Source organism: uncultured Roseobacter sp. (genome assembly GCF_947499265.1).
In the GTDB taxonomy this organism is placed as follows: Bacteria; Pseudomonadota; Alphaproteobacteria; order Rhodobacterales; family Rhodobacteraceae; genus Roseobacter.
This window is the reverse complement of sequence record NZ_CANMNK010000004.1, coordinates 448,980-504,213: the sequence shown is the minus strand read 5'-3', so window position 1 is coordinate 504,213 and position 55,234 is coordinate 448,980. Positions and strand designations below refer to the sequence as shown.

Sequence of the window (55,234 nt, the reverse complement as noted above, 5' to 3'; positions counted from 1 at the left end):
TTACCCTACATGGGCGTCAACGGAAAGCGTGCAATTGCCCTTTCGTGGAGACAACGTAAAGCACGCCACCGGCCACGACCGGCGCTGTGGTCGCCCCACCGGGGATTTCCACCGTGCCCAGAAGCGCGCCGGAGGCCGGATCAAAGCTGCGCAGCAGCCCATCGTTGGAGGCGATATAGAGACGCCCGCCCGCCAGGATCGGCCCGTGATGCGCAAAGACTTCGGAGCGCCGACGCGGGCGGTCTTTCACGAAATTCGGCAGCTGTGTGCCCCAGATCCGCGCGCCGTCAGATGCGCTCAACCGCAGCAACTCCCCCAGTTCAGACATGGCAAAGACGCTGTCACCGACGGGTAGAACCGGCCCAACGGTGCCCTCGCGCGCCGTCCACAACCGAGCGCCGGATTGGAAATTCAGCGCCACGATGCGCCCGGCCTGGTTACCAATATAGACGGTGCTGCCGGAAATCACCGGCGCGCCGGTCACATCGCCAACGGCCCCCAGGGCGCGGGCGGCGCGTTTACCCAGAGCCGAGGCATCCCAGCGCCGCAGGCCACCGCGTCTAAAGACCGCCTGAATCTCACCTGATCCAAAAGCAAAAACCGCCAGATCATCGGCCACAGCAGGCGCAGGCGCGCCCAGGACATTGTTGATATCTTCAGAGGCCGACAGCTGCCATTCGATCCGCCCGTCTTCTGCGCGCAACGCCCAACCCGTGTCGTCCCCGGAGGTGAGATAGACAAGATCGCCAAAGACCGTTGGGCTGCCGGAACCGGTCCCTTCAAGACGCTGGCGCCATTTTTCGGCGCCCGTGGCCGCATCAAGTGCCACCAAAGACCCGTATCCCAGCGAGACAAAAAGCGTCCCGTTTGCAAAGGCCAACCCGCCCCCCGTGGCGGTACCGGATCCGTCGCGCGGCGGTCTCACATCCTGTTGCCAGACACGCTGACCCGCCGTCGAGGTCGCCGTGACCAAAGCATCGGAATCGAGCGTGTAGACCACGCCGCCTGCGACAACCGGATCTGCCGTGATCCGCTGGCGACGGCTGTCACCATCGCCGATATTGGCCGACCAGATTTGCTGGGTCGCAGTGCCGAACGCCGCGTGGCTGACCCGTGTCGCGGGCGAGCCCATGCTTTGCGTCCAATCGGCATTCGATTGCTGTGCAGGCAGGGAAATCGGGCGCGCCTCGTCGGTGGACGCCACCGCGGCGGGCAATGCTTCTTCGCCCTGCAGGATGGATTGTACGCTCTCCCGCTTGCCGGGCAGAATGATGTCAGGTTCCGAACACGCCGATACCAGCAGCGCCGCGATCACTGCAGCGAAGGGGAATATCCCCCGCACAGGTCTTTTGTGAATTTGCATCATGCCCTGCTCGCTTCGCCCTTTGTACCGCCCAAACCTCAAAACCACATTGCCCCGCGGGTTAGTTTCCCGTTGTGGGCACGTTTTCCAGATCCGGGGTGCCTCCCAGCGCCACAATCACCTGTAAGGCGCGTTGTTGCAAGTCCGAGGTCACAGCAGCGTCCTGCAGAATGTTTTGATACCGCTCAATGGCCGCCTCGGTTTCGCCTTCGGCCACATCGATCAGGGCCAGTTGCTCGCTGGCCAGCAGGCGCAATGGCGATCCTGCGGTCGCCAGCGCCTCAAACCCCTGCCGACGCGTCGCCGCATCCAGCGTCTCGGCCTGCAGCGTCAATGCCTTGAAGCTCGCAATCTGACGGTAGATCACCGGCACATCCCCGTTCACCGCGATGGCATCGAGCTCGGCAACCGCCGTGGCCAGATTGTCGCCCTGTTGCGCCTCGGAGGCGGCCAGCATCGCCACCAGCGCGCCTGCGGTGGGGTTTTCAGCCGAAAGCTCTTCCAGCGCGGAGACCCGCGCGTCGGGGGTTTCTTCGGTCAGGGCGGCCAGCATGCCATCGCCGAGCGCTTCGGCCTGTGCACGCGCCTGCGCCTTTTGGTATTCCGACCAGGCAGCGCCGCCCACGATCAGCAAAACCACCAGACCACCGATCCAGCCATATTTGCGCAACATGCCATAAAGCCTGTCGCGGCGGACCTCTTCGGTGACTTCATCGATGAAACTGTCGGTGTCGCTCATGGGGACCTGCTTATTTGCATTTGCGCCCCTCTTAACCTGCCCATTCCAGCAAGCCAAGACCCGCGTTGGGCCGCGCGCCAGCAGAGCATTGCACCCGGACAAAGAAATCTCTAATCTGAACTGGTCAGTTTAGCGTATCTGTCCTACAGAGCGTGCGCCATATGACGGCAAGTTTCGACCGTGGGTGGCGTTGACAGTCCAGTGCGAGGCAAACGACATGCGACTTTTTTCAATCCTTGCTGCCCTCGTGGTATCAGCAGCTTTGGCAATGTTCATTTTGGATCGACCACGGCTTTTCGCACTGTTTGGTGGTGATCCCGCCGCAGAAGAAGCGACAGAATCAGAAGAGCAGACCGACGCGGAGGCGGCAGGTGCGTCGCTGGTGAAGGTCGTGGTGCAGCGATCCGTTGCGCGGCAGATCGACACGGCGGTTGTCCTGCGCGGACAGACCGAAGCCGCGCGCACCGTTGAAGTCCGCGCGGAAACCGCCGCAACCGTCGTTTCAGAACCGCTGCGCAAAGGCACGCGTGTTGAGGCGGGCCAGATGCTCTGCCGCTTGGATGAAGGCACCCGGGGCACCGCATTGGCGCAGGCCCGGGCCGAACTGAGCGAGGCGCGCTCCCGCGTGCCGGAATCACAGGCGCGGCTGGATGAGGCGCTTGCCCAGTTGGATGAGGCTTTGATCAATCAGAACGCCTCGACAAAGCTCAGCGAAGGCGGCTTTGCCTCCACCACCCGCGTGGCCAATTCGCAAGCCGCCGTTGCAACCGCAGAGGCCGGTGTGCAAAGCGCGCGCGCGGGGCTTCAGGCAGCGCAATCCGGCATTCAAAGCGCGCAGGCCAGTGTTGCCCTGGCCGAGAAAGAGATTGAACGGCTGACCCTCACCGCGCCCTTTGGCGGCTTGCTGGAAAGCGACACGGCGGAGTTGGGGACCTTGCTTCAGTCCGGTTCGCTCTGCGCCACAATCATTCAGCTGGACCCGATCAAACTGGTCGGTTTTGTGCCTGAAACCGAAGTGGCGCGCGTCACGCTGGGCGCTACGGCATCGGCGCGCCTTGTATCCGGCAGCGGCGCTCTGACCGGCGGGCCGGAAGCACGCAGCAATGAAGTCCGCGGCCAGGTGACCTTCCTGTCCAGCTCCGCTGACGAAATGACGCGCACCTTCCGCGTGGAGATCGCGGTGCCAAACGGCGACAACAAAATCCGCGACGGGCAGACCGCTGAAATCATGATCTCCGCAGAGGGGGCCACCGCGCATCTGTTACCGCAGTCCGCCCTTACGCTGAATGACGACGGCACATTGGGTGTGCGCACCATCGACGATGGCGCCATCGTCGAATTTCACCCCGTCGCGCTGATGCGCGACACAACCGAAGGCGTCTGGCTGACCGGGCTCAAGGACACCGCTGATGTCATCGTGCTGGGTCAGGAATTTGTGATTGCCGGGGTGCAGGTCGCGCCCACCTACCGGGAGCTGAGCCAATGACCGGCATCGTCGATTGGGCCGCCAGCCGCGCGCGGATGGTGCTGGCCTTTATCCTGCTGTCGCTTGTCGTCGGCGCCTATGCCTATTCCACGCTGCCGAAAGAGGGCGAACCGGACATCGAGATCCCTGCTCTCTTTGTCTCTGTCCCCTTCCCCGGCATCTCTGCTGCCGACAGCGAAACGCTGCTGGTCAAGCCGATGGAGACCGAGCTGGTCGATCTGGACGGGCTGAAAGACATGTCGTCCACGGCCGCGGAAAACTATGCAGGCGTGGCACTGGAGTTCGAGTTCGGCTGGGACAAAACCAAGGTTCTGGCGGATGTGCGCGATGCCATGGGCAAGGCAGAAGCCGATTTCCCCGATGGCGCCGAGCAATATACCATAAACGAGATCAACTTCTCCGAATTCCCGATCATCATCGTGAACCTCACCGGTCCGGTGCCGGAGCGTACGATGATCCGCGTGGCCAAGGATCTGCAGGACGATCTGGAATCGATGGATGCGGTGCTGGAGGCCGGGATCGCCGGCAGTCGGGATGAGATGCTCGAAGTGCTGATCGATCCGCTGCGTCTGGAGGCCTATAACGTCACCGCGGGCGAATTGATCGATACGGTACGCAACAACAACCAGTTGATCGCGGCGGGCGAGGTTGACACCGCGCAGGGCTCATTCGCGGTGAAAATCCCGTCGTCCTTCGACGAGCCGCGCGATGTCTACGACCTGCCGGTCAAGACAAACGGCGACCGCGTCGTCACCCTCGGCGATCTGGCGGAAATCAACCCGACCTTCGAGGACCGCACCGGGACTGCGCGCTTTAACGGTGAAAACTCGGTGGCCCTGCAGGTGGTGAAGCGCAAGGGGTTCAACCTGATCGACACCGCCGCCATCGTGAAGGAACTGGTAGACGCCAAGTCGCAGACCTGGCCCGAAGGGTTGCAGGCCGCGGTTGAGGTCGGCACCTCCAACGACCAGTCCCGCATCGTCAACGGCATGGTGCAGCAGCTTCTGGGTTCGGTCTTCACTGCGATTGCGCTGGTGATGATCGTGGTGCTGGCCGCCCTGGGCATTCGCGCCGCGTTGCTGGTCGGTTTTGCGATCCCGACGTCCTTCCTGCTCTGCTTTGCCTTTCTTGCCCTGATGGGCATCTCCGTCTCCAACATCGTCATGTTCGGTCTGATCCTCGCGGTGGGGATGCTGGTCGATGGCGCCATCGTTGTGGTGGAATACGCCGATAAACGCCAGCAGGAGGGCGTGGGCCCGATGCAGGCCTATGTGGATGCCGCCAAACGCATGTTCTGGCCGATCATCTCCTCCACCGCGACGACGCTCTGCGCGTTTCTGCCGATGCTCTTCTGGCCCGGTGTGCCGGGAGAATTCATGGGCATGCTGCCGGTCACCCTGATCTTCGTCCTATCGGCCTCGCTGGTGGTGGCGCTGATCTACCTGCCCGTGATGGGCGGGGTCACGGGCCGCCTGGAACGCTGGATGTCTGACTATATGACGGCGATTGCCGGGCTGCGCTGGTACCTGCATCTGGCACTCTTCCCGATTGCCGTTGTGATGATGGCCATCTCAGGCCTGATGGGTCCGATTTTCGGGGTGATCGAGGCGCAATTCGCGGCGATGAACAGCCTCGAAATCCTCTCCTCGGTGATCCCGACGCTGCTCATTGTCTTCCTCCTTGTTCTCGCGGCGACCGCCTGCCTCTTTGTTGCTCTGGGCGGCTTCATGTTGGCGCTGGTGTCGACCTTCGCGCTGCTCACACGCCTTGGCCGGTTTGGCCGCTGGCTGGTCAGCAGGTTCTTTCGCCCAGAGCCCGACAAGATCAATGCGGGTTACCAGCGCTCCGGATTTGGCCATGTGATCGCGGCAATTGCGGGCAATCCGGTCATGCCATTGGTGGTGGCTGGTACCGTCTTCATCTTTGTCGGTAGCATCCTGATGTTCTTTTCCAACAACAACAACGGTGTTGAATTCTTCGTTGAATCCGAACCCGAACAGGGGATCGTCTACGTACTGGCCCGCGGCAATCTTTCTCTGGAGGAGAAGGACGTACTGGTCCGGCAAGCCGAGGACATCGTGCTGGCGCATCCGGGCATCAGCAACGCCTTTTCTTTCGCCGGTGAAGGCGGACTAAACACCGATACCTCCGGCGGGTCGCGGCCCAAGGACCTAATCGGTCAGGTTCAATTCGAGACGATCCCCTGGGAGGACCGCGCAGACAGGCCGGAGCTTGATGGCAACATCGTCATTGCTGAACTGACGGAACAGCTGACCGCCTTGCCGGGCGTCAATATCGAGGTGCTGGAGGTAGCCGACGGCCCGGCCTCCGGCAAACCCGTGCACCTGCGCCTCAAGGGCGACAGCTTTGTCGACCTCACCGAAGCCGCAGCAACCGCACGTGCCGAATTCAACCGGACCCCGGGCCTCACGCTCATCGAAGATACACGCCCCCTGCCCGGCATCGACTGGCAGATCGACGTCGATGTTGAAAAAGCCGGGCGCTATGGCGCCGATGTGGCGACCGTTGGCGCGATGGTGCAACTCGTCACCCGTGGTCTGATGCTGGACACGATGCGGGTGGATACCTCGGACGAGGAAATCGACATCCGCGTGCGCCTGCCGGAAAGCGACCGCGTGCTCTCAACACTGGACACGTTGAAAGTGCGGACCGCAGACGGGCTGATCCCGCTGTCGAATTTCATCACCCGTACGCCTGTGCCAAAACTGGCGGAGATCAACCGCGTCAACCAGAAACGTTATTTCGACGTGAAGGCCGACGTGGCCCCGGGCCTGATGAAAGTGGTCGAGACCCGCCGCGAAGAGGGTGTGGATGTTCAGGAGACGCTCGCGATGTTGCGTCCCGCTGGGGCGGATGCCGATCTGATCACGGCGGATCAGACCGCTTACAAGATCACCAACCGGATGGATGATGGCACGCGGGACCTGCAGGCGGGTGTCACTGCGGGGGCGCTGCGCCTGATCCCGGTCAATTCCAACGAACGCATTGGCGTCCTGACAGAATGGCTGGACACCAACCCCTTGCCCGCGGGTATCGAATTTGAATGGACCGGCGATCAGGAAGAGCAAGAAGAGAGCCAAGCCTTCCTGTCATCGGCCTTTGCCGCTGCTCTGGGCCTGATGTTCATCATCCTGCTGGCGCAGTTCAACAGCTTCTACAATGCCATTCTGGTACTGCTGGCGGTGGTGCTATCCACCACCGGTGTGCTGATCGGGATGCTGGTAATGGATCAGACCTTCTCGATCATCATGACCGGCACGGGGATCGTCGCGCTCGCCGGCATTGTGGTGAACAACAATATCATCCTGATCGACACCTATCAGGAATATAGCCAGTACATGCCGCGGATCGAGGCGATCATCCGCACCGCGCAGGCGCGTATCCGGCCCGTCCTGCTGACCACGATTACCACCATGGCCGGGTTGGCGCCCATGATGATTGGCCTCAGCCTGAACTTTGCCGAGGGTGGCTATACCTTCAACAGCCCCACGGCCCTCTGGTGGAAACAGCTGGCCACCGCGGTGGTCTTTGGTCTGGGCATCGCCACTGTGCTGACGCTGATGGTGACGCCATCGATGCTGGCCATCCGGGTCTGGGCCTCCACCTATGTGCACTGGATCGCGACGCTGCTGGCCAAGATGTCGATGGGACGCGCCTCGCGCGCCGCGCGCGACTGGGCCTTGCAAAAGGACGCACACCGCATTGTGTCCGGCGAGATCCTGTGGGAAGACCTGCCCGCCACCGCAGACCAGCCAAACGTCGAGAGCGCGCTCAAAGCTGCCGAGTGACATGCGGACACAGGCTTGTGATGGGACTCCCGAAACCAGTTTGCTAGGGTCGTCGCATTAATCGCAGCAGGAGCGCACCATGATACGGTCCCTAACTCTCAGCCTTGCCCTCGGCACGGCCCTTTTCACCACATCAGCACTGGCAGACGACATGATCAAGATCACTAGCCCCCATTCGGTATCCGACACCATTGACCGGTTGGAACAAGCCGTCGAAGGGGCCGGTGCCATGGTGTTCGCACGTGTGGATCATGCCGCAGGTGCTGCCAAGGTCGACGCCGAATTGCGCCCCACGCAGCTCTTGATTTTCGGCAACCCCAAGATCGGAACCCCGGCCATGCAGGCCGCACAGACCTCCGGTCTGGACCTGCCGCTCAGAGTGCTGGCCTATGAAAACGAAGCGGGTGAAACGGTGGTGGTCTATCACGCCCCTGCTGCCATGGCCGAAGCGCATGGCATTGATGCCGAGGCGCCCTTCCTGCAGACCATGACAGGCGCGCTCAACAAGCTGACGTCCAAAGCCACCGCGGCTGAATAATCATCCATCCCTGAGGCCGCGCGGCGGACGATCCGCGAGCGCGGCTTCAGATTTCAAAGGCTAAGCCGCTTCGTCCGATTGCTGGCGATGCCAGAGCTGCGCATAGCGGCCCTCTTGCGCCAGCAGATCTTCATGCGTCCCCTGTTCGACAACTTCACCCTGTTCCAGCACAATGATCCTGTCGGCTTCTGCAATGGTCGACAGACGGTGGGCGATGGTCAGCACGGTGCGCCCGCGCCCTGCCTGCATCAAGGCTTCTTTGATTTCCTGTTCGGTCTCGGAATCCAGCGCGGATGTCGCCTCGTCCAGCAGCAGGATCGGTGGGTCTTTCAACAACGTACGGGCGATGCCCACGCGCTGCTTTTCACCCCCTGAAAGCTTCAACCCACGCTCACCCACGGCGGTGTCATAGCCGTCCGGCAGTTGCACGATGAAATCATGGATCTGCGCGGCCTGGGCGGCGGCTTCGATCTCTTCCTGGGTTGCACCATCCCGACCATAGGCAATGTTGTAGCGAATGGTGTCGTTAAAGAGCACCGTGTCCTGTGGCACCACACCGATGGCGGCATGCAGGCTGTCTTGCGTCACGTCGCGCACGTCCTGGCCATCAATCCGCAGCGCCCCGTCGCCCACATCATAAAACCGGAACAGCAGGCGCCCGATCGTCGATTTGCCTGACCCGGTGGAGCCGACAATGGCCACCATCTCACCTGGTTCCGCCGCGATGGATACGCCCTTCAGAATGGCGCGTTCCGCGTCATAGCCAAAGCGCACCTGATCCAGCTCCACACGTCCGCCGGTAACGTTCAGGGTCTTGGCGTCCGGCTTGTCGACAACTTCGGCGGGCTGCTCCAGCAGATCGAACATCTCGCCCATATCCACCAGCGCCTGACGGATTTCGCGGTAGACGGTCCCAAGGAAATTCAACGGCACGGTGATCTGCACCATATAGGCGTTGACCATGACGAAATCGCCGACGGTCAGCGTTCCGTTCTGGACCCCGATGGCGGCCATGATCATCACCCCGATCAGGCCTGCCGTGATCAGCAGGGATTGCCCGAAATTGAGAAACGCCAGGCTATAGCTGGTCTTGATCGCCGCCGCCTCATAGCCTTCCATCGCGGCGTCATAGCGCCGTGCCTCGCGGCTTTCCGCGCCGAAATACTTGACGGTTTCATAGTTCAGCAGGCTGTCGATGGCCTTCTGGTTCGCATCCGTGTCCTGATCGTTCATTTCCCGTCGCAGCTTCACCCGCCATTCGGTCACGGCAAAAGTGAACCAGACATAGAGAGCAATGGTGCCCGCGACGACCAGCAGATAGTAAAAATCGAAAACCACCGCGAGGATGATGCCGACCATCACCAGTTCCAGCATCAACGGCCCGATGGAAAACAGCAAAAACCGCAGCAGGAAATCGACGCCTTTAACGCCCCGCTCGATGATCCGGCTCAACCCGCCGGTCTTGCGTGTGATGTGATAGCGCATCGACAGCCGGTGAATATGCTCAAAGGTCTCCAGCGCCAGCATGCGCAGCGCGCGTTGGCCGACACGTGCAAAAACCGCATCGCGTAGCTGTTGAAACCCAACCGTCATCAGGCGCGCCACGCCATAGGCAACCGTCAGCCCAATGGCGCCGAGCGCCAGCATCGGCACGCCTTCCTCGGCCAGCGCATCCACCGCCCCTTTGTAGAAAAACGGTGTGGCAACGGAGATCATCTTTGAGAAAATCAGCAGCGCCATGGCCCCGATCACCTTGTGCCGCACCCACGCCGGATCCGCGGGCCAAAGATAGGGCGCGACCTTGCGAATGGTGCGCAAACCTGATTGGCGCTCTTTGATTTCGGTCTGTTTTGAGCCCTGCGCCGCGTCAGCGCCGGTGGGAGCAGTGGTATCGGCTGGCATGAAAGGTCCTGCTTGCGTTCAGAGTGCTACCTAATTCACTCCCCGGCCCTTTGCCAGTCTTGGGGCGGATAAATTGCTGTGGATCAGCCCGTTGCGCGATCTGAAAGGACCAGCCCTTGGGCCCAAAAACCTATTCCACAGGGAGGTCGAACACCTGTCCCGGATAAATCAGGTCCGGATCGCGAATGGCCGCGATGTTTGCTTCAAAGACGCGCACATAGAGCAAGCCTTCGCCATAACGATCCCGCGCAATCGCCCAGAGCGTATCGCCGGTCTGGACGGTGACAGCGGTGACCGGGCCATCCTGGCCTTCGGTGGCCTCGGCCAGCACCGCCGGCGCTTCGCGTTTAAAGGGCGTCTCGATCCGACTGGTCACAACGCTTGCGGTGTTCATTTCATCAACGCGCAAGCTGTACACGCCTGCGGCCACATCGGCGATTGTCCCGCGCCAGCTGCCATCCGCATCCACCGGTATCGAGGCAACAAATCGGTTGTTGAGGTACACCCGCACCTCGAATGTGCCCGGAACGGCACGCCCGGCCAATTGCACATCACCGGTATCGGAGTATCCGATGGTATCGATCGCCACATTCGGCGCGGGGCGGGTATCCGGCTGCAGCAATTCCACGCCTTCCGCGGTGGATTTCAGAACGGTCACGGATTGTGTGGTTGTTTCTGGGTCGGTTGTCGGTTCAGCCTGCGCTGTCGCTTCAGGTGTGGCGGGCGTCTCGGAGGTGGTCTCCGGCGGTGATGCAGGGGCATCATCCACACTTGGCTCAACCACCGTGTCTTCTGGTGTGACCAGGGTTGCGACATCGTCGTTTGGTTCTTGCACCGCCAGGGCATCCGTCTCTGGGGGCCCCGACGCTAATCCTTGCGGCGCGGGCTGATCCGCCGGGGTTGCTTCTGATGGAGGGTCTGCGCGTGCGACCACATCCGCCGTATCCGATTGCGGCGCGGCCTCAGCGCCCGAAGCGATTTCCGCGGATGTCGGTGGGATCGCTTCCGCCTCCGTTGATCCTGCGTCACCTGTTGGAGCCGCAGAGGCTTGCGCTGTCTCCGCTGGTTTCGCGACAGGCGCCAGAATGACGTCCTCGACCGAGGCGATGGTCGCCTCTTCGCTCTCCGCTTTGAGCGTTAATACCCGTGCGGCATCACTTGGCTCCACCACGGCGACAGCGGCGAAATCACCCCGGCCATCCGCCACGGTGGTGGCAACCTCGACGCCATCCACCAATACAGAAACCGTAGCCCCGGGGGCCGCGTTGCCTGCAATGACCGTCAGCCCGTCATCCTCCAGACGCACCTCGTCGATGCTGGGCGCTTGCGCGCTGGCGGCGCTTTCGGTGGACACCTCCGGCGTTTCCGCCTGTCCCACGGCCGCGCCTTCTACGCTGTCACCGGCTGGGGCGTCCTCAGCGGAGGTGGGCGCTGTTTCGGCCTCAGGGGTGGCAGGCACCGAAGCGCCCGGTGCCACGACCGCCGCCAGATCTTCCTCGCTGGGGCCGGTATCACTGCGAAAACCGATGAGAAAACCAGCTGCGATCACACCTGCGATCACAATGCCAGCCATCATCAATCCCGTGCCACCTGATTTGGTGACAGCCTCGTCTTCGCGCATAAATCCCGTCTTTCTGTTAGGACGCCTATCGCGAGCAGAGCGACAGGCGTTGAGCCTACATAGCAACTGCTCTATCACCGGTCAAAACCCCGACCGTCACATTTCCTTTAAATACACCTGCAAGGGATGACCATATGAGACCGAAATCCGTCTGCGTTTATTGTGGCTCCCGCCCCGGGGTGGACCCTGCGTATCTCAAGGACGCAGAAGATATGGGTCAGGCCCTTGCCCTGGAAGGCTGGCGGCTGGTTTACGGCGCGGGCGACGTGGGCTTGATGGGGGCGGTGGCACGCTCGGCACAACAGGCCGGAGCAGAAACCTTTGGGGTCATTCCAAAGCATCTGGTCGACTGGGAAGTCGGCAAGACGGATCTGACGTCATACGTGATCACAGAAACGATGCATGAACGTAAAAAGGTCATGTTCATGAACTGCGATGCCGTGGTGGTCCTGGCCGGGGGCGCGGGATCGCTGGACGAGCTCTTTGAGGTCCTGACCTGGCGCCAGCTGGGTCTGCATGAAAAACCCGTTTTGCTCGTGAATACAAATGGCTACTGGGATCCGCTGATCGCGCTGCTGCTGCATGTCACGCGCCAGGGATTTGCCGATGAGAGCCTGCACAAATACTATACGGTGGTCCCCGATGCCTCGGCGGCGCGCGCGGCCTTGCGCCGCGTGCTTTCCAACCGCAAGGACGCGGCGGAATAAAGCGCCAGAGCGCTCCAGATCAGCGAAAAGGCAATGAGATGCCAAAGCCCGAACGGCTCTGAAAACACAAAGACCGCGCAGGCAAATTGCAGGGTCGGGTTGATGTATTGCAGCAAGCCCAACGATGTCATGGCAAGCCTGCGCGCGGCATAGCTGAACAGGATCAGCGGCAGCGCGGTGATCGGCCCGGCAAAGACCAGCAACACCATTGTTTGCAAATCACCCCCAAAAACCGCGCCACCGTTGTGATAGGTTTGCAACAGAATGACGACAGCAAACGGGGTCAAGAGCAGCACTTCCCCCGTCACGGAAACCACCGGGCCCACGTTGAGCTGCTTTTTGATCAGGCCATAGACGCCGAAGGTCGCCGCCAGCGTCAGCGCAATCCACGGCGCAACCCCGGGCCCGAAGGTCAGCAGCGCCACCGCAACCGTTGCCATGGCAACGGCCAGCCACTGCAGCGCCGTCAACTGCTCCCCAAAGATCAGACGGCCAATCACCACGGCCACCAGCGGGTAGATATAATAGCCCAGCGAGGTCTGGGTGGTTTGCCCGGTCTGCACGGACCAGATGAACAGGGTCCAATTGGCCGCGATCATCAAAGCGGCGACCACAACCAACCCGAAAGAACGCATGGTGTTCATGGAGCGGGCGATTTCGCGCAAGCGCCCCTGCAGGGCCAACACCATCGCGAAAATGACCAGCGACCAGATCATGCGATGCGACAGGACTTCGAGGGCGGGCACATGGGACAGCAGCTTGTAATAGATCGGGGACAGGCCCCAGATGCTGCAGGCACCGATCATTGCCGCCACACCCTTTGCCCGTTCGTTCATCATCGCCGAACCCCTCTCGCTCAGGGTTGTGAAGCCAAAACGACCCGCCAACAAGCAAAAAGGCCCCGCCAAGTGGCGAGGCCTTTCGAATGCGCAGAAAAGCGGAGCCTCAGAGGCGCGAGGCGACGTTTTCCCAATTGACCAGATTGTCGAGGAAGTTTGCCAGGTAGTCCGGACGTTTGTTGCGGAAATCGATGTAGTAGGAGTGCTCCCACACGTCACAGCCCAGCAGAGCCGTCTGACCGAAGCACACCGGATTCACGCCATTTTCGGTCTTGGTGACCTTGAGGCTGCCATCGGTATCCTTGACCAGCCACGCCCAGCCCGAGCCGAACTGGCCCGCGCCCGCGGCCTTGAAGTCATCCTTGAACGTGTCGACCGAGCCAAAGCTTTCGGTGATCGCCTTTTCCAACTCCCCCGGCATGGCGCTATCGTCCGGGCCCATCATCTCCCAGAACTGGTTGTGGTTCCACAGCTGGCTGATGTTGTTGAAGATGCCGTTCTGCGCCACGGCCGAGCTGTCATAGGTGCCCTTGATGATCTCTTCGAGGGATTTGCCCTCCCACTCGGTGCCTTCGATGGCCTTGTTGCCGTTGGTCACATAGGCGTTGTGGTGCAAATCGTGATGATACTCCAGCGTCTCCGCTGACATGCCTTTGCCAGCAAGCGCGTCATGGGCATAAGGAAGATCAGGAAGTGAAAAAGCCATTTGGGGCCCCCTTTGTCATTTCGGTTGGGTACACTGCACATGAAGCGCACCCGCCCCCGAGTTCAAGTGTTAACGAGCCTAAAAAGTACCAGAAATGCCGATTTAGCACTTTAGCTTTGACATGCGGGTTCCCCGTGATCGACGTTTCGCGCGATCATAGGATGCGTATCGTGCAAGTTCCTGTCTCGAAAAACCTGTTGCTATACCCGGATGGGCTTGCATGAACGGTGATCTTGCCACCCTTTCGGATTGTCGCATTGAATTTGAAACGCGGCAAACTCACGTTGTTACTCGAAACCCCAAGCCCATGTCCCGTCCAAAATATGACGGTTTTACGCGCATTGTAGCGTGTAACCTTGGCGGCACCGAAAATGATAGGTGCCCGCCCACGTAAAACCTTGATCGTCACGCCGCCTGATTGAATGGAAAATTCTATCCTTTCAGGTATATAGCCGCCTCCTTTTCGCGTTTGTTCCATTTCGCAATCGTATAGTGTTCCCTGAGCCAAAGCTGAGGAGCCCAGAATGATAAGGAAAAAGGCAGATAGGGTTCGGATAAGCATAAAACTCTCTTGGGTTTGTTTGAAAAAGGCTATTCTTGGCGCAGCGTGCACTGCCCCTTGCCTGAGAAATTCTTGCGGTATCCGGGCAGTTTGCCCCGGACAGTGATCTGGTTGGACGGTCTTTTGATCCGGGCGGTATACTGCGCATCGGGCAGTATATAGTTTTTCTCACGCAATCCGCCTTCTACCTGCCACTTGAGCCGCAATTCGTTGTCCGTGCTGCTCACAACCTCTGCCGTCACCGTGCTCAGGCCATAGCCCAGGATGACACCATCCGACACAACGACCTTGCCGTTGTTCAAAACCACGATGCCGATCTTGTTGGATACCCAGAAATCGTTGCTCTTGGTGACGCGCATATTGCAGTCGTAAAACACGCCGCGGGATTGATCGCCCGCGGCCGTGCTGCCCGACACCATGAGTACAAATGCAATGCATCCGCCCACCCGGATCTTCGACGGCAAGCGTTTTTTAGAAGAAGAGAGGCTCATTTGAGGATCTTGCAGCGGCCTTCTCCCCGCACCTTGTTGTCGTAACCTCTGACAACCGCGGATATGGTATATTTGTTTTTCTCGAGATATAGATTGCCCGTGTAGTTCACGGTCAGCTCGGTTGTGCGACCCTTGATGTTGGCGACCGTCCAGTTGACCCGGTAGATGCTATTTGATCGCTTGGTCAGCTTGCCCGCCATGGGCCCGTCTGTGACGGATTGCACAACACCATCCAGAACGCGCACAGTACCCTTTTCTTCATCCAGGAAGAAATAGATCTCCGGTCCAACGAAACCCTGCTTGGACACATACGTCGCTTCACAGCCGTAGATTGTTTCCGCCGCCGGGACCGCGCCAGCCACGGCACATAACATTGCAGCCAGGGGGCCCATCCAAAAATTCTTCATTCTTCTCGATCCTTAATCATTAAAATAACACAAAGGTCGCACGGCCATTTCAGCGTGAGTTAAACCTTTGCGCAGGGATTGGGAAGGCCTCCAAGCCATGCTCACAAGCCGACCCACTGTTATGGCGCGGAACTGATCGGTGCCGCACGGGATGGTCCATCGCAGCACGAAATCTTGGTTAACGCTGTCCGCAAGCACGCCCTGGTACCCGGGTGCCCGTACGGTCCAACGGCGATATGGCAAAGAATTGACCATCATCTGCTCTGGGCGCGGGCGTCTAAGGCTTGCGTGTGGTGCAGGTGCCAGTGCCAGAAAAACGATTGCGATAACCGGACGGGCGCGCGTAGACGGTGATTTTGCCATCCTTACGGATGGTGGCATCGAAATTGAACCGCGAGGTCGTTTGGCTGTCGCTGTTCTTGAAGTCACGCAGCACCCAGTTCACGACCAGCTTCCGGTCGGTCTTGCGCACACGATCTGCATCAATCGGCACCGAGCTAGATCGCAGAATGATGCGATCACTTACTGTGACCCGCCCGTTCTCGTGCAGTGCAATGCCGATTTTTTCGGAAATCCAGCCGCCGCCCCGCGAAAGCTGCGTCATAGTGCAGTCGTAAAGCACGCCCTGCGCCGCAGCGGCAGGCAAAGGGGTAAACAAGATGAGATAAAACAACAGAGACCGAAACACGAACACGTCCTTTGAAAAGGGCGCGTCCGCGGCATCCGTTGCTGCATCACACTGCAGAGCTCGCCAACAGAACCGTCGCCACAATCCGCGCACCGGATTAAATCTGTAGACAGAATGACATTGACGCCAAGTGGCGTCAACAGTTAGGTTAAATAAGCGTTAACGCCTGACCCGGGCTGGGCGGCAATACTAAGAAGATCAAAGACATAACGCGCCTGTGAGCGGAAACAAACGAGTTGGAAACTCTCCGCATCCGTCATCCAGAACGCGGCGGGCACCTGTGCCATCCGGGTGCGTCGAAACATGCCCGGCGCGAAGTTTTCAAGCGACAGATCCACGGGGCAGAGTTTCGCAAGGACCTCGCGCGCCTGCGTACCGGTGATCCGGAACGCCGCGCGCGCATCCGACACGTTGACCGCCAAAGCGTGGGCATTGCCCAGCGTCTCGGTCATCTTGTCGATGTTCGCCGCCACCATGTCGTACGGGCATAAGATCAACAACTCATCCGGGCTCATCCAGCAGATCCCGCGATCCTCAACGCAATTGGCCTGATTGGTGCCGGGCATCTCTACCTCCGCCGCGCCCGTGGCCGCTTTCTGGACCGCCGAAGACGCCAGATCGCCGCGCAGCGTTATCATCCCCTGCAGGGAAAGCTCCATAATCCGGGCGATGCCGGTCTCAGACGCGGCGCCGGCAAGTGCGGTGATCGGTTCAGACATTCCCCTTCTCCCCTTCCTTGTCATAGAATACCGGATCGACAATGCGCGCCTTGAATGTCGCGCCCTCGGTTCCGGGGAATTCGATCACCTCGCCCATCCGGTCCGGCCCATGCAGCACCAGTCCCATGGCGATGCCTTTCCCGAGATTTGGTGAGTAATAGCTGGAGGTGACACGCCCGATCATGTTTTTCTGACCATTGGCGTTTTCGCCCTCGCCAACCGCATAGGCGCCATCCGGCAGCACCGCCCCGGATAGGGTTTCAAGACCCACAAGCTTCCAGCGGGTAGGGTCCGTCATATGCGATCTTTCCTGCGCGCGCTTGCCCAGAAAATCCTCTTTCTTCTTCGAAATTGCCCAGTGCAATCCCAGATCCTGCGGGATCACCGTGCCGTCGGTCTCATCCCCGATCATGATAAACCCTTTTTCCGCCCGCAGGATGTGCAGCGCTTCGGTCCCATAGGGCATCACGCCGAGATCGTTCCCGACAACCATCAGCGCATCCCAGAACGCCTGCCCGTGGCCTGCATCCACGGCGATCTCATAGCTCAGCTCGCCAGAGAAGGAGATGCGATAGACCCGGACCTTGAACCCGCCCAATTCGCCATCCGCCCATTCCATGAAACCGAGCGCCTCCTTGGACACGTCCATGCCGCCGAGCTTTTCCAGCGCCGTGCGCGCATTGGGACCAACAACGGCAACCTGCACATATTGTTCGGTGACATTGGCCACATAGACCTGCCAGTCCCACCATTCGGTTTGCAGCCACTCTTCCATATGCTGGTGGATGCGTTCGGCGCCGCCCGTGGTCGTGTGGCAGAGGAAGGTCTCCTCGTCGATCCGCGCCACCACGCCATCGTCGATCAGGAAGCCGTTTTCGGAACACATCAACCCGTAGCGGCATTTGCCCGGCTTCAGGGTCGACATCATGTTGGTGTAGAGCATGTCAAGGAAACGCCCCGCATCCGGGCCCTTTACGATCAGCTTGCCCAGCGTGGAGGCATCCAGCAGACCCAGATTTTCGCGCGTATTTTTCGTCTCACGCATCACCGCATCATGCACCTTCTCGCCCGGGCGCAGATAGGCGTAGGGCCGGCGCCATTGCCCAACCGGTTCCCAATCCGCGCCATTGGCATCGTGCCAGTCATGCATGGGGGTGCGGCGCACGGGCTGGAACACATCGCCGCGCGCCTCGCCGCCGATGGCCCCCATCGAAATGGGTGTGTAGGGTGGGCGGAACGTGGTGGTGCCCACCTGCGGGATCGATGTGTTCAGCGCACCGGCCAGCGTCGCCAATCCGTTGATGTTGCTCAACTTGCCCTGATCCGTGGCCATGCCCAATGTCGTGTAGCGTTTCGCATGTTCGACACTTTCAAAGCCCTCTTGCGCGGCGAGCTGGACGTCGGAGACTTTGACATCATTCTGATAATCCAGCCAGGATTTGCTGCGCAGTTCAACACCAGCACCCTGTGGCATCAGCCAAATTGGCATCATCGGGGCCTCTTCCGGGCTCTCGCCCACCGGGCACCGCGTCTGTTTGACCTTGAAGCCTGAAGCAGCGGCCGCCAGTTTGCCCGCTTGATCCCCATCACCCAGCACATCGCTCAGGTGCAGCGCGCCGCTTGCAGCCCCCGCGGTGGTCACAAAGGGCTGTCCATCGGCGCCGGTCGGCGCTTTGTCCACATCCGGCCTGAAATGCGCCTGAGCGTCGTCCCAAGACAGTTTGCCACCGCAATGCGACCAGAGATGCACGACGGGAGACCACCCGCCCGACATGGCCACGGCATCGCAGGCAATCTCCTCCAAAACAGCACCTTCGCCCGCCTGACTGCAGACCGCGACACCGGTCACGCGCTTGCCGCCTTTTACCTTTGCGACCGCGTGTCCCATCATCACGCGGATGCCCATGGCCTTGGCCTGCTCCATCGCCGGGCTGTCCTCCGCCAGCACACGGGCATCCAGGATGACAGGTACGCTGAGACCCGCGTAATTAAGGGCAAATGCCGTAAGGTAAGCGTCATCGTTGTTGGTGACGATCACCGTGCGGTCCCCGGCCGAGACCCCGTAATTGACCACATAGTCGCGCAGGGCCGAGGCCAGCATCACGCCCGGAATGTCGTTTCCGGCAAAGGAAAGTGGCCGCTCGATTGCGCCCGTCGCCGTCACGATGTGGCCTGCGCGGATTCGCCATAAACGGTGGCGTGGACCGGGTTTTTCGGGCGCGTAGTCACGCAGTTGCTCGTATCCCAAAACGTAACCGTGATCATAAACGCCCGCGCCCATCATCCGTTTGCGCAGGGTGACATTTGGCATCGCTTCAAGCTCGGCGACGGTTTGTTCCACAAAGTTATCCACAGGGATGCCATCCACGGTGCCCCCGTCGACCGGCGCACGCCCGCCCCAATGGGCGGTTTGCTCGATCAGAAGAACCTTTGCACCTGACGCGGCTGCGGTTTTGGCCGCCTGCAAGCCCGCGACACCCCCGCCGATAACCATCACATCGCAGAAGAAATAGAAATGTTCGTAGGTGTCAGCGTCCCGCGCCTTTGGTGCCCGGCCCAGCCCTGCGGATTGCCGGATGAAAGGCTCATAGACATGCTTCCACAGCGGGCGTGGATGGATGAACATCTTGTAGTAGAAACCCGCGGGCAGGAAACGGCTGAGATGCGTGTTGATGGCGCCCACATCGAATTCGAGACTGGGCCAGTGGTTCTGACTGGTCGCGGTCAACCCGTCAAACAGCTCCGTTGTGGTGACACGCTGGTTGGGTTCAAAACTGCCCTCGGCGCCGAGGTTCACCAGACCGTTGGGTTCTTCGGCGCCCGAAGCGACGACACCGCGCGGCCGGTGATACTTGAAGGAGCGCCCGATCAACATCTGATCGTTCGCCAGAAGCGCCGAGGCGAGCGTATCACCTTCAAAGCCGCGCAGCTGCTTGCCATTGAAGGTGAAAGACAGCGCTTTTTCTTTGTTGAGCAGGCGACCGCCTGCAGCGAGGCGAGTGCTCATTGATCAAACCTCAGCGTCGGTGTGGGGGTGGGGAGCCTCCGGCGGGGATATTTTTGGCCAGAAGAAATGGGGCACGGGATCATTTGAACGCCCTCCAAGACCAGCCCGGGCGGGCCTCGCTGATTTTGTCACAGATCTCTTTTGGCGGCTCAAAGGTCTGGGCTGGATAGGTGCCGAAGACCTGCAAGGTTGTGGTGCAGCGCGCTGCGTGAAACCATTTGCCGCAGCCATAGGCATGACGCCAGCGCTCAAAATGCACGCCCCGGGGGTTTTCGCGCATGAAGAGGTATCCCTCTAAATCATCATCCGTGGCACCGGGGCCAAAGCGTTTGAGGTGGGCTTCGCCACCGCCATGAAATTCGGTTTCTTCTGCGGTCACACCGCAAACGGGACAGGTCAGCGTTAGCATGAGGGCATTCCGGCAATCTCGTCGCGGCACAGCAAAGAGGCGGGCGTCACAAGACGCCCGCCTCCGGCGGTCCGCACAATTGAGTGGGAGCTATTCGACGACAGCCGGTGCTGTTTCAGCAGGGGCTGCAGGTGCGGACTCGATGGCTGCCGGATCACCAGCTGCATCAGGATCGGATGGGACCGTGCCGGTACCCAGTACCGCCAGCAGGAAGACAAACGCGCCGATAACCAAAAGCGCGATAAAGATGCCTTTACCACTGACACCGTCGTTGTGGGTCGTATAGTCAGCCATGGTTGTGTCTCCTTGTTACGGGAGGCCAGTCTGTCGGCTGGGGCACGGGTCGCAATATCGGCGGGAATCCCCGGTGTCTTTCGGCGAGGGCAAGCCGGAGTGACACGCGCCTGACGGCTGAAAAGTGCCGATCGCTGTGGCGCAGCGGCACACCGCAAAAGGCCGCCCGGATGAGAAATCACCCCGGCGGCCTTGTCTTTGGTATTATTGGTGTCGTCAGTCGCCGGAAACAGCTTCGGCGGCGCCTTCGATGACGGTGTCGGGGCCTTCGACCGAGATTGCATCACCCGTGGTGAGCATGAAATACGCCAGAATGGCGACGACGGCCACGAGGATACCAACGATGAATGCAAGGCCCGTGTTGCCATTGCCGGAAGAGCCATGTGTTTGGTCAGACATTGTTTTTCTCCTTTTCGCGTTGCGATTGGAGAAGAAACAAGCCGGGCCGCAAAAAGGTTCCATAGCCTTTGCTGCAGCGCGGAATGGCCAGGGCACATTTTTCGGTTTAGTATTCCGGTATCTCTACGTCTAAGGAGCATCTGATGAGCCACGAAATGATCGCCGTTATGGTCTTTGGCGCCCTTGCAGCCGTGGCGATTGTCATGCTGGTCATCGAGCGCCGCGGGATTGCGGCACGCAAGGCGGCCAGAGGCGGGCGCGAAGTCGATGTGAGCAGCCTGATCGCCTTCGGATCGGCGGCAGGCGAAGGCGATCGCAAAAAAACGGACGACAAAGACGGGTAGCAGATGACCGATACCTTTTATCTGGTCGCTCTGGGGCTGATGATATTCTGCGTTGTGCTGATCGTTTTGCGCGGCCTGAGACGCAAACCCGATGGGAGCAACAACAAAAGCGATATTGGGGGTGGCCCCGGTTCCGATCCCTGACATCAGTGCGCCACCCCAGCGGCGACGCTTTCATCGATGAAGCGCCCTTCGCGGAACCGCTCCATGCCGAATGCATCCGTGAGCGGGCTGTGCCCTTTGGCCATCAATTCCGCCATGGCCCAGCCGGAGCCCGGCGTTGCCTTGAACCCGCCCGTGCCCCAGCCGCAGTTGATGAAGACGTTCTCCACCGGTGTCTTCGACAGAATGGGCGAGCGGTCCCCGGTGATGTCCACGATCCCGCCCCATTGCCGCAGCATTTTCAGGCGGCTGATCATCGGGAAGGTTTCGACCAGCGCACGCACGGTTTCCTCGATATGGTGGAATGACCCGCGCTGGGTGTAGTTGTTGTAGCCGTCGGTGCCACCGCCGATGACCATCTCGCCCTTGTCAGACTGGCTCATGTAGCCGTGCACCGTGTTCGCCATGACCACCACGTCCATGCAGGGCTTGATCGGCTCGCTGACCAGCGCCTGAAGCGCCACGGATTCAATCGGCAGGCGGAAGCCCGCAAGGCCCGCCACGTGACCGGAATTGCCCGCCACGACGATCCCCAGCTTGCCGCAATCAATCGCCCCCTTTGAGGTATCGACGCCGACAACCTTGCCACCCTCACGGCGAATGGCGGTCACCTCGCACTGCTGGATCACGTCCATGCCCATGTCCGAACAGGCCCGCGCATAGCCCCAGGCCACCGCATCGTGCCGCGCGGTGCCGCCGCGCGCCTGCCACAGGCCGCCCAGCACCGGGTAACGTGGCCCGTCGATATCGATGATCGGCACCAGCTCCTTCACCCGTGTCGGATTGATGAATTCCGTCTTCACCCCCTGCAACGCATTGGCATGGGCCGTGCGCTGATACCCCCGCACCTCATGGTGCGTCTGCGCCAGCATGATCACCCCGCGCGGGGAAAACATCACGTTGTAGTTGAGATCCTGGCTCATCGTCTCATAGAGCGACCGGGATTTTTCATAGAGCGCCGCCGACGGATCCTGCAGGTAGTTGCTGCGAATGATCGTGGTGTTGCGCCCGGTATTGCCGCCGCCCAACCAGCCTTTTTCCAGAATGGCGACATTCTTGATGCCGAAACGCTTGCCCAGATAGTAAGCCGTCGCCAGACCGTGACCGCCTGCCCCGATGATGATGACGTCGTATTTCTTCTTCGGCTCTGCCTTGCGCCACGCCCGTTCCCATCCTGTGTGATAGCGGGCAGCCTCACGTGCCACGGCAAAGACAGAATAACGTTTCATGGCAAGACCACCCCAAGACGAAAGACACCGGATTCGCGCAGGCACCCGGACTGCATCAGTTCTGCGCGACTTGGCGAAAAAGAGGATACCGAGCGCGGCGCTTTCTAACAAGTTTGCGACACCGCGCGCAATTCTGACGGCAACACGCGCACCCGTGATCATTTGTCCCTTTTGCGCGGGCACATTGATCGCTACATCAGGCGTTCAAGGAGCGTTTGAACATGACCTTTTTCTGGATTGTCGCTGGTGTGTTGGCACTTACCGTTGCGGCACTGCTCGCTTTGGGCTTGCGCGCGCCACGGCAAGGGGCAACAGAACCTGCCGCGGCCTACGACCTGCGGGTCTATCGCGATCAGCTGCGCGAGGTGGACAAGGATCTGGCGCGCGGTGTGGTCAGCGCCGCAGACGCCGAACGCATCCGTGCGGAAGTGTCACGCCGCATTCTTGCCGCCGACGCCGCCATGCAGTCAGATCAGATCACAGCAGATGCGGGTAAGGGCGCACCAAAGTTCGTGGCTGGCATGCTGGCCCTGGTTCTGATCGGCGGCAGCTTTGCGCTTTATCTGCAATTGGGCGCGCCGGGCTATGGTGATCTGGCGCTGGCTGACCGTATCGAAATGGCAGAGAGCGCGCGAACTGAACGCCCCAGCCAGGAGGCCGCAGAGGCCAGCCTGCCCGAGGTGGGCACACCTGAAAACGCCAGCCCCGACTATGTGGCCCTTGTCGAGCAACTACGCGACACGGTCGCTCGGCGTCCCGATGATCTGCAGGGCAATATCCTCTTGGCCCAGAACGAAGCCAATCTTGGCAATTTCCGCGCTGCAGCCCGGGCGCAAAGTCAGGTTCTGCGGCTCAAAGGGGACACGGCGGACGCCACTGATTTCATCGATTATGCGGATATGCTGGTGCTGGCAGCCGGAGGATACGTGTCGCCCGAGGCCGAAGCCGCCCTGCGCACAGCGCTCAGCTTTGACCAGACCAATGGCACCGCGCGCTATTACATGGGGCTGATGATGGCCCAGACCGGTCGCCCCGACACAGCCTTTCGCATGTGGGATGCCCTGCTGCGCGAAGGCCCCGAAACCGCGCCCTGGATCACCCCCATTCTCGCGCAGATCGAAGACATGGCCTTTCGCGCTGGCGTCACCTACCAGATCCCCCAGATCGGCACCGGCCGCGGGCCGAGTTCGGCGGATATCGAAGCCGCAGGTGATCTGACCCCGGCGGAACGGATGGAGATGATCCAGAGCATGGTGGGGGGTCTGTCAGAACGGCTGGCCAGCGAGGGCGGCACCGTGGACGAATGGGCGCAGTTGATCGGTGCGCTTGGCGTGCTGGGGCGCACCGCGCAGGCCCGCGCGGTCTATGAGAACGCCATCGAGGTCTTTGCCGATGATACCCGCGCGCTGGATTTGCTGTTGCGCGCAGGCCAGCGCGCCCAGGTGGCTGAATGATCTTCGATGAGGTCGGCGCGTTTGCTCAAGCCCTGCCCCCCTTGCAAAGCATCGCAGGTCTTGATCTGGGCACCGTGACCCTTGGCGTCGCCGTGTCAGACACGTTTTTATCTGTCGCAACGCCGCTCGAAACAATCAAACGCCGCAAATTCACGCTCGACGCTGCCCGTCTGGCCGAAATCGTGGCCGAGCGGCGGATCGGGGGGCTTGTGCTGGGTCTGCCGCGCAATATGGATGGCTCCGAGGGGCCACGCTGCCAATCCACACGCGCCTTTGCGCGCAACCTGGAAAAGGTCGACGGTTTGGACATTCCGATCACGTTCTGGGACGAGCGCCTGTCGACCGTCGCCGCCGAACGTGCCTTGCTGGAGGCGGATACGTCGCGAAAACGTCGCGCCGAAGTTATTGATCACGTGGCGGCAGGATATATCTTGCAGGGAGCGCTGGACCGCATTCGGGTCATTCGCGCGGCATCAGAAGGGTAAAGCATGACAGACGACATCTGGCGCCGCGACGAGGTGGAAAGCCCCTGTATCAAGGTCTGTGTGATCCATCCCGAGGCGCGGCTGTGCACCGGCTGCCTGCGGTCGATCGACGAAATCACGCAATGGTCCCGCATGACCCCCGAAGCACGACGCACAGTGATGGAGGCCCTGCCCCTGCGCAGTGGCCAGATCACCAAGCGTCGCGGTGGCCGCGCCGCGCGTCTCGCCCGCTGATCGCGAGGTTCTGTGTCAACACGCCGCCACCAGCAATAAGCTGCTCAAAGACCAGCGCAAAAGGAGACCCATTTTTGACGTTTGGTCCCGTCAGGGTAGAATTGTGATAATGTCTGTCATGAAGTTTGATGCAGACGCAAAAACCGAGGCTTTGACGGATGCCGGGCAAAAAAACGAGTGAGGAAATAGGGGCGTCGCAGGCGACCAAGGTCTCGCACGCAGCGGAACAGTTGCACTCAGCAGACTGGGAGCAGCGTGTGCTGGCCGCACGGGCAAAGCGCGAGAAAATCCTGGCGGAGAAAAACAAGCAGGCCAAGACGCCCGCCACCGAAGCAAGTGACGCGGTAAAATCCACGCCAAAATCAAACCCTCTGAACAAAGCATCCGCGCGCGCGGTACGCTCCGACCTCGCCGCCGTACAGAGACCTGAAACGCCCAAGCGCTCTTCGAAGCCTCCGGTCTTGCGGGCTATTCGACCGCCATCGGAGACAGCACCCAAACAAGATTTTTCAGCCCTGTTCACGAGTGCGGCGAAGCAGGCCAAGCAGGCTTTGAGCCGCAATGCCCTGATCGCTGTGGCATGTTGCGCGGCCCTGGGGTTTGGCCTGTCCTTCGGATTTAGCACAGCCATCGGGTTGGACGGCCTTTCCCGCCCAGAGACAGCCGATACCGCGCAGAATGTTATCCAAGAGCAAGCACAGCCCATTAAGGTCTCTGACCTTGAAGCTGATGTGTCCGGGGATCAACAAGCCGCGCTCGACGCAAGTTCGGCACCAGATGATGCAGTAAAACCGACAGAGGCATCCGCACCGGTCCTCGCCATCGCCCCCGAAAAGAGACCGGTTGAGCGACCTTTCACCCAGCCGACCGCGCTTGACGCCTCTTTACCCAAAATTCATGTCTACGCGCCCGACAGCGTGACAACCGCAGCGCTCGATCAGAACAAATCGCAATTGAACACCGGCGGGTTTCAAATCGCCGATGTTCAGCGCGTCAGGCTGACGATTTCGGCACCCCATGTCCGGTTTTACGATGTGACCGACGCTGCCATCGCATCAACGCTGGCGGATGATCTGCAGATTGAGGCGCGCGATTTCAGTCAGAGCGGGCATGGCGCGCCGGGACGCATCGAAGTCTGGCTTGATGGCACCTCAGACAGAAGAACCAGCCGACGCAGTTCGCAAAATCCTGTGGATGAACTGATCCGCCTCGGCAACCGGTTCATCCGCAGCCTGCAGTGACCCCTGGGTCTGTCGCGGGATGCAAGCTCGTCAAACAGCCTGTTTCTTACGCGCCTTGATCATCGTGGCGGCCTGCGTATAGCCCCCTGACGCGCCATCAATGAAGTGAATGTGATCATCGGTCAGGATTGAGGGCACGATGCAGGTCATCATCGCCTGATCCTGCTCAAAAAGACCGTAGTCCACCGCACCTTTCGCCTGAGCATCGGCAAGCAGGGATTTGATCTGCGCGAGCGTAGCTGCGTCACAATCAAGGGTCATTTTCAAACCATCGTCGTATTTTCGGAAATCCGAATTGCGACCGGTAATGCGCGCATAATGCCGCGCGTTGAAGCCGCCGATTGTCCACCCGGTGCGAAAGAGAAACCAGGCGATCAGCGTCTCAAACAGGATCTTGCGTCGGGTCGCGCCCAGCGATCCTGTGCCTTTGCTGGCATGCGCCTCCAGCAGGACGCCGGGGGGCGGCCATTGCGTTTCCGGCCCCTCCACCGGGACCGGATGCCCGCCACGCTCCAGCCCTTTCGCCAGTTGAATGACGTCGCCCGCTACCTTGGTGAATTGCGCGTCATCCACACCGCCAACCGGTTGCAGAACCAGCGAGAGGATCGTGCCGTTTCTGGATGAGGTCGGCGTCCAGCGGCAAGAAAGCCCGGTCAGGTCAGGGACTGTCCCGGAAGGCGCTGGGTTAAAGCCATATACCCCTGATTTCAAGGCGTTTTCTGCCCAGGATACGCCACCCCCATTGAACATTGCGTAGTCGGCACCTTCGGACGCCCGGTAGCGTGCAACCCCGATCTGCAATCCCGCCGCCACGATGTCGCGCACCGGCACCAAACCCGCGCGCAGCCCGATCTGGAACTCTTCCTGCGCCCAGCATTGTACTGCACGCAGCGCTTTTTCCGCGGCTTCCGCCTGTTCCGGCCAAATCGCGAAGGTGGCGCCATCGCCGCCAAAAACAAATGGGAAGGCTGTCTTGTCAGAGGCATTGATTTGTGCCGAAATCACCGCCGCTCCGACCATATTGACGGTCTTGTACCGCCCGTTGGCTACTTCGACCGTTGAATTGACCACGTCGGAAACGCCGATCAACCAGTCATCAGGCAGCGGCGTAAAGCAACCCGCATCACACAGGCTGTCGAAGGCCGAAATCTTTGGAAGATCGGTGTAGAAACTGTCTGTTGCGCCCGCTTTACCCATGCACCCACATTTCCCACACGGGGAGATTTCCGGTACCCTGCAAGCACCTATGCGGATGATTTACCACAAAACGGTCGCAGGCCAAAGTGTCGCGGATCAGAGACTGGGCCCCCTATCCTACGAGGCCACTTGAGCGCGGTATGCGACGCTATTGCGCCTGTAGCTTGCGTGCCTCTTCACCCGCAAGATGCAAAAGCTGCTGCATGAACGGTTTTTCCAGGTCGTCGGTCCGCACGGCGGCATAGAGCCTGCGGGTGATACCATCCTTGGTCAGCGGACGGGTGACATAGTCAGATGAATACTTCACCTCGCGCACCACCCAATCCGGCAGAACCGACACCCCCCGGTTCGACGCCACCAAAAGCAGGATCACCGCGGTAAGTTCCACCTGCCGAATGGCGGCAGGTTCCACTTTTGCCGGGATCAACAACTGGCTGAAGACATCAAGACGGGTGCGTTCCACCGGATAGGTGATCAGCGTTTCACCCCGAAAATCAGCAGCCTCGACAAAGCGCTTATCCGCAAGCGGGTGGGTACTTGCCGCAACGAAAACCGGTGCATAATCAAAGAGCTCCACGAATTTCACACCCGGCAGATCTTCGGGATCAGAGGAAACCACCAGATCGACCTCTTCCTTGAGCAAAGCTGGCAGCGCGTCAAAGGCCAGCCCGGGCCGGATGTCCACATCAACATCGCCCCAGCTTTTGCGAAACTGCTCAAGCACCGGGAACAGCCACTCGAAACAGGCGTGGCATTCGATGGCGATATGCATCCGCCCCGTGCTGCCTTCACGCAACCCGGTGAATTCTTCCTGCAAGGCCTGAATTTGCGGCAGCACCTGATGCGCCAGCTTCAACAGGCGCAGGCCCGCGGGTGAGAGTTTGAGAGGTTTGGACCGGCGCACAAATAGCTCAACCCCCGCCTGATCTTCCAACCCTTTGATTTGATGGCTTAAAGCGGACTGCGTAATATGCAGCTGATCCGCGGCACGCGCCAGGCCACCCGCCTCGTGAATGGCCTGAATGGTCCGCAGGTGACGAAACTCAATATGCATATTGTCCTCATATTAAAGATGAGAGTTATGAATTTGTCTCACGAAGCCAGATATGGCACAAGGTGTCAAATCATGAGGAACCGCGCCCGATGCCCACGCCATCCGTTTCGTTCGAAGTCTTTCCCCCCCGCTCGATTGATGCCTCGTTCAAGCTTTGGGAGACCGCACAGGCGCTGGCACCGCTGGAGCCACGGTTTTTTTCGGTGACCTATGGTGCGGGCGGCAGCACACGTGATCTGACCCATGATGCGGCCTACACGCTGCACAAATCCTCTGGGCTTCCGGTGGCCGCACATCTGACCTGCGTCGGCGCGTCCAAAACGGAAACCCTCGCCATCGCGCAGCGCTTTGCCAAGGCGGGCGTCACCGATATCGTGGCACTGCGCGGCGATGCGCCTGAGGATCAGGACAGCTTCACACCGCATCCCGATGGCTTTGCCAATTCCTGCGAATTGATCGAAGCTTTGGCGCAGTCCGGGCAGTTCACGTTGCGCGTTGGCGCCTATCCCGAAAAACACCCCGAAGCTGCCAGCCAAAAAGCCAATATTGACTGGCTGAAGGCCAAGATCGACGCAGGCGCGGATGAGGCCATTACGCAGTTCTTCTTTGAAGCGGAGACCTTCCTGCGCTTCCGCGATGATTGCGCCAAGGCGGGCATCACCGCCCCGATCACCCCCGGTATTCTGCCCATCATCAATTGGACAAGTGCCCGGAAATTTGCGCTGCGCTGTGGGGCATCGGTACCCGCCTGGCTGGATCAGGCTTTCGACACTGCGATCCGCGATGATCGGCATGATCTGCTGTCGACCGCGATCTGTACCGAGCTTTGCTCAACCCTGGTGGACGAAGGTGTTGACGCGCTGCATTTCTATACGCTCAACCGGCCTGAGATGACGCGCCAGATCTGCCACGCCCTGGGCGTCACACAGGCCATTACCGGCGTAAGAGACGTCGCGTAACCCTTGAGAGCGAAACGCGAAACTGCATACCTTTGAGGGGACTAATCCCTCGGAGTGCCCCATGCCCATCGCCAAATCACCCGCCGATTTGTTGTCCCAATCCGACATTCTTTCGATGTCTGGCCTGGAGTTCATGCAAGGCATCCTTGAGGGCCGCAATCCGGGTCCGCCCATCGGTGAAACCATGGGATACACGCTGCAAGATGTCAGCGATGGGCGCGCTGTCTTTCGCGGCACGCCCGAATTCAATGTGACAAACCCCATGGGCACCGTGCATGGGGGCTGGTACGGCACGTTGTTGGATTCCGCGATGGCCTGCGCGGTGATGACCCGGGTACCACGCGGATCGATCTACACAACGCTGGAATTCAAGATCAACATTCTGCGCAACATCCCCCTCGGCACGACCATCGATTGCATTGGCGAAGTTGATCATTCAGGCCGCTCCACCGGCGTCGCACATGGTGAAATCCGCGGGCTTGAAGACGGCAAATTATACGCAACCGGTTCCACCACCTGCATCATCATGAAAATCGCCTAGCGCATGAGCGGCAAATTTGTACCGATACGGATACAGGGAGTTGAAAAACGCGCGCGCGCCTGTTATCGAGCGCGGACGGAAACCCTGACACCAGAAAGGTCAGTCATGAAGAATCGTTGGATCCAAATGCTATCTGTAGCGGGCGTTGTAACCAGCTAGAGCGGTCTGACAGGTTTCCAATCCGAAGGCCGCCTCATGATGCGGCCTTTTTTTATTTGTTCCCCCTCATGTGGCGGCTTTCCATCATCCATGGAGAGTAAATATGCCAAACTTATCAATATACATCCCGTTTAACCGCTCGCGCGGGCTCTTGTTGCGGCTGGTGGCGGTCCTGATATCGACCAAGCGTCGGGCTTCGATACCGCGCGGTCGGGCGCAACTACCGGCCCATCTTCGCAAGGACGTGGGGCTCCTGCCCGAGCCGGAGCACCCGCCTCCTATATTACATCGGTTCCCGTTCTAACGGGGCCTGGCCCGGGCATCCCTGCCCGGGTCTTTTCGGGTCATAGTTCTAATTAGCAGCGGAGGGCGCGGGCGTTGATGTGCTCCAAATTGCACCGCCGTGATTGGGTTGCGTCCCGCCGAACCCAGTCAGTTCAGCGTGTCTTTTCATCAATCCACTGGGTGATCTGATCCAACACCCCGGGCGCATAAGCGCCTGCCCCCGACATCATGAATCGAAACCCGGCCACCGCTGTCCAATCCGCAGGCGTCTGAAAGTTGTAGTGCTCCGCGCGCAGCAAGCTGTGCGTGGCCTCAGGTATGATCCGAACGTCATGTAAGGCGTTCTCGGCATAGGTCGTGGCCGTTTCCGCCGGATCAACATTCAAATCTTCCGCGCCGATCAACACCAGTGCAGGTGTGGTCATCGCCAGGACCGGCACCGTCGCGTCCGCGCGGTAATTCCGTTTCACAAAACCGCAGCGGGCCGCGGTCATGTCCTCGCGCCTGGCACAATCGCCGCCGGCTCCGAACAATACATCGTTCTCAGACAGGTTGCGCGCAACCGCTTGCGCGATTTCATCCGGCGCGATGCCCTTCTGTTCCAGGCGTCTGGATGTGTAATAGGCGCCTTGACTGCGCCAGTTGATCGCGGGGCCAATCAGCACAGCATATGCGGCTTCGGTGTCGAGTGTCGCCTGCGGCACCACCCAGCCCGCTTGCGAGAACCCGAGAAACCCCAGCTTGTTTCCGGAAATGCCGGCTGTCTCCCGCAGGTAATCATAGACCGCCACCGCTTCTCGCGTACGATCCGCCATAGAGTGGGTCAGCCGATCCCCGGTACTCTCCCCCACGCCCGGTTTATCCCAGGAAAACACCCCGATGCCAGCATCGAGCAAGGCGTTGATCAACGGCAGATAGGTGGCATCAGACCATCGGTTTTGGGGGCCATCGCCGTGCACGATCACGACAACGGCCGGGTTCTCCTGATCCGCGGGCAATGCCAATGTGCCTGCCAGGCGGTCGCCCTGCACAAGAATTTCGTGGTCGGACAAACGCGCAGTCTTTGGCAGTTCAAAGGACCGCATCGCATCCAGCCCCTGGAGAACCATCACTGAAATGATCACCGTGGCGGCTATTGCGCCCCACCATATCGGTTTCTTCACGCGCTTGCCGCTTTCATTGTCACGCCCCATCGATTTCGCTTTTCAGAGCGTGCCTGCGATACCGCAAAGGCACGCCACTTGTTCTTGAAGAGAGATGGGGAGGGAAATCGGAATTACACTGTTTTTCCGAAACTTATCCAGCTTTTGGGGGCTGGCTTGGCGGCTTCTCGCAGGGCGACGCTGTCATGGATGCGCTCGGAGGGATCCTGCATGATTTTACGCGCCCGCCGTGTGATGAACCACTTGCCATTGCCCCTGAAGGTACCAAGCATCGGTGCGGTCGCGTCCTGCCGCAGGCGACCCGCCCATCCGTCGGGCAGGGGCAGCCCGTTCATCTGCGCCCGTTCCAGCATCCAGACCAGCGGTATATTGGACAGGTAGCGTGCAGCCTCAAACCCGCCCAACTGCCCACCCACATCGCCATGGGTGCCTGCAAACCACACCTGCTCCACCCGGCCCTGGAACCCCTCGGGCGAGCTCCAAAGCACGGGTGCATAGGCAACCCGTGTTTCATCCAGCGCCAAAGCCTGAAACCCGGCTTTGACATTGTGGCTGAGGTGCGTGGTGTGAAACGCGTGTTTCTTTTCGCTCAACCGCCACAGGATCGGTGCATTAAAGCCAAGCGATTTCACGGTGTCCCACACACCGATCATTTCGATTTCCACATCCGGCAGACAATGCGCCGTGGCAAACTGCCGGGCGCAAGCGCTTTCAGGATTGCACTCGTAGTGGCGGTAGACGTCGCGGATGTTACGCTCGGTCGCGTCTTCGGCGCGCAGCAACCCCATTTGGTCGATCACACCCGCAAGACTACGCACCGCATAAGCGCCGCGCGAATATCCCATCAGGAAAATCTTGTCACCCGGCCGATACCGCGATGCCAGATAGCCATAGGCGCGCCGGATTTGCCGGTTGATGCCGCGCCCCAGCATCACATCCATGGCCGAGCGCCAGTTGTTCCATTGCAGCCCCGGCTCATAGTAGATCGAGAGCGGGCTGCCCATTTCGCGGCAGATATGATAGGCGCGCCCGGCGTTTGTTTCGCACCCCGGTTCCAGCGACGACATGGTGCCATCAAGGATCACCACGTGAACAACAGGGCCCCGTCTTGGGCCAAAATCGCTATCGGGCCGGCGCCAGAACCTGCTGCGCAGCCAGCCGAGCCATCTGTTATTCCGCCGCGAGGACCTCACTGTTCAACAGCTCCCAAACTTTATGCGGGGTGAATGGCATATCGGCCTGACGCACCCCCCGCTCCCAAAGCGCATCCTGAACCGCGTTTGCCACAGCGGCCAATGCGCCCACCGTGCCAGCCTCGCCACAGCCCTTCATCCCCATGATGTTGGCGGTGGATGGCACCGGCTCCGATGTAAAACTAATAGTGGGCACATCGTCGGCACGCGGCAAGGCGTAGTCCATGAACGATGCCGTGAGCAATTGACCGTCTTCATCGAAGACAACATGCTCTGTCAGCGCTTGTCCGATACCCTGAGCCACGCCGCCATGCACCTGACCTTCGGCCAGCATCGGATTGATAAGATTGCCAAAATCATCAACGACGGTGTAGCGCTCGACGGTCACGACGCCGGTATCGGGGTCCACCACAACTTCTGAAACATGACACCCGTTTGGAAAGCTGCGGGCAGGCAGGGTGACGCGCGCCTCATGGACCAAAAGGTCGTCGCGCCCCTTGGCGCGGGCCATCTCCGCAACCTCCAGCATCGTCGGCGTGAGGTTAGATCCATCCGCGCGAAAGCGCTCGTCATCAAAGCTGATCTCGGAAGCGGGCACGCCCATTTCATCCGCCAGAAAAGCGGTAAAGCTCTCGGTCATCTGCGAAACGGTTGCCAGCGTTGCGTTGTTCTGAACCGTCACAGAGCGCGATCCGCCGGTGCCGCCACCCTGCGCGATGAGGTCGCTGTCCCCTTGTACAACGATGATTTTATCTGCGGGAATACCGGTCTGATCGGACAGGAAGGTGGCAAACACCGTCTCGTGCCCTTGTCCTGTGGATTGCGTGCCCACGTAGATCGTCACCGTACCATCCTCATTAAACGTCACCTTCGCGCCTTCCGAAGGATCACCCAAAATACTTTCGATATAGTAACACAAGCCGACGCCGCGGAGCAGGCCTTTGTTGGCATTAGACTGTTTACGGTGTTCAAATCCTGCAAAATCAGCCTCTTGTAGCGTTCTGCTCAACAGTTTGTCGAAGTCACCAACGTCATAGGTTTCCCCGGTCGAGGTCTTATAGGGAAACTGATCAGCCTTGATAAAGTTCCGTCGGCGCAATTCGGTTGGGTCAACACCCAATTCGCGCGCAGCCCGGTCCATCAGCCGTTCCAGCACATAGATGGCCTCGGGCCGTCCGGCGCCACGGTAGGCATCCACATAGGTGGTGTTGGTATAGAAGCCTTCGACCCGCAGATAGGTGTTTTGCACATCGTAGACGCCCATCAGGACGCGGCTGAAAAGCTGGCTTTGGATAAACTGCCCGAAATGGCTGTTGTAGGCGCCGAGGTTGCAGCGCGTATGCACCCGGTAGGCCGTGATCTTGTTGGTGTCATCAAAGGCAAGCTCAGCCAGCGACGTGAGGTCCCGACCCGCGTTATCGGTCAGCATCGCCTCCGTGCGGTCTGACATCCAGCGCACCGGGTGCCCTGTGACACGTGCGGCATGGGCTGCCAGCGAGTATTCGGGGTAGGGAAATCCCTTCATCCCGAACCCACCGCCAACATCCGGATTGGTGACGCGCACGTTTTCCTTGTCGAGCCCCAGCGCGGTTGCAATGGCGTCTTTGTGCGCCCAGACGCCCTGCCCGCCCAACGACACGTGCACCCGGTCACCGTCCCATTCTGCATAGCAGCCGCGTGGTTCAAGCGAGCTGACAAGGATACGGTTGTCACCAACCTCCAAACTGACCGTGCGCGCCGCCGATTTGAACGCGGTCTCGGTTGCGGCCTCATCCCCCATGCCCCAGTCGAAACCCCGGTTGTCCGGCACATCGTCATGCACCGGTGCGCCCCCGGTGGCGAGATCCATTTTCGCGGGCAGGTCCTCGTATTCCAGCACGATCAGTTCAGCAGCATCGCGCGCCTGATCCAGCGTGTCGGCGACGATGAATGCCACCGGCTCGCCCACAAACCGCATCTTGCGCTTGGCCAGTAGCGGACGGTCCGGGTTGGCGCCCGGCGACCCGTCGCGATTTTTCACCGTCGCTGCATACATGTTGAGGTTCATCCCGGCCGCTTCGAGATCCTCGACCGTCAGCACGGCATGGACACCGGCCGCATCAAGCGCGTCCGAAACATCAAGCTCGGTGATCTCGGCATGGGCAACCGGGGCGCGAAAAACAAACGCCCGCAGCGCATTTTGCGGCGCGATATCGTCCACATAGCGCCCATGGCCGGTCAGAAACCGAAGATCTTCAACCCGTTTGACCGGTTGTGACTTACCAAATTTTTCCATGGGGAGGCTCCTTCAAGCGCTGCGCGATACTGCGGACACTAGCGGTCCTTGGGCGCTTGTCCAGTCGCCGCTATTGTTGTTTCTGAACAAGGGCATCCGATTGCGCAGATGGCGCAATTTGCAGGCCCGGTTGCACGTTATGGCGCGTGCTGGATACCGCGCGCATAGCTTGCCTCGGCGGGGTGCAACTCCGCGCGCTGATCGACAAAGACCGCACACCACTCAGCAAGACGGCGGCCCAACCTGCGGCACATTTCCTGTTCTGCTGCGCTGCGCGGGCTGCCCGCGACCACCGCCCCGTAATGTGGTGCCATTTTGCGCCCGACGTAGTCCGTAACGCCAAACACCAGCACCCCGAAGTTCATCAGCAGCGTGGTCAAGGCCTGACAGGTGTGCTCGCCCCCACCGCCCCAGGCGCCGGACGACGAAAAAGCGCAGCCGATCTTGCCGTCCAACGCGCCCCACACATCAAAGCTCAGCTCATCCCACCATTGCTTCATGCGCCAGGAAATTCCGCCAAGATTGGTTGGCGATCCAACGGCGATCCCATCCGCCCAGAGCAGATCGGCCTTGCTGGCCTGCAGGATGCTCAGACATCGCATCTCGACACCCGCGACAGTCTCGGCGCCGGCGCGGACAAGCTCCGCCATCTCGGCGGTGTACCCACGATTGTTGCTCTCATAGAGCACCAGAATTTTAGCCATCCGCCCGCCCCTCCAGCATCGCGATGATGCCTGCCTGCGCCTGCGCAATGCCCTCCTCATGTCGCGAGAAAAACGTCCAGCGACCATGGCGCGCGCGTTTGACCAATCCGACCCGCTCCAACATATGCAGGTATTGCGAGACCGTTGGCTGTGAAAGCTCGGATTTGGCAAATATATAGCTGGCGCAAACGCCGGGCAGATCGCGGTGCTCCGGCAGGCAGGGCGGAAAGTGCTTTCTGGGCTCTTTCATCCAATACAAAAGCTGACGGCGGTGGGCATTGGCCAAAGCAGTATAGGTTTCATCGTTCATAAATTGATAATTAGCAATATATCTATTAATGTCAATGAACCCTAAGTGCGACCCGGTTTTGGGTCGCAAACAAGACAGCAGCCACAGCATTGATGCGGAATCATCGTTCTCAAAACGGAGGTGATCATGCCAACGCCGCTACCCCTCACCAACGATCGCCTGAGCGATGCGCAGATAAAATCCTATTGGGAGGATGGGTATCTTTTCCCGATCCCCATCATGCCCGGCGAAGAAGCGCAGAAGTTGCGCGCAGAGCTCGAAGAGATCGAAGACCATTGGCAGGATGCGGACCTGCCCTTGCCGCTCAACACCTACAAGCGCGTCAACGCGCATTGCGTCATGCCGATGGCCTACAGGATCGGCGCCGACCCGCGCATTCTGGACGTGGTCGAGGGCATCCTGGGCCCGGACATCATGATCTATGCGGTAGAATTCTTCATCAAGGAACCCAATACCCGGCACAAGGTCTCGATGCATCAGGACCTGACCTATTGGGGCCTGGGTGCTGTCGACGGGCTGGTCACCGCGTGGCTGTCGCTCTCCCCGGCCACGCCCGCGTCGGGCTGCATGGATTTTGTCAAAGGATCGCACAAAAACCCGATCCTGCCACATGAAGACACCTTTGCAGAGGACAACCTGCTCAGCCGCGGACAGGAGATCAAGGTGGATGTGGCCGACGCGGATAAGGTGCCCATCGAAATCCATCCTGGCCAGATCTCCCTGCACCACGGGTTGACGATCCATGGCTCCGGCCCCAACACAACGGATGACCGCCGCATCGCAGCCGTGATCCGGTACTGCACGCCGGATGTGAAACAACTCATCGGTGACGTCGACTATGCGATGGTGGCGCGGGGTGAGGATGCGGCTGGCAACTTCACGCATTTCGATCCGCCCTCGACACTTTTTGCCCCCGAGGCGCTGGCGCTCTATGAGGACATGCGGACCGCGCAGGCAAAGGTGATGATGGCCGGGACAAAAGCCAAAAAAGGGCTCTACGCATGACGGATCAGGACCGGAAATACGTAAGTTTCACCGCGATGAAGGACGGCACGGCCGAGGATTACGCATTTCTCACAAACCATGAGATCGCATACACCAAAGGCACCGCCGGGCGGTTACTGAAAGCGCTGGTCGAGCTTGACGAGAGCCTGTCTGGCTATCAGGTCACGCGGCTCGGGCATTCGCTGCAATCGGCCACGCGGGCCTTTCGCGACGGCGCCGACATCGATTGGGTTGTGTCCGCGCTTTTGCATGACATCGGCGACATCTATGCACCCTACAATCACGACGAATACGCAGCGACCATCCTGCGCCCTTTTGTGCGCGAGCAATGCAGCTGGTGCGTGCAGACACATGGTGATTTTCAAATGATCTATTACGGCCACCATGTCGGTGCCGACCCCCACAAACGCGACCGGTTTGCAGGACATATCTATTTCGATGACTGTGCGGCATTCTGCGAACGCTGGGATCAGGCCAGCTTTGACCCCGATTATGAGACCCTGCCGCTCGCCCACTTCGCACCCATGGTCGAAGAGGTGTTTGCGCGCCCGCCCTATGATCCGGATGTCATCCGCCCCGGTCACCGGGAACCGCTTCAGTCAGAAACGAAAAAACCCCGGCGCTGATGCACCGGGGCCTGGAAATGTCTAGGGCTTGGGGTCAGGCTTTGCGGCGACGGCGTGCCACAACAATCATGCCAAGGCCGCCCAGCAGCAGCAGGCCGCTTGCAGGAACCGGCACAACCGCCAATTCACCCTCGGTGATCACGCGGACGTAGTCACCAGGAGACGAAGCAAACCAGTCCACCAGGAGACGTGTCCCGATGCCCGGATCTATCCCAACCGAGTCGCCACTCTCAAGACCGCGCAGCGCGGGGCTGAGGTAGGTTACTTCGGGGTCGCCAAGAAAATCACTCAGCGTCAGCGCGCCCAGCGATGTGATCACGGCAAGGATCGGGCTGTCGAAATCGACGAAGCCTTCCTGGAAGCCACGCACGGGGTCAAAGAAGACATAGTGGCTGGAAACCACGGTACCGGCGGAGATGCTGCCGCCCATATCGGTGCTCAGGTCCGAGGTCAGCTTGACGTTCTGCGCCTCGTTGAACGCAAAGAGATTGTCTGACTGCTGGTTGTTCTGACCCACGGTCAGACCTGTCGTATCCACGATCTCTTCGAACGACCCTGCGCCGGAGGTTACAAAACCATCAACGACCGCAGCGGAAACGGAATGCGTGGCGGCAACGACCGCAAACACACCTATCGCTAGTAACTTCTTCATTAGACAACTTCCTTCACATCGTAAGTGACAACTGTAACGCGAATCTCATGGATAGTCATATTTCTTAGAACCCATGAGTAACACGAAAAACTTCCTTCTGAGCGAACATTTGCTAGAACCTGCACAGTGAATAGGCAACAAACCGGTCTTTTACTCGCCCCCGACATTGGGTAGAGCACAATCACCTCATAGATTTGATGGATGACGCTCTCATGACGATGGAAAAAAAGTTTGATGCCAATGAGGCAGAAGCGCGCCTATACGCCGCCTGGGAACAGGCGGGCGCCTTCAAAGCCGGTGCGAATGCCACCCGGGAAGATACTTTCTCCATCATGATCCCGCCGCCCAATGTGACGGGATCGCTGCACATGGGGCATGCCTTCAACAATACATTGCAAGATATTCTGGTCCGCTGGCACCGCATGCGCGGGTATGACACGCTCTGGCAACCGGGCACGGATCATGCGGGCATCGCCACCCAGATGGTCACCGAACGTGAGATGATGCTGAACCAGGAGCCCAACCGCCGCGACATGGGCCGGGAGAAGTTCGTCGAGCGGGTCTGGCAGCAGAAGGTCGCCTCGCGCGGCACGATCATTGGTCAGTTGAAGCGTCTGGGTGCCTCCTGCGACTGGTCGCGCGAGGCCTTCACCATGGGCGGCGCGCCGGGTGACCCGGAAGCGGGTCAGGGCCCGAATTTCCACGATGCGGTCATCAAGGTCTTTGTCGATATGTACAACAAGGGCCTCATCTACCGCGGCAAGCGGCTGGTAAACTGGGACCCACATTTCGAGACCGCGATCTCCGACCTTGAGGTCGAGAATATCGAGGTCGACGGTCACATGTGGCACTTCAAATACCCGCTCGCGGGCGGGGCCACCTATGAATACATCGAGAAGGACGAAGACGGGAACGAGACGCTGCGCGAAACGCGCGACTATATCTCCATCGCCACAACACGTCCGGAAACCATGCTGGGGGATGGTGCCGTTGCGGTGCATCCGTCAGATGAGCGCTACGCACCAATCATCGGGAAACTCTGCGAAATTCCCGTTGGCCCCAAGGAGCACCGTCGCCTGATCCCGATCATCACCGATGAATACCCGGATGCCGATTTCGGCTCTGGTGCGGTGAAGATCACCGGCGCACATGACTTCAACGACTACGCGGTCGCCAAGCGCGGCGGCATCCCGCTCTACCGTTTGATGGATACCAAAGGCGCGATGCGGGATGATGGCGCGGCCTACGCTGAGGCGGCCGGCATTGCGATGGCCGTAGCCCAAGGGGAACGTGCGTTGAATGAGGCAGAGGCCGATGCGGTCAATCTGGTGCCTGATGCGCTGCGCGGGCTCGACCGCTTCGAGGCGCGCAAACGGGTGGTCGCCCAGATCACCGAGGAAGGTCTCGCCGTGATGACCCCTGCGACGATCAAAAACGACGACGGTGAGGAGATTGAGACGACCGTCCCGCTGGTCGAGAGCAAGAAGATCATGCAGCCCTTCGGCGATCGTTCCAAGGTGGTTATCGAACCGATGCTGACCGACCAGTGGTTTGTCGAGACCTCGAAGATCGTGCAGCCCGCGATTGACGCGGTGCGCAACGGCGATGTTGCGATCCATCCCGAGCAGGACAAGAAGGTCTACTTCAACTGGCTGGAAAACATCGAGCCCTGGTGCATCTCGCGCCAGCTCTGGTGGGGGCATCAGCTTCCGGTGTGGTACGGGCCTGATATCAGCCCAGAGGGCGTCGAAAACGCGGTCGCTGTGATGCGAGATAACGGGAGATCGAATGAGACATATACCGGTGCCAGTAGGACTTTCTGCGCCAGCTCAAATACAGAATTGATTGAGCAGATCGAGCAGTTCTATGGACCACATGCCAGCATATCTTTGGTCGAACATGATCCGACGAAGCGCCTGCATGACCAGGGCAAGATGCATATTGAGATCAACAGAGTCGATGCTCGAGTAGAAGGTGAAGACAGGAAACTCGAAGAAAATGATACTTTGTTCATCGAAGTAGTTCGCGACCCAGACGTCCTCGACACATGGTTCTCCTCTGGACTCTGGCCCATCGGCACGCTGGGCTGGACCGGCGACGCGGAACAGGACGCGGCCAACGAGGCGCTGCAGAAGTACTTCCCGACCTCGATCCTGATCACCGGCTTCGACATCATCTTCTTCTGGGTCGCGCGGATGATGATGATGCAATACGCCGTGGTCGGGGCGAGACCCTTCGACACGGTCTATGTGCACGCGCTGGTGCGCGACGAGAAGGGCAAGAAGATGTCCAAGTCGCTGGGCAACGTGCTGGACCCGCTGGACCTGATCGATGAATACGGCGCGGACGCCGTGCGTTTCACCCTGACGGCGATGGCCGCCATGGGGCGCGATTTGAAACTCAGCACACAACGTGTTGCAGGCTATCGGAATTTCGGCACCAAACTCTGGAATGCCGCCTCTTTTGGTGAACGTCACGGCGTCACGGATATCCCGCACACCGACGCGCCTCCCACCGCGACGCTGGCGCTGAACAAGTGGATCATCGGCGAAGTGGCCAAGGTGCGCGAAGAGGTGGACACCAGCCTCGCGGCCTATCGGTTCAACGATGCCGCCAGCGCCCTATACGGGTTTGTCTGGGGCGTTTTCTGCGACTGGTATCTGGAACTCAGCAAGCCGGTGCTCGAAGGTTCGGACGCAGCGGCGGCGCAGGAAACGCGCGCGGTCTATGCCTGGGCGCTGGATCAATGCCTGATCCTGCTGCACCCGATCATGCCCTTCATCACCGAAGAGATCTGGGGGCTCAAGCAGCGCCCGAGCATGTTGATCCACGCGGATTGGCCAAGCTACACAGCGGCTGATCTGGTGGACGCCGAGGCCGACAGCGAATTGAACTGGACGATTGGCCTGATCAACGCGATCCGGTCCGCGCGCGCGCAGATGCACGTCCCTGCCGGGGCCTATGTGCCGCTGGTTGTTGTCGGCTTCGAGGATCAGGCCCGCGCGGCTTTCACCGCCAACGAGGCCATGATCAAACGCCTCGCACGCGTGGAAAGCATGACCGAAGTGGAGAGCTTCCCCAAGGGATCGGTCACCCTGGCGGTTACGGGCGGCAGCTTTGGCCTGCCGCTGGCGGACGTCATCGACGTGGCGGAAGAAAAAGCGCGTTTGCAAAAGACGCGTGACAAACTTGCAAAGGAATTGGGCGGCCTCAGAGGACGGCTCAACAATCCCAAGTTTGCAGCCTCTGCCCCGCCAGAGGTGGTCGAAGAAACGCGCGCCAACCTGGCCCTGCGCGAAGAGGAAGACGGCAAACTCGAAGAGGCGCTCGCACGGTTGGCCGAATTGGGGTAAAATGCCGCCATGCGCAGTTTTCGCTCCCTCATCGAACGGCAGATCGCCAAGGCACAGGCCTCAGGCGCTCTGACCGGGTTGAAAGGCGAAGGCGCGCCCCTGCCCGACCGTCCCGTTGAAACCAGCGACGCGGCCTCGATGTCTGCGGGCATGCGGATCATGGCCGAAGCTGGCGTGGTCCCTGAAGAGTTTGCTCTCAAAAAGGAGCTGGACGCCGCGCGCAAAACCTATGCCGCTTGCGAGAGCGAAGCGGATCGCAAAACGGCCATGGCCAAGCTCGCCGATCTGGAATTGCGTTATGAAATTGCCCGCGAAGCGCGGCGCAAGTTCATGTCCTGAACCCGCGAGCTGACGGCTAGTCAAAGACCGGCGCACGCTTACCGAATTGGGCGGCGACCACCTCCATTTGCTCCGGCTTGCCCAATAGCTCGGCCTGTAGCCGCGATTCTGCCAGAAGCACGGCATCGGGCGGCTCCCGTTCGGCGATCCCAACCAGGGCTTTGGCCGCGCGAATGGCCTTGGGGCTTTTACCTGCGATTTCACCGGCCAGCTTTTCCGCCGCCGCCATCGGATCTTCGGCAATTTCCGTTACCAGCCCCCAACGCTCCCCCTGTTCGGCATCTACCGGCGTTGCGGTATAGATCAGTCGGCGCATCACATCGGAGCGCACCAATCGCGGCAACAGGACCATGCCACCCATGTCCGGGATGATCCCCCATTTCATCTCCATCACCGCCAGTTTGGTATCCGGTGCAGCAATCCGGATGTCGGCGCCCAGCGCAATCTGCAGGCCAGCCCCGTAAACCGCACCCTGCAGCGCCGCAATCACCGGAATATCAAGACGGTGCCAAACAAGGGCCGCTTCCTGCCACTTGTTCGTCGTACCCTCACCATGGGTGCGGGCCATGATCATCGCCTCGATGTCCTGCCCGATCATCGCCCCGAGACTGCCGATGTCGATCCCGGCGCAGAAGCTTTCTCCCGCACCCGACAGAAGGGCGACCCGTGCCTTTGACGCGGCCACCTGCGCCCCGGCCGCGATGAGATCATCGAACATCTGCTGATCCACCGCATTGCGTTTGTCGGGTCGGTTCAATTGCACACGGGCGATATGATCGGAAATCTCTACGGTGACGTTGGACATCGGGTTCTCCTTCTTTGGTCTGATGTGACCAAAGGAGCGCGTTTTTGACCAGAAGAACGTTGGGGCAATCTGATACTTGCCCAAACCAGCCAAGCCGTTTTATGAGACGCCATGACTCACTATCGCTTGACACCCCTGGCCGACTCCCTTCCCGACACAGTACCCTTCGTAGGGCCGGAAACCCAGGAACGCGCGCGCGCGCAGCTCTTTGACGCCCGATTGGGGGCCAATGAAAACGTCTTTGGCCCCTCGCCCATGGCCACACGCGCCATGGCGGAAACCCAGCTGTGGAAATACGGCGACCCCGAGAGCTATGAGCTGCGCGAAGCGCTTGCGGATTATCACGGCATTCTGCCGGAAATGATCGTTGTGGGCGAAGGCATCGACGGTCTGCTCGGATATCTTGCGCGTCTGATGGTGGCCCCCGGAGACGCGGTGGTGACCTCCGATGGCGCCTACCCCACGTTCAACTACCACGTCGCAGGCTATGGCGGTGTGCTGCACAAAGTGCCCTATGCCGATGATCACGAGGACATCGAGGCGCTTTTTGCCAAGGCCGCGGAAGTGAATGCAAAGATGGTCTATGTGGCCAACCCCGACAACCCGATGGGCACCGCGCATGACGGCACCGATATCGTTGCGGCGATGGAAAAGCTGCCCAAAGGCACCTTGCTGGTGCTGGACGAGGCCTACATCGAATGCGCGCCCGAGGGCACCGCTTTGCCCCTGCCAATGAGCGATTCCCGCGTGATCCGTCTGCGTACCTTTTCAAAGGCGTACGGGCTTGCCGGCGCGCGCGTCGGCTATGCCATGGGCGCCCCGGATCTGATTGCGGCCTTCAACAAGGTGCGCAACCACTTTGGCATGAACCGGGCCGCACAAGCCGGCGCACTTGCGGCACTGGACGATCAGACCTGGTTACGCTCCGTGCAGGCGCGCATCACCACCTCGCGCAACAGGATCACAAGCATTGCGCTGAAAAACGGGCTGCGGCCTCTTAAGTCAGCCGCGAATTTTGTCGCCATCGACTGCAGGCACGGTGCTGAATTCGCGCAAAATGTTCTACGGGAGATGGTGGATCGCGGTGTTTTCATCCGGATGCCGCTGGTTGCGCCGCAAAACCGATGTATCCGCATCAGCTGCGGCACTCCGGCAGACCTCGATATTCTCGCAGAAGTGCTCCCGGCAGCGCTGCGTTATGTAGAAAAAGGCTGACGTCGGGAACTTCCGGTTTATACTTGCGCGAACGATCCGCAAACGAGACGCGTGTCATGGAAAACCGGAAAATCGGACGTGCGCCGAATTATACAAGTGCCTGTATCGTCATGTTTGGCGTCAACCTGACCTGGGTGCTGCTGTTTCTCTTTGCGCTTTGGGGGTTGGTCGTCGCCGTTTTTGTCGCGCTGGCCGTCAATCATTGGCTCAACTGGCTGGATTTCAGACGCCGGGCGGAAGCACGAAAGTGGGAAAGCCCACCGCGCCGCTAGCCCTGCGCGATCACCTCTGATGCGGCACTTAAGCCCCCCGCACCGTGTGGAATGTCCAGAGCTTTCAAGCCTGCTTCGATCCCGCCCAGGAGCCCCAGGATCATGTGGCCGTTGACATGCCCCATATGACCCAGACGAAAAAAACCATGCCAGGCGGGATCATTCACGTCGACCATGCCCAAACCGATGCCCAGCGTGAGACCCAGCTCACGTTCTGTCCATTCGCGCAGGGCCGTGGCTTGCGGGGCTGGCAGATGCAAGGAGGTCACAGCATGGCTGCGGTGCGCGGGATCCTGAATGTTCAGCTGTAATGCGCCGCCCGCCGCCCAGGTTTCGCAGGCGGCCCAAATTGCACGGGCGAGCATTGCGTGGCGCGCCCAGATGGCCTCGATGCCCTCCGCATGGATCATGTCGAGTGCTGCGCGCAGGCCGTAGACATGGTGCGTCGGTGCGGTTCCATTCCAATAGTGGGAAAACTGCTGCGCCTCCGCCCGGGGCGTCCAATCCCAGTAATTGCTGACCCGTGGCATGGCCCGGCGCACCGCCGCTGCCTTGTCGTTGAAAAATACAAACCCCATGCCGGGCGGCACCATCAGCCCCTTTTGGGACCCTGTCACCATCACATCGACGCCCCAGCCATCCATTTCAAAGACGTCGCAGCCCAGCGATGCAATGCAATCGGCCATCAGCAAAGCAGGGTGACCGGCTGCATCCATGGCCGCCCGCACCGCCGCAATATCGTTGCGCACGGAGCTGGAGGTATCGACATGCACCGCCAGCACCGCCTTGATCTCATGCGCGCGATCCGCTTTCAGCGTTTCTGCAACGCGCGCCGGGTCGACGGTGGCCGACTTGCCGAAATCAAGCACCTGAGCTTCGGCCCCCAGCCCTTCCGCCATGCCGGCCCAGCCATGCCCGAAGAAGCCTGTCGCCAGCACCAGAACCTTTTCACCCGGCGAAATCACATTCGACAGGGCAGCCTCCCAAACGCCATGCCCGTTGGCGATATAGATCGCAACATGACCTTCGGTCCGCGCCACGCGCCGCAAATCCGCTACAAGCGCCGGCATCATCTCGGGCAGTTCACCGTCGTATATGTTTGGCGCCGGACGGTGCATCGCGTTCAACACCGACTCCGGCATCACCGAAGGGCCCGGAATGGCGAGGTAGCTGCGTCCTGCGGGCGCTTTCGGAGAATGGGGCATAGAGGCTGTCCTTTTGATATGGCGCAACACTAGCCTGCTTTACGGCGCGGTCAATCGCAGCGTTCCAACCCCGCGGAGGTGAAAGCCGGGAACCGACGTCTGAGGAAATGAAGGTAAGAGATCTGAGAGATCAGCGGCGATAGCTTTCGGCCAGGTGCTGCGGGGATGCCCCGGCAAAATAACGCAGAAGGGTCCATAGGTTGCGTGCGCCACGCCGCACCCATCCCTGACTGCGATGGCGGGCCGCACATGTCTCCGCCACACCATCGATGGGTGCCAAACGCCCCTTGAGCGCGCGGGCGATTGCCACGTCCTCCATCAGGGGCTGGTCCGGATATCCACCCACATCCGCATAAAGCGCCCGCGGAAGCAACAGCCCCTGATCCCCATAGGGCAGGCCGAAACGACTGCGCAGATTGGCCCAGGCCGCCACCAGAGCGCCCGCGCACCCGCCCTTGGCAAAGGCCAAACGGAACCAACCGGCATTATGCGTGTCCAAATGCAGGATCGCCGGGCCAACCCAGCCCGGGCGCAAAACCGTATCCGCATGCAATACCAGCAGCCACGCGCCCTTGGCCTTTGCACAGCCGCGCGACAACTGCCCGCCGCGCGACGCCGCACCGGTCACGATCTCTGCGCCCCAGGCCTTGGCAATCGCCACGGTTGCGTCGTCGGACCCACCATCTGATACAATCAACTCGCGGATCAAACCGGCTTCGACCCCCGGCATCAGCGCGGTCAGACAGTCGCCGAGATGCGCCTCGGCGTTGAGTGTTGGAATGATCACCGATATCGGTGCACGCATAGGTTATGCCTCTTCTTCTTCGCGGCGAAACTTCTATATGTCATGTAAGGCCAAAAGAGGACCCCCCCATGACCAAACGTCGCATTTTGCACCTGTCGGGCTCAGATGTTCGCGAATTCCTGCAAGGGCTAATCACCAATGACATCAATCGCATCGATGACGGCCTCGTCTACGCGGCGATTCTGACACCGCAGGGGAAATACATTGCCGACTTTTTCCTGGCGCCCGCGCCAGATGGCATCCTGCTGGATATGGATGACAGCCTGGGCGATGCAGTGACTCAGCGTCTGAACATGTACAAACTGCGTGCCGATGTGACCATTGCGCAGGCTGACCTGCATCTGCATCGTGGGTTGGGGGCCGTGCCTGAAGACGGGTATGCCGATCCGCGCCATGATGCTTTGGGATGGCGGGCCTACCGCACAGTGGCGCAGGCCGATGACACGACGGATTGGACAGCACTCAGGGTCGCGCATCTGATCCCCGAGACGGGCGTCGAGCTGACACCCGATACCTTCATTCTAGAAGTGGGGTTTGAGCGGCTGTCCGGGGTCGATTTCCGCAAGGGATGTTATGTCGGTCAGGAGGTGACCGCCCGCATGAAGCACAAAACCGAATTGCGCAAAGGTCTGGCAAAGGTCTCGATTTCCGGCGAGGCCGAAACCGGGAGCGATATCCTCTCCGCGGGCAAGGTGGCCGGCACCCTGCTCAGCCATACCAAAGACAGCGGCATCGCCTATTTGCGGTTTGACCGCGCAAAGGGAGAAATGCAGGCCGGGGATGCCACGGTCACACGCGCCGACGCCTGAAAAAGCCCCGCCGGTTGGTACCGCGGGGCTTGCCCCCTCTCAGGTTTTCGCGCTCAGGCGCGTTCTGAGTATTCCATCGTTTCGGTGTTGACGATGATATCCTCGTCCTGTCCGACAAAGGGGGGCACCATAACTTTGACGCCATTTTCCAGAACCGCGGGCTTGAAAGAGTTGGCCGCCGTCTGACCCTTCACAACAGGTTCCGTCTCGACGATCTTGCACGTCACTTTTTGCGGCAAGGTCGCGTTCAGCGCTTCGTCTTCATAGAATTCGACCACGATGGTCATGCCGTCCTGCAAAAACGGGCGGCGCTCTCCCAAAAGGTCGGCAGGCAGCTGCACCTGTTCGTAGGTCTGCGTATCCATGACGACCAGCATGCCCGCGTCTTCATAAAGGAACTGCTGGTCTTTCTGCTCCAGACGCACCCGCTCCACCTTATCGGCACTGCGGAACCGTTCATTCAATTTGGAACCATTGCGCAGGTTGCGCAGTTCCACCTGAGCAAACGCACCGCCCTTGCCGGGTTTCACATGATCGACTTTTACAGCTGCCCAAAGGCCACCATTATGCTCCAGTACATTCCCGGGGCGGATCTCGTTTCCGTTAATTTTAGGCATATGACCAGACCATGGCAAAAGGTTGATGAAATGTTGACGCACCCTATATCTGGGAGGATGGGTGGTGACAAGACAACGATATATCGTGCTGCAGCTGCAGAATGCTATGCGCCAAATGCATACATGCCATGCAATTACGGGGTATCCGAATCGCATGAAACGCGCCATAAGGAGCGTCACGCCGGAAAGACAAGAGCAAGAATAATGGAAAGGACGACGAGATGAAAGATTTCGTTGACGGCACAGCCTTCAATAACGAGCAAGGCAATCGTGCACGTAAACTTTTTGCAGCCGTGGTACTGGCTGCATTGGACGACGCCATCGCGGACGACAAGAAATATGGCAATGGTCCAGAACAAATAGCACGCTGGGCGCGTTCGCGCGACGGGCGTGAAGTGTTGAGCTGTGCAGGCATTGACCCCAATGAGCGGGTTGTGTCTGGTTTGATGGACTTCGTGGGCAAAGGGGTACGGACCTCTGTTGCACTGTCGCGCGAAGAATCCGAGCGGCGCAACGCGGCGCAGCAAGCCGAAGCGGCTTAATAAACTCCTGAAACCTATCACAAAAGTGCGCCCGAAGCTGGGCGCGCTTTTGTGTTTTCAGCTGTCCGTGAAAAAGAACATCCACTGGCTGACCACCCAAAGCTCTGCACCCAGCAAGATCGCGACGATGCCGGTCATTGCCCAGCCGAGCCTGCGCCGCCACATTGAGATGGCCGCGACACAGGCGCAAAAAGCTCCCAGAGGGGCAAACCACATCGCGCCATGATCGCGGTCCCAGTAGCTGACCGGGCTTTCGAACACCCAATTGGTGAACGGCCAGAAGTGGGCACGCCCATCATCGTGGTGCAGTGGAAAGTCGAAACACAGATGCAACAGAGCGGCACCTGTGAGCGCAATGGCCCAGGGCGTTCGGCGCCAACAGGCGATCCCAAAAAGCAGGCCCCAGATGACAAATGAATTGTCGATCGCAAAGATTGTTTGCCAGGTATCGGAGAAATACAGCTCATTGAAGACGATATACGGCGGGATTCCGACCACATAGAGCGCTGTCCCCGCCAGCAGATAAAGTGACAGATCGGGCAAGAGCGCCCCCGCAAACGCGGCCCAGACAACGCTCTTTTGCCCGTTTCGCCCGAAGAGCGCTGCACCGATCAACAAATGCGCAGGCGTATTCATCTTTGCTCCTTTTCCTCCGCGCAATCATGCGTCACGTTGCGACAAACGGAAAGAGGCTGAGCCCATGACACGCGCAATTATGATCCAGGGCACGGGCAGTAATGTCGGCAAATCCATGATCGTGGCTGGCCTCGCGCGGGCCTATACGCGGCGCGGCCTGACGGTGCGTCCGTTCAAGCCGCAAAACATGTCCAACAACGCCGCCGTGACCGTCGATGGCGGTGAGATTGGGCGGGCGCAGGCCCTGCAAGCCCGCGCGGCAGGTGTGGCACCTCATACCGACATGAACCCGGTCCTGCTCAAACCGCAGACCAACACAGGCGCGCAGATCATCGTGCAGGGTCAGGTCTTTGGCGAACAGGAGGCGCGCGATTTTGGCGCCGCCAAGGACAAGCTGATGCCCTTCGTGCTCGAGAGCTTTGCGCGGCTCGCTGAAGGCTGTCACCTGGTGCTAATTGAGGGCGCGGGCAGCCCGGCGGAGACGAACCTGCGCGCCCGTGATATTGCCAATATGGGCTTTGCGCGGGCCACAGATGTCCCGGTTGTCCTGATGGGGGACATCGACCGTGGCGGCGTGATTGCACAGATCGTGGGAACCCAAGCCGTGTTGGACGATGCTGACAAGGTTTTGATAAAAGCCTTTGCAATCAACAAATTCAGAGGCGACGTGCGCCTTTTTGATGAGGGGCGTGACGATACCTGCAGGCGCACCGGTTGGCCTTGCCTCGGCGTGATCCCATGGTTTGCACAGGCCCATAAACTGCCCGCCGAAGACGTCGCCGATCTGCCTGCGCGCGCCCGGGCAAAGGGTGATGGTCTCAGGATCGTGGTGCCGCACCTGCCGCGCATTTCCAATTTCGATGATCTGGACCCGCTGGCGGCAGAACCGAATGTGGACCTGACAATCATACCTGCGGGCACCCCCCTGCCCGCCGATGCCGATATTGTCCTGTTGATCGGGAGCAAGGCGACGCTGGCCGACCTCGCAGCGCTGCGCCATGAAGGGTGGGACGTCGATATCGCCGCGCACATCAGGCGCGGCGGCCATGTGCTGGGGCTTTGCGGCGGGTATCAGATATTGGGGAATACCATCTCGGACCCCGATGGGTTGGAGGGAACGCCGGGTCTAGCGCAGGGCTTGGGGCATCTGGATGTCGATACCGTTCTGCAACCCCGCAAGACGCTCAGCCTCAGCCAAGGGACACATCTTGCCAGCGGTGCGCCTTTGTCAGGATATGAAATTCACATGGGTCACACCACAGGGCCGGATTGTGATCACGCCTGGCTGGATCTGAACAATGGTCCGCAAGGGGCGGTTTCACCCAACGGTCTGGTTCAGGGATGCTATTTGCACGGGCTGTTCAGCTCGGACGCTTTCCGCGCGGCCTGGCTGGCGCACTATGATCAGGCGGCACAAGTGGCCTATGACCAGACGGTCGAAGACACCCTCGACAGCTTGGCGGACCATCTTGAAACGCATCTCGATCTTGATCTGCTTTTAGATCTGGCCGAAACGCCCCGTTTCTGACCCCAAATTGGGTCTAAGCGGGCGACTATTGTAGATCCTGCGCCGCTAGCGCGCGGTGGATTTCTCGGCGCACCAACTTGCGCACATTGCGGGTGATCCGCTCCCCCAAGGCGCCCTGAAGCTCAGAACGCACGATCTCGGCCACAAGGTCCCGCAGCGCATCTTCGTCCAGCAGTTGTTCCTCGACCGGCACGTCAGACAGAGGCTTTGCTGCATCGGCGGTTTTGTCACTCTCGCCGGTCTCCGGCGGCAGCGGCGTGCCTTTGGCATCCAAGTCAACGCTATCCTGCCAGGTCATGGTCTTGGATTGCGTGCCCGCATAGGCGTCACGGCCCGCCCCATCGGGCTCCCATTGGTCCGAGGTCTTGGCAATAGCTGTTTCCAGCGCAGCGATCTTGGCTGTCAACTCGTTCACGCCGAACACCTGCGCTGCATCATGTGGTGCCTCATCGCCTTCCGGCGCTTCGAAAGCTTCATCATTCAGAGACACAAAGGGATCTTTAGTCGTTGCATCTTCTGCCGCTTCAGTATCCTGCGGAGGGGTCGTTTCATCCTCAGCTGTGGCGTCGTCTACCGGCGGTGTTTCAGGAGTAGAATCGTCTTGCAGGCCCTGCTTTGCGTCCACCGCATCCTCAGGGCGCAACCGCAAAACACCAAGGTCCTCAACGCGATGCTGCGGCGACAAAACAAGCCGATCCGTTCGGTCCAAACCCGCATCCGTACCAGCTTGTGCCTTGTTATCGCTCACCAATCGCCGGATGGACGACAGGACGTCTTCTACATCAGAATTTGAAACCGGTTTTGACATCTTCACACCACTCTTACCCGCAACAATCTTACCCGTCCGGTGAAATTTTCACAATGGGTCGTGAAAGATGTCAGTTTTTTTGCAGCGCTCTCAAAACCCGATCCAGCTTCTGCCCCTGGGCCGAGGATGGCACGGGAGCGTCCTTGACCAAATCGTAATAGGCACTGGGGTCATAAAGCTGCACATTCAGCGACAAATCCTTGGCTGTCAGCCGCCCGGTGGATTGCAAAACCGCATAAGCCGCGACGTAAAGGCTGGCTTGGGCAGAGATGCGCGAGGTTTCCGCATCCAGCAATTCCTGCTCTGCATCAAGCACATCCAATGTGGTCCGTGCACCCAGGGTCGCCTCTTCGCGCACCCCCTCAAAAGCGATCCGGGCGGCCCGAATACGCTCTTCGCTCGCTTGCAGGCTGGCGCGTTGCGCCGACAGGGCGGCATAGGCCGATCCCACGTTCTGCGAAACGGTCTTGCGCACGTCCAACAGATTGCCACGTTGTGCGTCACGCGACGCCATGGCGGAGCGGATGGCTGCGGACAAAGCGCCGCCTCGGTAAATCGGGCCACTCAGCGTAATACCAACGGTGCCCGATCGGGTGTCATTGATCGTTCCCAGATCTTCGCTCGCATCGAGCGACCCTGTCGCAGACAGCGTGGGGCTAAGTGCGGCCTTGGCCCGCATGATATTCAGCTCTGCCACCGCAACCAGATGCTGTGCGTTGCGCAAATCAGGGTGGTTTTGTACAGCCAGCGCGCGTGCATTTTCGACATTACTGTCCAGTTGCGGCAAGGAGGGCGGCGGCGATAATTGGCCCGGTGTGCGCCCGACCACGCTGCGATATTCTTCAACGGCTTCGACCAGATCGCCTTGTGCCGTTGCCAATCCGCTGCGTGCTTCGGCAAGGCTTGATTCCGCCTGGGCCACATCTGTGCGGGTGACTTCACCCACTTCGAAACGGTCCTGTGCGGCACGCAATTCCTGGGTCAGCAAGCGCAGGTTGTTTTGCCGCAATTCTACAAATTCTCTGAACGCCACCACGTTGAGATAGGCTTGAACCGCCCGCAGCAGCACGGTCTGCTCAATGCTGATCAGCTGTTGGCGTGTGGCCAGCACGGTTTCCTTTGCAGCCTCAGCGCCAAGTTTCGTCGCACCGCTGTCGTAGAGCAGCAGTGACGCTGAAATCCCGATCGCCGCGGTTGTGCTTTCCAGGCTCGTGGTGGTCCGCAATCCACTCAGTTGCCGCGTCTGTCGGTCGCCGAAATCGCGTTCAAGACTGGCACTGTAGGTCAGGATCGGGCGCAGCGCGGCAATCGCTGTGGCAACATCTTCATCTGCAGCACGCAGAAGCGCGCGGTTCTGATCCAGTAACCCGCTTGTTTCATAAGCGCCAACCAGGGCATCAGCGAGCGTTTCAGCCTGCGCACTCTGCCCCATGATACCCACGATCACACCCGCCGAGATCAAGGCACCGCGACATAGCGCTTTGAAACCACCCTCTTTTCTCAATTGGATCATTCTGGTATGCCTCTTTCTGCTCTGACCCGAATATGGGTTCTGTCTATTTTTAAAACTCAAAAACCGCTGCTTTTGCAAATCCATGGAGCACTGGCGCGCCTGCGTTGAAGGCCATGCGCCAGGAGATGCTGTCGCCGCGCTTGTAGCCGATGCGCACCTCACCCAACGCACCCTCCATGAAGAGACAGGCGACCCGGCCGCCATCCTTGATCTGATCCTGAAGGCTTGCGGGCAGTTGCTGCACGCCGCCCTGCACGATCATGACATCATAAGGCCCATGCTGGCTGGCCCCTTCGTGCAGCGGGGCGACATGCTGGATCACATTGTCGATGCCTGCTTCCGCCAAAGCCTCCTGCGCTTCTGCCGCCATGCTGCTATCTTCTTCGACAGCCACAACCGCTTCCGCCATATGCGCAATGACCGCAGAGGAATACCCCATTGCAGAGCCGACATCGATCACCAGCTCATCATTCGAAATATCGAGCGCATCGAGCATTTTTGCCAGAGTACGCGGTTCCAGCACCACGCGGCCATCCCCCAGATTGAGGTTTTCACCCATATAGGCGGCTTCACGCTGCGCGGCTGGTACAAAATTCTCTCGCTGCACAGTCAGCATTGCATCGATAATGGGAAACTTGGTCACGTCAGACGGTCTGACCTGCGTATCAACCATCATCGTGCGGCGTGTGGCAAAATCGATCATGCGGCTAAACTCATCCGTTCAGTTGTCTTCTTTTTAGATGTGCCACATTCACGGACCTGCGGCAACGCCGATACGTGGCATTTTGCCAATCTGTGGCACTTGCAGCACCCAGCCTAATCGGATAGCAGTTTCGGCACACCATCCGAGGCGAGTTGGCGGAGTGGTGACGCAGCGGATTGCAAATCCGTGTACACCGGTTCGATTCCGGTACTCGCCTCCATTTAAATTCAAGTACTTAGCGGTTTTTTCGCTTCGGTTTGAAATCGCGTCTAAACAAAAGTCTAAACATTCTGTTTTTGTTCTGTTCTATTTGCGGTCCAACGTCGCTCGGATGTCATGTCTTTTTCCGGCGTCTTTGGGCCTCTATCGCACGAACCCGCTGCCGTATCTGCTGCGTGTAATGCATGACCATTTGAGGGCTCTGACCTGTAACGGCGGCAATCAAATCGTCGCTGCAGCCCGCTTCGAGCAACTCGCAGGCCGCGTTGTATCGCCAACTGTGAATGTCGTAGCCCTGCGCCCCGATCTTCTCGCGAATGTTCCGAATGGCCTGTGATGCGCCACGGTAAGACCAACGGTTGGTCGCGCGATGGTTCGTGAGAATGTAGATCCCCCGGCGGGGTGCGGAGTCCAAGGCTTTCTGCAAAGCCGGAACGATGGGTACCCACAGGTGCTTGCCTGTTTTGCTTTGCTTGACTGAGATCCCGCCGTCCTCGATGTCAGTCCATCGCATTTCTAGCACATCCCCGATGCGTTGACCGGTTCCGAGACACAACTCCATCAAAAGGCGCTCTCGGGTACCAAATGGCGCGGTCTTGCGGAAAGCCTTTATGAGAGCTCGTGGCCAGGGAAGGCGCGGATCGGATTGGACCTTCAGCAGCGACACGCCCTGGGCGGGGTTGTCCGCCCGCCAGCCAAGGTCTATGCAGTGCTCCATCAGGATGCGGATAACCTTGACCGCATAGTTCGCGAAGTATGGCTTTCCGGCGTTTTGGTCCCTTAACCGGATGACATCCTTGCGCTGAAGATGGGTCGGGTTCAGCGGCCCGAATCGTTCCCCAATGAAAGCTGTATATTTGTCGTAGTCCAGAGCCGTCCGAGGCTTCAGGTTCTTGTACCGCGGAGACTTCTGGTAGCTTCGGATAAGGGCTGAAAAACTGCGACGCAGCACTTTCGCCTTCTGCTCCCCTTTCAAAATGGCTGCATATTCAGCCCAAAAGTCTGGCGTGTCGAACTCGTTCTCGATTTTGCGCGAGGGCCAGCCACGCCTCTGGAAATAGAGCCCGTTCCGTTGCCGGTAAATGTGCCTAGGAAACTCCCGCTTTGTCATATCGCATGTCTACCTTGTCGAAATCACACGACCCGGCCGTGGTCGTCTCCAATTCCAATTCGATCCTCTTGCCTTCGACCACGACCCGCTTGACGATATGGCCCTCGGCCTCAAGAGCTTTGAGGAAGGACAAGGCTTTCTTTTCAACTGTTATTGTTGGCATGGGGCGAACCCTTTCGGCGCGTACCTAACCGCTTGACTTACGAACAAAGCGATGTAGCCAGCAGCCGAAAACCCAACCTGTTCCTGCAGTCTATAACCCATCATTACCTATCTCTCGTATCGGGTCCAGAAACTCACCAAGATCAATTGCTTTGCGCCAATCAAAGCCGGGAATTCAACGAAGCTGCTAACTGATCCCTCTATCGTTCAAGCATTCGCGAACTGATCTTTTCGTATCTGATGACCTTAGACTGCGCACCTGCTTGGGTGCCGTCGAGATCAAAATAGTCGTCGTAGCGCAAAGAACCGTGCCGTAGTGCTCCTTTCTTTCCGAGAGCAAAAGGTCTGCGGCTGTCGCCGTGGCGGGTTTGGAGGTCGAGAGAGAGGCTCTCAGGCCGCCCGTCCTGGAGAACAGCCATGACTGCAATCGAGATCACGAACGGCCGCCCCGAGAGCGGCGGCTACAAGGTGGATGTGTCCCGCGGCGGGCATAACGGGCGGGTGTCGTCCGAATGGTTTTCGCGGCCCGATGACGAGAAGTATCTCTCCCTCTCGGACCTCTACACCTCGGTGAAGGGCCGCGCGGAGCGGAGCCGGACGCGGACGGTGGAGAGCGCGGCGATCCGCGTCGAGG

Annotated in this window: 55 protein-coding genes and 1 tRNA gene (1 of these 56 running past the window's edge); 23 read left to right on the top strand and 33 right to left on the bottom strand. The window is 59.8% G+C overall.

Translation table 11 applies throughout. The annotated features are described in order from the left end of the window. Nucleotides 1–16: 16 nt before the first annotated feature. Nucleotides 17–1,363 (bottom strand): PQQ-binding-like beta-propeller repeat protein, encoded by a 1,347-nt coding sequence (locus Q1A63_RS13525; protein WP_299632044.1) that lies wholly within the window; start codon nt 1,361–1,363, stop codon nt 17–19. 61 nt (nt 1,364–1,424) lie between these two features. Next, complete coding sequence (locus tag Q1A63_RS13520) at nt 1,425–2,102, bottom strand: hypothetical protein (RefSeq protein WP_298972442.1); 678 nt, start codon at nt 2,100–2,102, stop codon at nt 1,425–1,427. Between the two features lie 217 nt (nt 2,103–2,319). Here Q1A63_RS13520 and Q1A63_RS13515 point away from each other — a divergent pair, with 217 nt between their 5' ends. The 3 genes from Q1A63_RS13515 (at nt 2,320) to Q1A63_RS13505 (ending at nt 7,935) form a co-directional block, all read left to right on the top strand. Then, the gene (locus Q1A63_RS13515) at nt 2,320–3,588 is read left to right on the top strand and encodes an efflux RND transporter periplasmic adaptor subunit (RefSeq protein WP_299632042.1); all 1,269 of its coding nucleotides are present in this window, start codon (nt 2,320–2,322) and stop codon (nt 3,586–3,588) included. Further along, nucleotides 3,585–7,397, top strand: coding sequence for an efflux RND transporter permease subunit (locus Q1A63_RS13510; RefSeq protein ID WP_299632040.1), 3,813 nt, complete (start codon nt 3,585–3,587; stop codon nt 7,395–7,397). Before Q1A63_RS13515 ends, Q1A63_RS13510 begins: the two co-directional genes overlap by 4 nt. Nucleotides 7,398–7,476: 79 nt before the next feature. Continuing rightward, a complete protein-coding gene (locus Q1A63_RS13505; RefSeq protein ID WP_298972434.1) occupies nt 7,477–7,935 on the top strand; it encodes a DUF302 domain-containing protein in 459 nt (152 codons plus the stop codon). A gap of 60 nt (nt 7,936–7,995) precedes the next feature. Here Q1A63_RS13505 and Q1A63_RS13500 read toward each other — a convergent pair whose 3' ends face one another. Then, the gene (locus Q1A63_RS13500) at nt 7,996–9,837 is read right to left on the bottom strand and encodes an ABC transporter ATP-binding protein/permease (protein WP_298972432.1); all 1,842 of its coding nucleotides are present in this window, start codon (nt 9,835–9,837) and stop codon (nt 7,996–7,998) included. Nucleotides 9,838–9,967: 130 nt separating this feature from the next. After that, a complete protein-coding gene (locus Q1A63_RS13495; RefSeq protein ID WP_299632037.1) occupies nt 9,968–11,458 on the bottom strand; it encodes a LysM peptidoglycan-binding domain-containing protein in 1,491 nt (496 codons plus the stop codon). Between the two features lie 134 nt (nt 11,459–11,592). Here Q1A63_RS13495 and Q1A63_RS13490 point away from each other — a divergent pair, with 134 nt between their 5' ends. Then, nucleotides 11,593–12,165: a TIGR00730 family Rossman fold protein gene (locus Q1A63_RS13490; RefSeq protein WP_299632034.1), complete on the top strand. Its 573-nt coding sequence runs from the start codon at nt 11,593–11,595 to the stop codon at nt 12,163–12,165. Here the strand turns inward: Q1A63_RS13490 and rarD are convergent. The 10 genes from rarD to Q1A63_RS13440 form a co-directional block, all read right to left on the bottom strand. Further along, complete coding sequence (gene rarD, locus Q1A63_RS13485) at nt 12,084–13,004, bottom strand: EamA family transporter RarD (RefSeq protein ID WP_366524356.1); 921 nt, start codon at nt 13,002–13,004, stop codon at nt 12,084–12,086. The two genes, Q1A63_RS13490 and rarD, sit on opposite strands and share 82 nt — an antisense overlap. A 106-nt stretch (nt 13,005–13,110) precedes the next feature. Continuing rightward, nucleotides 13,111–13,710 (bottom strand): superoxide dismutase, encoded by a 600-nt coding sequence (locus Q1A63_RS13480; protein WP_298972427.1) that lies wholly within the window; start codon nt 13,708–13,710, stop codon nt 13,111–13,113. Nucleotides 13,711–14,301: 591 nt separating this feature from the next. Further along, nucleotides 14,302–14,763 carry a hypothetical protein gene (locus Q1A63_RS13475; RefSeq protein ID WP_298972426.1) on the bottom strand — a complete coding sequence of 154 codons (462 nt, stop codon included), beginning with the start codon at nt 14,761–14,763 and terminating at the stop codon, nt 14,302–14,304. Further along, nucleotides 14,760–15,170 carry a hypothetical protein gene (locus Q1A63_RS13470; RefSeq protein ID WP_298972425.1) on the bottom strand — a complete coding sequence of 137 codons (411 nt, stop codon included), beginning with the start codon at nt 15,168–15,170 and terminating at the stop codon, nt 14,760–14,762. The genes Q1A63_RS13475 and Q1A63_RS13470 overlap by 4 nt, the downstream gene beginning before the upstream one ends. A gap of 277 nt (nt 15,171–15,447) precedes the next feature. Further along, entirely contained in the window at nt 15,448–15,858 is a 411-nt protein-coding gene (locus Q1A63_RS13465; RefSeq protein WP_298972424.1) for a hypothetical protein, read from the bottom strand. 143 nt (nt 15,859–16,001) lie between these two features. Next, a complete protein-coding gene (locus tag Q1A63_RS13460) occupies nt 16,002–16,577 on the bottom strand; it encodes a sarcosine oxidase subunit gamma family protein (RefSeq protein ID WP_298972423.1) in 576 nt (191 codons plus the stop codon). After that, nucleotides 16,570–19,584: a sarcosine oxidase subunit alpha family protein gene (locus tag Q1A63_RS13455; protein ID WP_298972421.1), complete on the bottom strand. Its 3,015-nt coding sequence runs from the start codon at nt 19,582–19,584 to the stop codon at nt 16,570–16,572. Before Q1A63_RS13455 ends, Q1A63_RS13460 begins: the two co-directional genes overlap by 8 nt. A gap of 79 nt (nt 19,585–19,663) precedes the next feature. Continuing rightward, nucleotides 19,664–19,993 (bottom strand): sarcosine oxidase subunit delta, encoded by a 330-nt coding sequence (locus Q1A63_RS13450; RefSeq protein WP_298972419.1) that lies wholly within the window; start codon nt 19,991–19,993, stop codon nt 19,664–19,666. A 90-nt stretch (nt 19,994–20,083) separates the two neighbouring features. Then, nucleotides 20,084–20,287: a hypothetical protein gene (locus Q1A63_RS13445; RefSeq protein WP_298972418.1), complete on the bottom strand. Its 204-nt coding sequence runs from the start codon at nt 20,285–20,287 to the stop codon at nt 20,084–20,086. 216 nt (nt 20,288–20,503) lie between these two features. Continuing rightward, entirely contained in the window at nt 20,504–20,686 is a 183-nt protein-coding gene (locus tag Q1A63_RS13440) for a hypothetical protein (RefSeq protein WP_298972415.1), read from the bottom strand. 143 nt (nt 20,687–20,829) lie between these two features. On the opposite strand from Q1A63_RS13440, the gene Q1A63_RS13435 reads away from it, so the two are divergent. Beyond that, entirely contained in the window at nt 20,830–21,030 is a 201-nt protein-coding gene (locus tag Q1A63_RS13435) for a hypothetical protein (protein ID WP_298972412.1), read from the top strand. 3 nt (nt 21,031–21,033) lie between these two features. Beyond that, complete coding sequence (locus tag Q1A63_RS13430; protein ID WP_298972410.1) at nt 21,034–21,174, top strand: hypothetical protein; 141 nt, start codon at nt 21,034–21,036, stop codon at nt 21,172–21,174. 2 nt (nt 21,175–21,176) lie between these two features. Here Q1A63_RS13430 and Q1A63_RS13425 read toward each other — a convergent pair whose 3' ends face one another. Then, a complete protein-coding gene (locus tag Q1A63_RS13425; RefSeq protein WP_298972409.1) occupies nt 21,177–22,421 on the bottom strand; it encodes a sarcosine oxidase subunit beta family protein in 1,245 nt (414 codons plus the stop codon). A 221-nt stretch (nt 22,422–22,642) separates the two neighbouring features. Between Q1A63_RS13425 and ccmI the strand changes: the two genes are divergently transcribed. From ccmI to Q1A63_RS13405, 4 genes are all read left to right on the top strand, one after another. Then, entirely contained in the window at nt 22,643–23,875 is a 1,233-nt protein-coding gene (ccmI, locus tag Q1A63_RS13420; protein WP_298972406.1) for a c-type cytochrome biogenesis protein CcmI, read from the top strand. Then, nucleotides 23,872–24,360 (top strand): Holliday junction resolvase RuvX, encoded by a 489-nt coding sequence (gene ruvX, locus Q1A63_RS13415; RefSeq protein WP_298972404.1) that lies wholly within the window; start codon nt 23,872–23,874, stop codon nt 24,358–24,360. Before ccmI ends, ruvX begins: the two co-directional genes overlap by 4 nt. 3 nt (nt 24,361–24,363) lie before the next feature. Continuing rightward, complete coding sequence (locus tag Q1A63_RS13410; protein WP_298972402.1) at nt 24,364–24,594, top strand: DUF1289 domain-containing protein; 231 nt, start codon at nt 24,364–24,366, stop codon at nt 24,592–24,594. A 158-nt stretch (nt 24,595–24,752) separates the two neighbouring features. Then, complete coding sequence (locus tag Q1A63_RS13405; protein ID WP_298972401.1) at nt 24,753–25,835, top strand: hypothetical protein; 1,083 nt, start codon at nt 24,753–24,755, stop codon at nt 25,833–25,835. A 30-nt stretch (nt 25,836–25,865) separates the two neighbouring features. Here Q1A63_RS13405 and Q1A63_RS13400 read toward each other — a convergent pair whose 3' ends face one another. Further along, the gene (locus Q1A63_RS13400) at nt 25,866–27,032 is read right to left on the bottom strand and encodes a DUF3095 domain-containing protein (protein WP_298972399.1); all 1,167 of its coding nucleotides are present in this window, start codon (nt 27,030–27,032) and stop codon (nt 25,866–25,868) included. Between the two features lie 148 nt (nt 27,033–27,180). After that, nucleotides 27,181–28,086, bottom strand: coding sequence for a LysR family transcriptional regulator (locus Q1A63_RS13395; protein WP_298972393.1), 906 nt, complete (start codon nt 28,084–28,086; stop codon nt 27,181–27,183). Between the two features lie 89 nt (nt 28,087–28,175). On the opposite strand from Q1A63_RS13395, the gene metF reads away from it, so the two are divergent. Further along, entirely contained in the window at nt 28,176–29,045 is an 870-nt protein-coding gene (metF, locus tag Q1A63_RS13390; RefSeq protein WP_298972390.1) for a methylenetetrahydrofolate reductase [NAD(P)H], read from the top strand. Nucleotides 29,046–29,106: 61 nt separating this feature from the next. Beyond that, nucleotides 29,107–29,586 (top strand): PaaI family thioesterase, encoded by a 480-nt coding sequence (locus Q1A63_RS13385; protein ID WP_298972387.1) that lies wholly within the window; start codon nt 29,107–29,109, stop codon nt 29,584–29,586. Nucleotides 29,587–30,182: 596 nt separating this feature from the next. Here Q1A63_RS13385 and Q1A63_RS13380 read toward each other — a convergent pair. From Q1A63_RS13380 to Q1A63_RS13360, 5 genes are all read right to left on the bottom strand, one after another. After that, nucleotides 30,183–31,223, bottom strand: coding sequence for an alpha/beta fold hydrolase (locus Q1A63_RS13380; protein ID WP_298972385.1), 1,041 nt, complete (start codon nt 31,221–31,223; stop codon nt 30,183–30,185). Between the two features lie 83 nt (nt 31,224–31,306). Beyond that, the gene (locus Q1A63_RS13375; RefSeq protein WP_298972623.1) at nt 31,307–32,347 is read right to left on the bottom strand and encodes a DUF2235 domain-containing protein; all 1,041 of its coding nucleotides are present in this window, start codon (nt 32,345–32,347) and stop codon (nt 31,307–31,309) included. A 16-nt stretch (nt 32,348–32,363) separates the two neighbouring features. Continuing rightward, complete coding sequence (locus tag Q1A63_RS13370; protein WP_298972383.1) at nt 32,364–34,661, bottom strand: xanthine dehydrogenase family protein molybdopterin-binding subunit; 2,298 nt, start codon at nt 34,659–34,661, stop codon at nt 32,364–32,366. 137 nt (nt 34,662–34,798) lie between these two features. Further along, a complete protein-coding gene (locus tag Q1A63_RS13365) occupies nt 34,799–35,365 on the bottom strand; it encodes a flavodoxin family protein (protein ID WP_298972381.1) in 567 nt (188 codons plus the stop codon). After that, entirely contained in the window at nt 35,358–35,675 is a 318-nt protein-coding gene (locus Q1A63_RS13360; protein WP_299632024.1) for an ArsR family transcriptional regulator, read from the bottom strand. Before Q1A63_RS13360 ends, Q1A63_RS13365 begins: the two co-directional genes overlap by 8 nt. A gap of 126 nt (nt 35,676–35,801) precedes the next feature. Between Q1A63_RS13360 and Q1A63_RS13355 the strand changes: the two genes are divergently transcribed. Continuing rightward, the gene (locus Q1A63_RS13355) at nt 35,802–36,680 is read left to right on the top strand and encodes a phytanoyl-CoA dioxygenase family protein (RefSeq protein ID WP_298972378.1); all 879 of its coding nucleotides are present in this window, start codon (nt 35,802–35,804) and stop codon (nt 36,678–36,680) included. Next, nucleotides 36,677–37,306 carry an HD domain-containing protein gene (locus Q1A63_RS13350; RefSeq protein WP_298972377.1) on the top strand — a complete coding sequence of 210 codons (630 nt, stop codon included), beginning with the start codon at nt 36,677–36,679 and terminating at the stop codon, nt 37,304–37,306. Before Q1A63_RS13355 ends, Q1A63_RS13350 begins: the two co-directional genes overlap by 4 nt. Nucleotides 37,307–37,340: 34 nt before the next feature. On the opposite strand, the gene Q1A63_RS13345 is transcribed toward Q1A63_RS13350, so the two are convergent. Further along, complete coding sequence (locus tag Q1A63_RS13345; protein ID WP_298972376.1) at nt 37,341–37,958, bottom strand: VPLPA-CTERM sorting domain-containing protein; 618 nt, start codon at nt 37,956–37,958, stop codon at nt 37,341–37,343. Nucleotides 37,959–38,170: 212 nt separating this feature from the next. On the opposite strand from Q1A63_RS13345, the gene Q1A63_RS13340 reads away from it, so the two are divergent. Together Q1A63_RS13340 and Q1A63_RS13335 are read left to right on the top strand one after the other, a co-directional pair. Further along, on the top strand, nt 38,171–41,311 hold the full coding sequence (locus Q1A63_RS13340) for a valine--tRNA ligase (protein WP_299632023.1): 3,141 nt from the start codon (nt 38,171–38,173) through the stop codon (nt 41,309–41,311). Nucleotides 41,312–41,320: 9 nt separating this feature from the next. Then, the gene (locus Q1A63_RS13335; protein WP_298972373.1) at nt 41,321–41,650 is read left to right on the top strand and encodes a DUF1992 domain-containing protein; all 330 of its coding nucleotides are present in this window, start codon (nt 41,321–41,323) and stop codon (nt 41,648–41,650) included. 16 nt (nt 41,651–41,666) lie between these two features. On the opposite strand, the gene Q1A63_RS13330 is transcribed toward Q1A63_RS13335, so the two are convergent. Continuing rightward, entirely contained in the window at nt 41,667–42,455 is a 789-nt protein-coding gene (locus Q1A63_RS13330) for a crotonase/enoyl-CoA hydratase family protein (protein WP_298972371.1), read from the bottom strand. A 111-nt stretch (nt 42,456–42,566) separates the two neighbouring features. Here Q1A63_RS13330 and Q1A63_RS13325 point away from each other — a divergent pair, with 111 nt between their 5' ends. Together Q1A63_RS13325 and Q1A63_RS13320 are read left to right on the top strand one after the other, a co-directional pair. Then, nucleotides 42,567–43,670 (top strand): pyridoxal phosphate-dependent aminotransferase, encoded by a 1,104-nt coding sequence (locus Q1A63_RS13325; protein ID WP_298972369.1) that lies wholly within the window; start codon nt 42,567–42,569, stop codon nt 43,668–43,670. A 56-nt stretch (nt 43,671–43,726) separates the two neighbouring features. Then, the gene (locus tag Q1A63_RS13320) at nt 43,727–43,942 is read left to right on the top strand and encodes a hypothetical protein (RefSeq protein ID WP_298972368.1); all 216 of its coding nucleotides are present in this window, start codon (nt 43,727–43,729) and stop codon (nt 43,940–43,942) included. Here the strand turns inward: Q1A63_RS13320 and Q1A63_RS13315 are convergent. Together Q1A63_RS13315 and Q1A63_RS13310 are read right to left on the bottom strand one after the other, a co-directional pair. Continuing rightward, the gene (locus Q1A63_RS13315) at nt 43,939–45,147 is read right to left on the bottom strand and encodes an aminotransferase class V-fold PLP-dependent enzyme (protein WP_298972366.1); all 1,209 of its coding nucleotides are present in this window, start codon (nt 45,145–45,147) and stop codon (nt 43,939–43,941) included. The two genes, Q1A63_RS13320 and Q1A63_RS13315, sit on opposite strands and share 4 nt — an antisense overlap. Nucleotides 45,148–45,277: 130 nt before the next feature. Beyond that, a complete protein-coding gene (locus Q1A63_RS13310; protein WP_299632022.1) occupies nt 45,278–45,952 on the bottom strand; it encodes a glycosyltransferase in 675 nt (224 codons plus the stop codon). Nucleotides 45,953–46,020: 68 nt separating this feature from the next. Between Q1A63_RS13310 and Q1A63_RS13305 the strand changes: the two genes are divergently transcribed. Then, a complete protein-coding gene (locus Q1A63_RS13305) occupies nt 46,021–46,761 on the top strand; it encodes a folate-binding protein (protein ID WP_298972364.1) in 741 nt (246 codons plus the stop codon). A 53-nt stretch (nt 46,762–46,814) separates the two neighbouring features. On the opposite strand, the gene efp is transcribed toward Q1A63_RS13305, so the two are convergent. After that, nucleotides 46,815–47,378, bottom strand: a complete 564-nt coding sequence (efp, locus tag Q1A63_RS13300; RefSeq protein ID WP_298972361.1) for an elongation factor P — start codon at nt 47,376–47,378, stop codon at nt 46,815–46,817. A gap of 221 nt (nt 47,379–47,599) precedes the next feature. Between efp and Q1A63_RS13295 the strand changes: the two genes are divergently transcribed. Beyond that, on the top strand, nt 47,600–47,920 hold the full coding sequence (locus Q1A63_RS13295) for a DUF6280 family protein (RefSeq protein ID WP_114885126.1): 321 nt from the start codon (nt 47,600–47,602) through the stop codon (nt 47,918–47,920). Between the two features lie 57 nt (nt 47,921–47,977). Here the strand turns inward: Q1A63_RS13295 and Q1A63_RS13290 are convergent, their stop codons facing one another. Next, the gene (locus Q1A63_RS13290) at nt 47,978–48,556 is read right to left on the bottom strand and encodes a cobalamin biosynthesis protein CobQ (RefSeq protein WP_298972354.1); all 579 of its coding nucleotides are present in this window, start codon (nt 48,554–48,556) and stop codon (nt 47,978–47,980) included. A 64-nt stretch (nt 48,557–48,620) separates the two neighbouring features. On the opposite strand from Q1A63_RS13290, the gene Q1A63_RS13285 reads away from it, so the two are divergent. After that, the gene (locus Q1A63_RS13285) at nt 48,621–50,084 is read left to right on the top strand and encodes a cobyric acid synthase (RefSeq protein ID WP_299632021.1); all 1,464 of its coding nucleotides are present in this window, start codon (nt 48,621–48,623) and stop codon (nt 50,082–50,084) included. A 25-nt stretch (nt 50,085–50,109) separates the two neighbouring features. On the opposite strand, the gene Q1A63_RS13280 is transcribed toward Q1A63_RS13285, so the two are convergent. The 3 genes from Q1A63_RS13280 to Q1A63_RS13270 form a co-directional block, all read right to left on the bottom strand. Next, nucleotides 50,110–50,892: a hypothetical protein gene (locus Q1A63_RS13280; RefSeq protein ID WP_298972349.1), complete on the bottom strand. Its 783-nt coding sequence runs from the start codon at nt 50,890–50,892 to the stop codon at nt 50,110–50,112. Nucleotides 50,893–50,962: 70 nt separating this feature from the next. Beyond that, nucleotides 50,963–52,405, bottom strand: coding sequence for a TolC family outer membrane protein (locus Q1A63_RS13275; RefSeq protein WP_298972345.1), 1,443 nt, complete (start codon nt 52,403–52,405; stop codon nt 50,963–50,965). A gap of 49 nt (nt 52,406–52,454) precedes the next feature. Next, nucleotides 52,455–53,108 carry an rRNA adenine N-6-methyltransferase family protein gene (locus Q1A63_RS13270; RefSeq protein WP_298972341.1) on the bottom strand — a complete coding sequence of 218 codons (654 nt, stop codon included), beginning with the start codon at nt 53,106–53,108 and terminating at the stop codon, nt 52,455–52,457. A 146-nt stretch (nt 53,109–53,254) separates the two neighbouring features. Between Q1A63_RS13270 and Q1A63_RS13265 the strand changes: the two genes are divergently transcribed. Next, a tRNA-Cys gene (locus tag Q1A63_RS13265) sits at nt 53,255–53,328 on the top strand. 114 nt (nt 53,329–53,442) lie between these two features. On the opposite strand, the gene Q1A63_RS13260 is transcribed toward Q1A63_RS13265, so the two are convergent. Both Q1A63_RS13260 and Q1A63_RS13255 read right to left on the bottom strand, forming a co-directional pair. After that, the gene (locus Q1A63_RS13260) at nt 53,443–54,438 is read right to left on the bottom strand and encodes a tyrosine-type recombinase/integrase (RefSeq protein ID WP_299632018.1); all 996 of its coding nucleotides are present in this window, start codon (nt 54,436–54,438) and stop codon (nt 53,443–53,445) included. Next, a complete protein-coding gene (locus Q1A63_RS13255) occupies nt 54,416–54,601 on the bottom strand; it encodes a hypothetical protein (protein ID WP_299632016.1) in 186 nt (61 codons plus the stop codon). Before Q1A63_RS13255 ends, Q1A63_RS13260 begins: the two co-directional genes overlap by 23 nt. A 416-nt stretch (nt 54,602–55,017) precedes the next feature. On the opposite strand from Q1A63_RS13255, the gene Q1A63_RS13250 reads away from it, so the two are divergent. Further along, a protein-coding gene (locus Q1A63_RS13250; RefSeq protein WP_299632014.1) for a DUF932 domain-containing protein crosses the window boundary here: on the top strand, nt 55,018–55,234 show its 5' portion. The gene runs 977 nt beyond the window's last position; 217 of the gene's 1,194 nt are visible here — the first part of the coding sequence; it begins with the start codon at nt 55,018–55,020; its stop codon lies off the right edge, out of view.

Bases quoted from the DNA above. Each gene is read 5' to 3' on its own strand.
- Q1A63_RS13325 (WP_298972369.1), top strand. From the start codon at position 42,567: ATGACTCACTATCGCTTGACACCCCTGGCCGACTCCCTTCCCGACACA.
- Q1A63_RS13445 (WP_298972418.1), bottom strand. From the start codon at position 20,287: ATGGCTGACTATACGACCCACAACGACGGTGTCAGTGGTAAAGGCATC.
- Q1A63_RS13280 (WP_298972349.1), bottom strand. From the start codon at position 50,892: ATGTCAAAACCGGTTTCAAATTCTGATGTAGAAGACGTCCTGTCGTCC.
- Q1A63_RS13425 (WP_298972409.1), bottom strand. From the start codon at position 22,421: ATGAAACGTTATTCTGTCTTTGCCGTGGCACGTGAGGCTGCCCGCTAT.
- Q1A63_RS13270 (WP_298972341.1), bottom strand. From the start codon at position 53,108: ATGATCGATTTTGCCACACGCCGCACGATGATGGTTGATACGCAGGTC.
- Q1A63_RS13330 (WP_298972371.1), bottom strand. From the start codon at position 42,455: ATGTCCAACGTCACCGTAGAGATTTCCGATCATATCGCCCGTGTGCAA.
- Q1A63_RS13335 (WP_298972373.1), top strand. From the start codon at position 41,321: ATGCGCAGTTTTCGCTCCCTCATCGAACGGCAGATCGCCAAGGCACAG.
- Q1A63_RS13285 (WP_299632021.1), top strand. From the start codon at position 48,621: ATGACACGCGCAATTATGATCCAGGGCACGGGCAGTAATGTCGGCAAA.
- Q1A63_RS13395 (WP_298972393.1), bottom strand. From the start codon at position 28,086: ATGCATATTGAGTTTCGTCACCTGCGGACCATTCAGGCCATTCACGAG.
- Q1A63_RS13340 (WP_299632023.1), top strand. From the start codon at position 38,171: ATGACGATGGAAAAAAAGTTTGATGCCAATGAGGCAGAAGCGCGCCTA.
- Q1A63_RS13430 (WP_298972410.1), top strand. From the start codon at position 21,034: ATGACCGATACCTTTTATCTGGTCGCTCTGGGGCTGATGATATTCTGC.
- Q1A63_RS13440 (WP_298972415.1), bottom strand. From the start codon at position 20,686: ATGTCTGACCAAACACATGGCTCTTCCGGCAATGGCAACACGGGCCTT.
- Q1A63_RS13315 (WP_298972366.1), bottom strand. From the start codon at position 45,147: ATGCCCCATTCTCCGAAAGCGCCCGCAGGACGCAGCTACCTCGCCATT.
- Q1A63_RS13470 (WP_298972425.1), bottom strand. From the start codon at position 15,170: ATGAAGAATTTTTGGATGGGCCCCCTGGCTGCAATGTTATGTGCCGTG.
- Q1A63_RS13370 (WP_298972383.1), bottom strand. From the start codon at position 34,661: ATGGAAAAATTTGGTAAGTCACAACCGGTCAAACGGGTTGAAGATCTT.
- Q1A63_RS13495 (WP_299632037.1), bottom strand. From the start codon at position 11,458: ATGCGCGAAGACGAGGCTGTCACCAAATCAGGTGGCACGGGATTGATG.
- Q1A63_RS13355 (WP_298972378.1), top strand. From the start codon at position 35,802: ATGCCAACGCCGCTACCCCTCACCAACGATCGCCTGAGCGATGCGCAG.
- Q1A63_RS13345 (WP_298972376.1), bottom strand. From the start codon at position 37,958: ATGAAGAAGTTACTAGCGATAGGTGTGTTTGCGGTCGTTGCCGCCACG.
- Q1A63_RS13480 (WP_298972427.1), bottom strand. From the start codon at position 13,710: ATGGCTTTTTCACTTCCTGATCTTCCTTATGCCCATGACGCGCTTGCT.
- Q1A63_RS13260 (WP_299632018.1), bottom strand. From the start codon at position 54,438: ATGACAAAGCGGGAGTTTCCTAGGCACATTTACCGGCAACGGAACGGG.
- Q1A63_RS13520 (WP_298972442.1), bottom strand. From the start codon at position 2,102: ATGAGCGACACCGACAGTTTCATCGATGAAGTCACCGAAGAGGTCCGC.
- Q1A63_RS13405 (WP_298972401.1), top strand. From the start codon at position 24,753: ATGCCGGGCAAAAAAACGAGTGAGGAAATAGGGGCGTCGCAGGCGACC.
- metF (WP_298972390.1), top strand. From the start codon at position 28,176: ATGCCCACGCCATCCGTTTCGTTCGAAGTCTTTCCCCCCCGCTCGATT.
- Q1A63_RS13310 (WP_299632022.1), bottom strand. From the start codon at position 45,952: ATGCGTGCACCGATATCGGTGATCATTCCAACACTCAACGCCGAGGCG.
- Q1A63_RS13460 (WP_298972423.1), bottom strand. From the start codon at position 16,577: ATGTCTGAACCGATCACCGCACTTGCCGGCGCCGCGTCTGAGACCGGC.
- Q1A63_RS13275 (WP_298972345.1), bottom strand. From the start codon at position 52,405: ATGATCCAATTGAGAAAAGAGGGTGGTTTCAAAGCGCTATGTCGCGGT.
- Q1A63_RS13515 (WP_299632042.1), top strand. From the start codon at position 2,320: ATGCGACTTTTTTCAATCCTTGCTGCCCTCGTGGTATCAGCAGCTTTG.
- Q1A63_RS13360 (WP_299632024.1), bottom strand. From the start codon at position 35,675: ATGAACGATGAAACCTATACTGCTTTGGCCAATGCCCACCGCCGTCAG.
- Q1A63_RS13255 (WP_299632016.1), bottom strand. From the start codon at position 54,601: ATGCCAACAATAACAGTTGAAAAGAAAGCCTTGTCCTTCCTCAAAGCT.
- Q1A63_RS13500 (WP_298972432.1), bottom strand. From the start codon at position 9,837: ATGCCAGCCGATACCACTGCTCCCACCGGCGCTGACGCGGCGCAGGGC.
- Q1A63_RS13385 (WP_298972387.1), top strand. From the start codon at position 29,107: ATGCCCATCGCCAAATCACCCGCCGATTTGTTGTCCCAATCCGACATT.
- Q1A63_RS13380 (WP_298972385.1), bottom strand. From the start codon at position 31,223: ATGGGGCGTGACAATGAAAGCGGCAAGCGCGTGAAGAAACCGATATGG.
- Q1A63_RS13475 (WP_298972426.1), bottom strand. From the start codon at position 14,763: ATGAGCCTCTCTTCTTCTAAAAAACGCTTGCCGTCGAAGATCCGGGTG.
- Q1A63_RS13400 (WP_298972399.1), bottom strand. From the start codon at position 27,032: ATGGGTAAAGCGGGCGCAACAGACAGTTTCTACACCGATCTTCCAAAG.
- Q1A63_RS13525 (WP_299632044.1), bottom strand. From the start codon at position 1,363: ATGCAAATTCACAAAAGACCTGTGCGGGGGATATTCCCCTTCGCTGCA.
- rarD (WP_366524356.1), bottom strand. From the start codon at position 13,004: ATGATGAACGAACGGGCAAAGGGTGTGGCGGCAATGATCGGTGCCTGC.
- efp (WP_298972361.1), bottom strand. From the start codon at position 47,378: ATGCCTAAAATTAACGGAAACGAGATCCGCCCCGGGAATGTACTGGAG.
- Q1A63_RS13455 (WP_298972421.1), bottom strand. From the start codon at position 19,584: ATGAGCACTCGCCTCGCTGCAGGCGGTCGCCTGCTCAACAAAGAAAAA.
- ccmI (WP_298972406.1), top strand. From the start codon at position 22,643: ATGACCTTTTTCTGGATTGTCGCTGGTGTGTTGGCACTTACCGTTGCG.
- ruvX (WP_298972404.1), top strand. From the start codon at position 23,872: ATGATCTTCGATGAGGTCGGCGCGTTTGCTCAAGCCCTGCCCCCCTTG.
- Q1A63_RS13410 (WP_298972402.1), top strand. From the start codon at position 24,364: ATGACAGACGACATCTGGCGCCGCGACGAGGTGGAAAGCCCCTGTATC.
- Q1A63_RS13305 (WP_298972364.1), top strand. From the start codon at position 46,021: ATGACCAAACGTCGCATTTTGCACCTGTCGGGCTCAGATGTTCGCGAA.
- Q1A63_RS13350 (WP_298972377.1), top strand. From the start codon at position 36,677: ATGACGGATCAGGACCGGAAATACGTAAGTTTCACCGCGATGAAGGAC.
- Q1A63_RS13320 (WP_298972368.1), top strand. From the start codon at position 43,727: ATGGAAAACCGGAAAATCGGACGTGCGCCGAATTATACAAGTGCCTGT.
- Q1A63_RS13450 (WP_298972419.1), bottom strand. From the start codon at position 19,993: ATGCTAACGCTGACCTGTCCCGTTTGCGGTGTGACCGCAGAAGAAACC.
- Q1A63_RS13510 (WP_299632040.1), top strand. From the start codon at position 3,585: ATGACCGGCATCGTCGATTGGGCCGCCAGCCGCGCGCGGATGGTGCTG.
- Q1A63_RS13490 (WP_299632034.1), top strand. From the start codon at position 11,593: ATGAGACCGAAATCCGTCTGCGTTTATTGTGGCTCCCGCCCCGGGGTG.
- Q1A63_RS13290 (WP_298972354.1), bottom strand. From the start codon at position 48,556: ATGAATACGCCTGCGCATTTGTTGATCGGTGCAGCGCTCTTCGGGCGA.
- Q1A63_RS13295 (WP_114885126.1), top strand. From the start codon at position 47,600: ATGAAAGATTTCGTTGACGGCACAGCCTTCAATAACGAGCAAGGCAAT.
- Q1A63_RS13365 (WP_298972381.1), bottom strand. From the start codon at position 35,365: ATGGCTAAAATTCTGGTGCTCTATGAGAGCAACAATCGTGGGTACACC.
- Q1A63_RS13435 (WP_298972412.1), top strand. From the start codon at position 20,830: ATGAGCCACGAAATGATCGCCGTTATGGTCTTTGGCGCCCTTGCAGCC.
- Q1A63_RS13505 (WP_298972434.1), top strand. From the start codon at position 7,477: ATGATACGGTCCCTAACTCTCAGCCTTGCCCTCGGCACGGCCCTTTTC.